54 protein-coding genes and 2 tRNA genes (2 of these 56 running past the window's edge) are annotated in these 56583 nt (G+C 71.9%); 19 read left to right on the forward strand and 37 right to left on the reverse strand.

What is annotated here, in order from left to right; translation table 11 throughout:
• Both AB0K17_RS09715 and AB0K17_RS09720 read left to right on the forward strand, forming a co-directional pair.
• Positions 1–402, forward strand: partial view of a hypothetical protein gene (locus AB0K17_RS09715; RefSeq protein ID WP_365982678.1) — the end only. It extends 483 nt beyond the left edge of the window; only the last 402 of its 885 coding nucleotides appear in the window; its start codon lies beyond the left edge, outside the window; the stop codon is at positions 400–402.
• A 145-nt stretch (positions 403–547) separates the two neighbouring features.
• The gene (locus tag AB0K17_RS09720; protein ID WP_365982770.1) at positions 548–694 is read left to right on the forward strand and encodes an HNH endonuclease signature motif containing protein; all 147 of its coding nucleotides are present in this window, start codon (positions 548–550) and stop codon (positions 692–694) included.
• 209 nt (positions 695–903) lie between these two features.
• Here AB0K17_RS09720 and AB0K17_RS09725 read toward each other — a convergent pair whose 3' ends face one another.
• Positions 904–1131, reverse strand: coding sequence for a hypothetical protein (locus AB0K17_RS09725; RefSeq protein ID WP_365982679.1), 228 nt, complete (start codon positions 1129–1131; stop codon positions 904–906).
• Between the two features lie 960 nt (positions 1132–2091).
• Here AB0K17_RS09725 and AB0K17_RS09730 point away from each other — a divergent pair.
• The 5 genes from AB0K17_RS09730 to AB0K17_RS09750 all read left to right on the forward strand — a co-directional run bounded on the left by AB0K17_RS09730 (position 2092) and on the right by AB0K17_RS09750 (position 5289).
• Positions 2092–2334: a hypothetical protein gene (locus AB0K17_RS09730; RefSeq protein WP_365982680.1), complete on the forward strand. Its 243-nt coding sequence runs from the start codon at positions 2092–2094 to the stop codon at positions 2332–2334.
• Complete coding sequence (locus AB0K17_RS09735) at positions 2306–2827, forward strand: DUF6879 family protein (RefSeq protein WP_365982681.1); 522 nt, start codon at positions 2306–2308, stop codon at positions 2825–2827. Before AB0K17_RS09730 ends, AB0K17_RS09735 begins: the two co-directional genes overlap by 29 nt.
• A 14-nt stretch (positions 2828–2841) precedes the next feature.
• Complete coding sequence (locus tag AB0K17_RS09740; protein ID WP_365982682.1) at positions 2842–3690, forward strand: helix-turn-helix transcriptional regulator; 849 nt, start codon at positions 2842–2844, stop codon at positions 3688–3690.
• Positions 3691–4062: 372 nt separating this feature from the next.
• Positions 4063–4539, forward strand: coding sequence for a hypothetical protein (locus AB0K17_RS09745; RefSeq protein WP_365982683.1), 477 nt, complete (start codon positions 4063–4065; stop codon positions 4537–4539).
• Between the two features lie 60 nt (positions 4540–4599).
• On the forward strand, positions 4600–5289 hold the full coding sequence (locus tag AB0K17_RS09750; RefSeq protein ID WP_365982684.1) for a class I SAM-dependent methyltransferase: 690 nt from the start codon (positions 4600–4602) through the stop codon (positions 5287–5289).
• A gap of 79 nt (positions 5290–5368) precedes the next feature.
• On the opposite strand, the gene AB0K17_RS09755 is transcribed toward AB0K17_RS09750, so the two are convergent.
• Entirely contained in the window at positions 5369–5635 is a 267-nt protein-coding gene (locus tag AB0K17_RS09755) for a GntR family transcriptional regulator (protein WP_365982685.1), read from the reverse strand.
• Positions 5636–5817: 182 nt separating this feature from the next.
• On the opposite strand from AB0K17_RS09755, the gene AB0K17_RS09760 reads away from it, so the two are divergent.
• Positions 5818–6183, forward strand: coding sequence for a hypothetical protein (locus tag AB0K17_RS09760; RefSeq protein WP_365982686.1), 366 nt, complete (start codon positions 5818–5820; stop codon positions 6181–6183).
• A gap of 388 nt (positions 6184–6571) precedes the next feature.
• Positions 6572–7489 (forward strand): class A beta-lactamase, encoded by a 918-nt coding sequence (bla, locus tag AB0K17_RS09765; protein ID WP_365982687.1) that lies wholly within the window; start codon positions 6572–6574, stop codon positions 7487–7489.
• An 18-nt stretch (positions 7490–7507) separates the two neighbouring features.
• Here the strand turns inward: bla and AB0K17_RS09770 are convergent, their stop codons facing one another.
• Positions 7508–8599: an S-(hydroxymethyl)mycothiol dehydrogenase gene (locus tag AB0K17_RS09770; protein ID WP_365982688.1), complete on the reverse strand. Its 1092-nt coding sequence runs from the start codon at positions 8597–8599 to the stop codon at positions 7508–7510.
• A gap of 144 nt (positions 8600–8743) precedes the next feature.
• On the opposite strand from AB0K17_RS09770, the gene AB0K17_RS09775 reads away from it, so the two are divergent.
• Positions 8744–9547, forward strand: a complete 804-nt coding sequence (locus AB0K17_RS09775; RefSeq protein ID WP_365967062.1) for an HAD family acid phosphatase — start codon at positions 8744–8746, stop codon at positions 9545–9547.
• A gap of 44 nt (positions 9548–9591) precedes the next feature.
• Here the strand turns inward: AB0K17_RS09775 and AB0K17_RS09780 are convergent, their stop codons facing one another.
• The 3 genes from AB0K17_RS09780 to AB0K17_RS09790 all read right to left on the reverse strand — a co-directional run bounded on the left by AB0K17_RS09780 (position 9592) and on the right by AB0K17_RS09790 (position 11543).
• Positions 9592–10500, reverse strand: a complete 909-nt coding sequence (locus tag AB0K17_RS09780; protein ID WP_365967061.1) for a ribonuclease Z — start codon at positions 10498–10500, stop codon at positions 9592–9594.
• A gap of 4 nt (positions 10501–10504) precedes the next feature.
• The gene (locus tag AB0K17_RS09785) at positions 10505–10861 is read right to left on the reverse strand and encodes a histidine triad nucleotide-binding protein (RefSeq protein WP_344434934.1); all 357 of its coding nucleotides are present in this window, start codon (positions 10859–10861) and stop codon (positions 10505–10507) included.
• A 79-nt stretch (positions 10862–10940) separates the two neighbouring features.
• Positions 10941–11543 carry a hypothetical protein gene (locus AB0K17_RS09790; RefSeq protein ID WP_365982689.1) on the reverse strand — a complete coding sequence of 201 codons (603 nt, stop codon included), beginning with the start codon at positions 11541–11543 and terminating at the stop codon, positions 10941–10943.
• Positions 11544–11785: 242 nt separating this feature from the next.
• Here AB0K17_RS09790 and AB0K17_RS09795 point away from each other — a divergent pair, with 242 nt between their 5' ends.
• Complete coding sequence (locus AB0K17_RS09795; protein WP_365982690.1) at positions 11786–12253, forward strand: hypothetical protein; 468 nt, start codon at positions 11786–11788, stop codon at positions 12251–12253.
• 220 nt (positions 12254–12473) lie between these two features.
• On the opposite strand, the gene AB0K17_RS09800 is transcribed toward AB0K17_RS09795, so the two are convergent.
• Positions 12474–13046 (reverse strand): hypothetical protein, encoded by a 573-nt coding sequence (locus tag AB0K17_RS09800; protein WP_365969920.1) that lies wholly within the window; start codon positions 13044–13046, stop codon positions 12474–12476.
• A 103-nt stretch (positions 13047–13149) separates the two neighbouring features.
• On the opposite strand from AB0K17_RS09800, the gene AB0K17_RS09805 reads away from it, so the two are divergent.
• The gene (locus AB0K17_RS09805) at positions 13150–14076 is read left to right on the forward strand and encodes a hypothetical protein (protein ID WP_365982691.1); all 927 of its coding nucleotides are present in this window, start codon (positions 13150–13152) and stop codon (positions 14074–14076) included.
• A 101-nt stretch (positions 14077–14177) separates the two neighbouring features.
• Here AB0K17_RS09805 and AB0K17_RS09810 read toward each other — a convergent pair whose 3' ends face one another.
• Both AB0K17_RS09810 and AB0K17_RS09815 read right to left on the reverse strand, forming a co-directional pair.
• Positions 14178–14495, reverse strand: coding sequence for a cupin domain-containing protein (locus AB0K17_RS09810; protein WP_365969918.1), 318 nt, complete (start codon positions 14493–14495; stop codon positions 14178–14180).
• 54 nt (positions 14496–14549) lie between these two features.
• A complete protein-coding gene (locus AB0K17_RS09815; protein ID WP_365969917.1) occupies positions 14550–15173 on the reverse strand; it encodes a TetR/AcrR family transcriptional regulator in 624 nt (207 codons plus the stop codon).
• Between the two features lie 90 nt (positions 15174–15263).
• On the opposite strand from AB0K17_RS09815, the gene AB0K17_RS09820 reads away from it, so the two are divergent.
• Positions 15264–16220 (forward strand): beta-ketoacyl-ACP synthase III, encoded by a 957-nt coding sequence (locus AB0K17_RS09820; RefSeq protein WP_365982692.1) that lies wholly within the window; start codon positions 15264–15266, stop codon positions 16218–16220.
• A gap of 12 nt (positions 16221–16232) precedes the next feature.
• Here the strand turns inward: AB0K17_RS09820 and AB0K17_RS09825 are convergent, their stop codons facing one another.
• On the reverse strand, positions 16233–16850 hold the full coding sequence (locus tag AB0K17_RS09825; RefSeq protein ID WP_365982693.1) for a TetR family transcriptional regulator: 618 nt from the start codon (positions 16848–16850) through the stop codon (positions 16233–16235).
• Positions 16851–16934: 84 nt separating this feature from the next.
• Between AB0K17_RS09825 and AB0K17_RS09830 the strand changes: the two genes are divergently transcribed.
• Together AB0K17_RS09830 and AB0K17_RS09835 are read left to right on the forward strand one after the other, a co-directional pair.
• A complete protein-coding gene (locus AB0K17_RS09830) occupies positions 16935–17858 on the forward strand; it encodes an oxidoreductase (RefSeq protein ID WP_365982694.1) in 924 nt (307 codons plus the stop codon).
• A gap of 12 nt (positions 17859–17870) precedes the next feature.
• Positions 17871–18011, forward strand: a complete 141-nt coding sequence (locus AB0K17_RS09835; RefSeq protein ID WP_365969910.1) for a DUF6126 family protein — start codon at positions 17871–17873, stop codon at positions 18009–18011.
• Between the two features lie 48 nt (positions 18012–18059).
• Here the strand turns inward: AB0K17_RS09835 and AB0K17_RS09840 are convergent, their stop codons facing one another.
• The 9 genes from AB0K17_RS09840 to hrcA form a co-directional block, all read right to left on the reverse strand.
• Positions 18060–18419, reverse strand: coding sequence for a barstar family protein (locus AB0K17_RS09840; protein ID WP_365982695.1), 360 nt, complete (start codon positions 18417–18419; stop codon positions 18060–18062).
• Between the two features lie 621 nt (positions 18420–19040).
• A complete protein-coding gene (locus AB0K17_RS09845) occupies positions 19041–19415 on the reverse strand; it encodes a hypothetical protein (protein WP_365982696.1) in 375 nt (124 codons plus the stop codon).
• On the reverse strand, positions 19415–23662 hold the full coding sequence (locus tag AB0K17_RS09850; protein WP_365982697.1) for a DUF6531 domain-containing protein: 4248 nt from the start codon (positions 23660–23662) through the stop codon (positions 19415–19417). The genes AB0K17_RS09845 and AB0K17_RS09850 overlap by 1 nt, the downstream gene beginning before the upstream one ends.
• Positions 23659–24018: a hypothetical protein gene (locus AB0K17_RS09855; RefSeq protein ID WP_365982698.1), complete on the reverse strand. Its 360-nt coding sequence runs from the start codon at positions 24016–24018 to the stop codon at positions 23659–23661. Before AB0K17_RS09855 ends, AB0K17_RS09850 begins: the two co-directional genes overlap by 4 nt.
• Positions 24019–24113: 95 nt before the next feature.
• On the reverse strand, positions 24114–24875 hold the full coding sequence (locus AB0K17_RS09860) for a helix-turn-helix transcriptional regulator (protein WP_365982699.1): 762 nt from the start codon (positions 24873–24875) through the stop codon (positions 24114–24116).
• 316 nt (positions 24876–25191) lie between these two features.
• Positions 25192–25941, reverse strand: a complete 750-nt coding sequence (locus AB0K17_RS09865; protein ID WP_365969902.1) for a 16S rRNA (uracil(1498)-N(3))-methyltransferase — start codon at positions 25939–25941, stop codon at positions 25192–25194.
• 3 nt (positions 25942–25944) lie between these two features.
• The gene (locus AB0K17_RS09870; RefSeq protein ID WP_365969901.1) at positions 25945–27021 is read right to left on the reverse strand and encodes a nitronate monooxygenase; all 1077 of its coding nucleotides are present in this window, start codon (positions 27019–27021) and stop codon (positions 25945–25947) included.
• Between the two features lie 213 nt (positions 27022–27234).
• Entirely contained in the window at positions 27235–28371 is a 1137-nt protein-coding gene (dnaJ, locus tag AB0K17_RS09875; protein WP_365982700.1) for a molecular chaperone DnaJ, read from the reverse strand.
• Positions 28372–29388, reverse strand: a complete 1017-nt coding sequence (gene hrcA, locus AB0K17_RS09880; RefSeq protein ID WP_365969899.1) for a heat-inducible transcriptional repressor HrcA — start codon at positions 29386–29388, stop codon at positions 28372–28374.
• A gap of 196 nt (positions 29389–29584) precedes the next feature.
• Here hrcA and AB0K17_RS09885 point away from each other — a divergent pair, with 196 nt between their 5' ends.
• Both AB0K17_RS09885 and AB0K17_RS09890 read left to right on the forward strand, forming a co-directional pair.
• A complete protein-coding gene (locus tag AB0K17_RS09885) occupies positions 29585–30340 on the forward strand; it encodes an MBL fold metallo-hydrolase (RefSeq protein WP_365982701.1) in 756 nt (251 codons plus the stop codon).
• Between the two features lie 28 nt (positions 30341–30368).
• Positions 30369–31196, forward strand: a complete 828-nt coding sequence (locus AB0K17_RS09890; protein ID WP_365969897.1) for a DUF3097 domain-containing protein — start codon at positions 30369–30371, stop codon at positions 31194–31196.
• A gap of 307 nt (positions 31197–31503) precedes the next feature.
• On the opposite strand, the gene hemW is transcribed toward AB0K17_RS09890, so the two are convergent.
• The 4 genes from hemW to lepA form a co-directional block, all read right to left on the reverse strand.
• On the reverse strand, positions 31504–32745 hold the full coding sequence (hemW, locus tag AB0K17_RS09895) for a radical SAM family heme chaperone HemW (protein ID WP_365982702.1): 1242 nt from the start codon (positions 32743–32745) through the stop codon (positions 31504–31506).
• An 18-nt stretch (positions 32746–32763) separates the two neighbouring features.
• On the reverse strand, positions 32764–34629 hold the full coding sequence (locus tag AB0K17_RS09900) for an ATP-binding SpoIIE family protein phosphatase (protein WP_365982703.1): 1866 nt from the start codon (positions 34627–34629) through the stop codon (positions 32764–32766).
• 160 nt (positions 34630–34789) lie between these two features.
• The gene (locus AB0K17_RS09905) at positions 34790–36676 is read right to left on the reverse strand and encodes an AMP-dependent synthetase/ligase (RefSeq protein ID WP_365982704.1); all 1887 of its coding nucleotides are present in this window, start codon (positions 36674–36676) and stop codon (positions 34790–34792) included.
• A gap of 214 nt (positions 36677–36890) precedes the next feature.
• Positions 36891–38756 (reverse strand): translation elongation factor 4, encoded by a 1866-nt coding sequence (lepA, locus tag AB0K17_RS09910; RefSeq protein ID WP_365970118.1) that lies wholly within the window; start codon positions 38754–38756, stop codon positions 36891–36893.
• Positions 38757–38966: 210 nt separating this feature from the next.
• Between lepA and rpsT the strand changes: the two genes are divergently transcribed.
• A complete protein-coding gene (rpsT, locus tag AB0K17_RS09915) occupies positions 38967–39227 on the forward strand; it encodes a 30S ribosomal protein S20 (protein WP_365970117.1) in 261 nt (86 codons plus the stop codon).
• Between the two features lie 380 nt (positions 39228–39607).
• On the opposite strand, the gene holA is transcribed toward rpsT, so the two are convergent.
• Positions 39608–40597 (reverse strand): DNA polymerase III subunit delta, encoded by a 990-nt coding sequence (gene holA / locus AB0K17_RS09920; RefSeq protein WP_365970115.1) that lies wholly within the window; start codon positions 40595–40597, stop codon positions 39608–39610.
• Positions 40598–40669: 72 nt separating this feature from the next.
• Here holA and AB0K17_RS09925 point away from each other — a divergent pair, with 72 nt between their 5' ends.
• Positions 40670–40948, forward strand: coding sequence for a hypothetical protein (locus AB0K17_RS09925; RefSeq protein ID WP_365970114.1), 279 nt, complete (start codon positions 40670–40672; stop codon positions 40946–40948).
• A gap of 183 nt (positions 40949–41131) precedes the next feature.
• On the opposite strand, the gene AB0K17_RS09930 is transcribed toward AB0K17_RS09925, so the two are convergent.
• From AB0K17_RS09930 to AB0K17_RS09990, 13 genes are all read right to left on the reverse strand, one after another.
• Positions 41132–41941, reverse strand: a complete 810-nt coding sequence (locus AB0K17_RS09930) for an arylamine N-acetyltransferase (RefSeq protein WP_365982705.1) — start codon at positions 41939–41941, stop codon at positions 41132–41134.
• On the reverse strand, positions 41839–44487 hold the full coding sequence (locus tag AB0K17_RS09935) for a ComEC/Rec2 family competence protein (RefSeq protein WP_365982706.1): 2649 nt from the start codon (positions 44485–44487) through the stop codon (positions 41839–41841). Before AB0K17_RS09935 ends, AB0K17_RS09930 begins: the two co-directional genes overlap by 103 nt.
• Positions 44484–45317, reverse strand: a complete 834-nt coding sequence (locus AB0K17_RS09940; protein ID WP_365982707.1) for a ComEA family DNA-binding protein — start codon at positions 45315–45317, stop codon at positions 44484–44486. The genes AB0K17_RS09935 and AB0K17_RS09940 overlap by 4 nt, the downstream gene beginning before the upstream one ends.
• Positions 45318–45497: 180 nt before the next feature.
• Positions 45498–46343: a DegV family protein gene (locus AB0K17_RS09945; protein ID WP_365970110.1), complete on the reverse strand. Its 846-nt coding sequence runs from the start codon at positions 46341–46343 to the stop codon at positions 45498–45500.
• A gap of 441 nt (positions 46344–46784) precedes the next feature.
• Positions 46785–47495, reverse strand: coding sequence for a hypothetical protein (locus AB0K17_RS09950; protein ID WP_365982708.1), 711 nt, complete (start codon positions 47493–47495; stop codon positions 46785–46787).
• Positions 47496–47632: 137 nt separating this feature from the next.
• A complete protein-coding gene (gene leuS, locus AB0K17_RS09955) occupies positions 47633–50524 on the reverse strand; it encodes a leucine--tRNA ligase (RefSeq protein ID WP_365970184.1) in 2892 nt (963 codons plus the stop codon).
• Between the two features lie 236 nt (positions 50525–50760).
• Positions 50761–52734, reverse strand: coding sequence for a S53 family peptidase (locus tag AB0K17_RS09960; protein WP_365982709.1), 1974 nt, complete (start codon positions 52732–52734; stop codon positions 50761–50763).
• 261 nt (positions 52735–52995) lie between these two features.
• Positions 52996–53068 (reverse strand) — tRNA-Ala (locus AB0K17_RS09965).
• A gap of 141 nt (positions 53069–53209) precedes the next feature.
• A complete protein-coding gene (locus AB0K17_RS09970) occupies positions 53210–53443 on the reverse strand; it encodes a hypothetical protein (protein ID WP_344434295.1) in 234 nt (77 codons plus the stop codon).
• A 123-nt stretch (positions 53444–53566) separates the two neighbouring features.
• Positions 53567–53639, reverse strand: a tRNA-Ala gene (locus tag AB0K17_RS09975).
• A 115-nt stretch (positions 53640–53754) separates the two neighbouring features.
• Positions 53755–54408: a histidine phosphatase family protein gene (locus AB0K17_RS09980; protein WP_365970186.1), complete on the reverse strand. Its 654-nt coding sequence runs from the start codon at positions 54406–54408 to the stop codon at positions 53755–53757.
• Positions 54405–54845, reverse strand: coding sequence for a ribosome silencing factor (rsfS, locus tag AB0K17_RS09985; protein ID WP_365970182.1), 441 nt, complete (start codon positions 54843–54845; stop codon positions 54405–54407). Before rsfS ends, AB0K17_RS09980 begins: the two co-directional genes overlap by 4 nt.
• Before the next feature lie 154 nt (positions 54846–54999).
• A protein-coding gene (locus AB0K17_RS09990) for a LytR C-terminal domain-containing protein (protein ID WP_365982710.1) crosses the window boundary here: on the reverse strand, positions 55000–56583 show its 3' portion. Its footprint extends 69 nt past the window's final position; only the last 1584 of its 1653 coding nucleotides appear in the window; its start codon lies beyond the right edge, outside the window; its stop codon occupies positions 55000–55002.

Here is a 56583-nt window from a genome sequence, read left to right on the forward strand (position 1 = left end):
CGCACTAACGGAACCCTCAGTGAGGTCACAGTGCGGCTTGGGCTGGCTGGCACCCCGGATGGACGCCGACCGCCGATGGGTAAGCACAACTCGCGGAGCTACTGGGAAGCGTACGACGCATTTCCTGTCATTGACAGGGTGCTCAACACAACCCACGTAATCGCATCAGGTCGTTGGGCAACGATGACGGAAGAGGATCTAACGGCATCGCCCCCGCTGTGGCAGCGCGAACTCTGGTCTTACAACTCCATCGGGAGTCGCGAATACCACAAGCTCGGACGTCTCGAACTCAAGGAACGCCAGCAGGGCGTTAATGTCTCCTCGTTTAAGGTACCCGCAGACATTACAGCCGAAGAGGCACAGAAAATGATCTGGACGGACCGGGGGCTACGCCCGCAGTAGCGACGCCCACCACCAGGCGCGCGAAGCCCGGCCCGCTGTACGTTCCCGAAGGAAGCGGGCTCGGCGACGAGCCGCACGGCATGACGCTTCCGCACGGCTCCGCCGTCGACTTCGCGAGCGGGGCCACGGCTGGTGTGACTGGTGCCTGGGCGACTTCCCCGCGGACCTAGTCGACGTCGACCACGTGCGGCCGTTCGCGCTCGGCGGGGAGGACACTGACGACAACGTTCATGTGCTGTGCCGCGAGTGCCACCAGCTGAAGACTGAAACGGAGTTCGGCGCGGTCGGTTGAGCCGTGGGTGCGCGCGGTGAGGTGCGGAATCGCATGAACGGTCGTGGGAGTCTTTTCGTCCGCGTGGGGCAACCCGGACTGGCGCGATACTTGGTTACCGGGTCCCATCACGAGCCCAGCGGGTTATTGGGCTTGCGTCGGCTTGCCACGGGGCCGGGCCGGGTGATGGTTCGAGTTCGCACGTCCCATCGGGGATGCTCTTGAGGTGTTCAGAGTCCGCTTACCACCTTGCCCGCACTAGCTTGGAGTTCCTTCTCTTCCTGGATTGCCTGGTTCGTGAACATGTTGCCGAGCGTCATCGCGTTCGACAGCATTTCCTGAAACTGCTTGAAGTTTTGGAGGATGGCCTTCACGTCTCGGGGGGCAGCATTAGCAGGGGTTGCCACGAGTCCAACGAGCGCGGCGGTTGAGACGGCGATAGTGGCGATTCGGCGCATGAATGATCCCTTCATTTAATGAGATTGCGTCGGATGTGGGTTGCCCACGGTTCCGTGTCGGCATGCGTTGTGCCCCTCGTTGGGGTGGCGCTGTATCGATTCCCCGTCCCCTTGTTCGAAGGCCCCATGCCTCACAGACCCCGCCTCCCCGTGCTCGGTGCCCGGGTGACCCGGACTGACCAGGGGCGGGCGGTGTGAGCGTCACGGGCGCGAGGTGTAGTGGTGCTCAGAGAAGGTGTGCGTGTCCTGGATAGGCAGTGATCGGCGGCTTCGGCTGCCTGACGACTGGCCGGCGCGGCGTGCCGCCGTGCTGCGGCGTGACGGCTACCGCTGCGTGGCCGTGCTGGTGACCGGTGACCGGTGCTACGAACCCGGCACGGACGTGGACCACATCGTTCCCGGCGACGATCACAACCTCTCGAACCTTCAGCTGCTGTGTGCCTGGCACCACCGAAGGAAGACCGCCCAGGAGGCGGCACGGGCCAGGGCACGGGCAGCCGCTCGGCGGCCCTCTCGGCGCCGTCCCGAGCGTCCCCATCCCGGAGCCCTGTAACGCTCAGTGATCACTGTCCGGTTGGTCGGCTCCTTTCGGGGGCTCCAGGGGGTGGGGGGTACCCCCTCCTGGCCGGCCACCCCGACCTAAGCGTGATAGCAGGTCCGATTCTGTACGGGTTCGAGGGTCGATTAGATACATGCTGACTACGCAGGGTGATTCTCTAACCTGTGCACGCCTTTTACCGGTGCCCTGATTTGGCTTGCTCGCGGGCGTCTAACCACCGTTTCGGTGCCATCGGCGCCCAGGACCCTTCTCTGCTGCTTCGCCCCCTTGCCTGCCTGTGATGGCCGGTGAGGGGGCCTTTGGCGTTTCAACTTCCCTACCACTCCGCCCCCTTGACGAGACCGGGCGGTGCGGCCAGCCTCGTAGACGTCCGTAGAACCGGCAGGCCGACGGAGGCTGTCATGGCGCTACTGTTCATCGCGAAGGACCCGAACACCAACGGCACTCAGTGCCCTACGGCCTGGGTGGACGACGAGGCTCAGGAGGTCGTCGTCCAGGGCTGGAAGGCCGGGGAAGCCCTGCTGGCTCAGTGCCGGGAGTCGGGGCCTATTCCGGAGAGCGAAGCGGTGGTGAGGCTGCCGATCCGTATGGTGCCTGCCATCAGGGAGGCTTGTGATGTCGCAGACCGACTTGGCGTTCACTGATCTGCTGGCGAGCACCAGGCATTCGGCCGTACACCTCGAAATGCGCGACTCGTACGGCATTGGCGAGGAGGCGGCCGAGTTCGAAGCCTGGCGGGCCGGTTGGCGGCCGTCCAGCGAACCGGAAACGTGGTGGAACGACTTCCATGCGATGGTGCGCAACGCCGTGGCTCGTGGCGTCGTGTTCCGTCGTGCGCGGGTCGTCTCGGAGCCGGTGAGTGACTACATCCGGTACGAACACGGCTGCACCTACCAGAACATCGCGGCGGGTGAACTGGTTCGTTGGTTGCCCCGGCGCAAGGCGTCGGATCTGGCTCTTCCCGGCAATGATTTCTGGCTGTTCGACGAGCGAGTCATCATGTGGAACCACTTCACAGGCGATGGCGGATCCGCCGGACCGGAACTGGATGAGCGGCCCGAAGTGGCGAAGCTGTGCTCTACCGCCTTCGAGGCCGTGTGGGAGCGGGCGACGCCCCACGAGGAGTACCAGATCTAATCGGCGCAGCCAAGATGCCCACCCCACCCTCATCCAGTGTTCAGGCAGCCCGGAAGGCTGTTGCCGACCGCCTCCGGGAGATCCGCCGGGACGCCGGGCTGACCGCCAAGGAGGTGGCCCGGCGCGCCGGCTGGTACCCCTCCAAGGCGTCGCGCCTGGAGAACGCCGTCACGCCGCCATCCGACGCTGATATCCGAGCCTGGTGCACCGCCTGCGGAGCGGATGACGTCGCCGTGGACCTGATCGCCGCCTCTCGCTCCGCTGACAACATGTACGTGGAGTGGAGACGGGTTCAGCGCACCGGACTGCGCAGGCTCCAGGAGTCGTACGTCCCTCTCTTCGAGCGCACCCGCGTGTTCCGCATCTATTGCTCGAACGTCATTCCGGGCGTGCTCCAGACCCATGCCTATGCCACGGCGCTGACGAGCGCGATCACGGATTTCCACGGCACTCCCGACGATGTCGCCGAAGCGGTCGAGGCACGGCTGGCCCGGTCGCACGTGGTCCGCCAGGGCAACCACCGCTTCGGGCTGCTGGTAGAGGAATCAGTCCTCCGTCACCGGGTCGGAGACGCCGAAACCATGGCGGGACAGCTTGGATATCTGCTGTCGGTGATGGCCTACCCATCCGTCTCACTCGGGGTTATCCCCTTCTCCGCCTCGCGGCGCATGTGGATGATCGAGACATTCAGCGTGTACGACCAAGAGATGGCACAAGTCGAACTGCTGACAGCGCAAGTGAACGTGACTGCTCCCACCGAGATAGCCCAGTACCTGAAGGCGTTCGGAGAGTTCGCGGACCTCGCGGTGTACGGCGCCAAGGCTCGCGCCCTCATCACTGCCGCCGTTGACGCGCTCGGCTAACTCATGTGGAATTTCGTAGAACTTCGTTGGGATCAGCAGGCCCGTGTTCCTAGCGTGTCGGCATGGCAAGCAGCAGAGAGCCGACGCCGGACAGTTCCTCGCGGATGACCCTGCGGGTCAGCCGTGACAGCGGGCGGACGTACGGGCCGACGCGCACGGTTCAGCCGGATGGTCCCGTCGTCATCCTGGACAACCCGGTGCACTACCCGCCGTGCGAGTGCCCCCGCGGTGTGCCCGAGCGGCAGGCTTCGCGGGCGATATCGCCCCGTTTCCTGCGGCCTGCCTAGCCGCCCGCTCTGGCCGTCTTCGCCATCCAGGCCGGCGGCCGGAGCGGGCTCACGTCCGAGCACCACCCTTCCGAGGAGGTAAGACGTGACCATCGTTGAGGAACGCCCCGCCGTCGATGCGGGAACGCTGGTCAGCGCGGAGCTGCGGGAGATCATCGCGGCCGACGTGCGGGCCAAGTACGACCACATCCCGGTGGACATGGCTCACCGGGGTGTGGGCCAGATGCTGGCGTTCGTGGCCGCCAGCGCGGCCAGCGAGAAGCCGCTGAGCCCGTCCCCGCTGGTGGACGACTTCTGGCACGCGTTCGTCCTGCGGACCAAGGCGTACGCCAACTTCTGCCAGGAGACGTTCGGGAAGTTCGTCCACCACCAGCCCGGGTTCCTGGACCGCGAGGAACACGGCGGTGGCAAGACGCTGCGAGCCCGGACCGTGGAGGCCATCCAGGCGGCCGGGTACGCGGTCGACCTGGAGTTCTGGCCGGAGCTGGAGGTCTCCGACTGCTCGCAGTGCCACGCGAACTGCCACAACAGCCCGAAGCACAACACCGCCAAGACCAGCTGATCAGCGCACAGGCGTCCAGGCCAGCCGTACCCGGTGGTGCGGCTGGCCGCACTCATGAACATGACGGAGGAGAACGTGACCGATACGACGGCGTGGGACACCTACGCTCGCAGGAAGCCCGGCGGCCGGCGGGAGAGGAACGCCAAGGGTGAGAGCACCTGGTTCAACTGGACCCAGTACCCCGACCACGGGCCCGGCGTGGATGTTCTGGGCCAGCAGGACAAGGCGGCGTTCCTAGAGCTGGGGTGCGGCACTGGGGGGAACCTCGCCCACGTTGCCACCCTTGGTCATCGCGCCGTCGGTGTCGACGTCTCGCCCGTCCAGCTGGACGCCGCCCGCGAGCGCTGGGGTGACCTGCCGGGCGTGGAACTGCACCAGCGTGGCGCGCTCGATTTCATGAGCGAGACCGTCGAGCGCTTCGACGCCGTGTACTCCGTCTTCGGCGCCATCTGGTTCACCGACCCGGACCAGATGCTCCCTGCCATCCGCAAGGTCCTCAAGCCCGGGGGTGTCCTGGCCTTCTCGCAGCGGCCCCCAGTGGAAGGCTGCTACGGCTGCCAGGCGTCCTACGTCACCCAGGCCGACGACCCGAACCCCCTGGTCGTCAAGCGCTGGGACTACCAGCCTGACATGTGGGCTGACCGCTTGAAGCAGCACGGGTTCCGTTACGCCCTGGCGAACGAGATCACGCCGCCCGACGGCTGGAAGACCGGCACGCTCCTGGTGCGCGCCCTGGCACCCGGCGCCTGAGCCGACGCTGGTTGCCTCTGTACATCAACAAAGCCCCCCCGGACTCGGCGTCCCGGGGGGCTCATCTGCATGTGCAGGGCTACGGCTTCGGCGGGTGGTCGCCGCGTGCTGGCGTGACGTACGACCCCTTACCCCATTCGGTCTCGATCAGCCCGCGTTCCCGGAGGATGCGCACCGCCCGTCGGGCGGTCTCCCGCGCCACTCCGAACCGCTCGCGCAACTCCGCTTCGGACGGGATGAGGTCGCCCGGTGCGTACTTGCCCGCCTCAATATCAGCGGTGAGCGCGTCCAGAACCCGCATGTACGGGGCGCGCGGGGCGTGGGGCTCGTTCGGACGCTCAGGCATAGGGAGAGCGTAGACAAGCGGCTTCGAAGGGCCCGAATTAGACAAGCAGTCGAGTTAGACGTGTAGACATGTTAGACGAGTGGGGTCTGGCGTCGGTGGCGCAAAGAGAAGCGCCCCGGAAGGCCGATTGCGGCGGCCTACCCGGGGCTCAGCCGACCAGCTACCAAGGAGCTGACCGACTCATGCGCGATGCTATCGCCCGCCTCTTTATCTGGACCCTCGGGTTACTGCTGCCCGCTCACGGCAAGCACGGCGGAACCCGCCCTGCCCCCGCCCCCACCGTCGCCCCGACGCAGACCCCGCCGGCGCGGTCCCCCTACGTGATCTGCGGCCCGCGGAAGCCCATCCCGCCGCACGTCCTCGCCCGAACCATGCCCATCCCCGAGAGCACGCGCCCGCTCGTTCCCCTGTTCATCCGGGAATGGGTCCGGGAACAGGAGGAGCGCGAACGGCAGCACGAGCGGTGCCTAGCACTCGTGGCGGCCAGCATGGGCTACGACTACCCGAACCCCGAGCGGTACGACCGCCGCGTGATGGTGGCCGCATGAGCGCCGCACTGTGCTGCCGCTGCGGCAGGAGCACGGAAGCCCCGGTGACCGTCGGCTACGTCGAACGCGCGAGCGGGCCTGGATATCGCCGAGTCGCCTGCGCTGACTGCGCCCCGCAGCTGGGCGCCGGGCCGTCCCCCGAGGACGCCCAGAGCGCCGTAGACCCGCGCTGATCAGCACCCCCCAGCAGCACCCCGCCCCGCCTGGTCACCCACCAGGCGGGGCCTCATCCGTAGAACACCCCGTTACGAGCTTTGGGAAGGGGCGGGGTGGGGGAAAAGCCCGCCGCAGGCGCCCCCTGGGGCAAATGTGGCTGTTGTGGAACCAGAGGCGGCAAGCCGGACGTGTAACGGCACCGAACAGCCCCCGGCGAGAGGAAACACCCGCAGTGACGTCCATACCCCGCCGCAACGCCCTCACCCTCGGCGCGGGCGCCGCCCTGGCCACCGTCCTGGCCGGCAGCGGAACGGCCCACGCCGCCACCCCGCACCGCAGCGACAACCGCGACGCCGCCCGCCGCCTCGCCGCGTTGGAGCGCGCGCACGGCGCACGCCTCGGTGTGTACGCCCACAACGTCCGCACCGGCCGTACCGTCGCGCACAGCGCCGACGAGCTGTTCCCGATGTGCTCGACGTTCAAGACGCTCGCCGTCGCCGCCGTGCTGCGCGATCTCGACCGTGACGGCGAGTTCCTGGCCAAGCGGATCCGCTACACCGCCCAGGACGTCACCGACGCGGAGAACTCGGATGTCACCGGGCGGGAGGTGAACATCGCCAACGGCATGACTGTCGCGGAGCTGTGCGACGCAGCCATCACCTTCAGCGACAACTGCGCCGCCAATCTGCTGCTGCGCGAGCTCGGCGGCCCGACGGCCGTCACGCGTTTCGCGCGCTCGGTCGGTGACCGTGTCACCCGTCTCGACCGGTGGGAGCCCGCGCTGAACACCGCGGAGCCGGACCGGGTGACGGACACCACGTCCCCGTACGCCATCGGCCGCACGTACGCCCGTCTGGTGCTCGGCGACGCGCTCGCCGCCGCGGACCGCAGACGGCTCACGGGCTGGCTGCTCGCCAACACCACGAGCGGCGAGCGGTTCCGCAAGGGCATCCCCGCCGGCTGGACGGTCGCCGACAAGACCGGTGGCGGCAGCTACGGGACGAACAACGACGTGGGCATCGTCTGGACGCCGCAGGGTGCGCCGGTCGTGATGGCCGTGCTGACGACGCATCCCCGCGACCAGAAGGCGAAGGGCGACAACGCACTGATCGCGGAGACCGTCGCCGTCCTCGCCGACGCCCTCGGCTGACCGTACGGCAGCCGGCGGTCAGTCCTCGAAGACCACCACGGACCGCAGCACGTCGCCCTCGTGCATGCGCTCGAACGCCTTCTCGACGTCGCCGAGGCCGATGGTCTCGGTGACGAAGGAGGCGAGGTCGATCCGGCCCTGCAGGTGCAGGTCGATGAGCATGGGGAAGTCGCGGCTGGGCAGGCAGTCGCCGTACCAGGAGGACTTCAGGGCGCCGCCGCGGCCGAAGACGTCCAGGAGCGGCAGTTCCAGCTGCATCTCCGGCGTCGGGACGCCGACCAGGACGACGGTGCCGGCGAGGTCGCGGGCGTAGAAGGCCTGCTTGTAGGTCTCGGGGCGGCCGACGGCGTCGATGACGACGTCGGCGCCGAAGCCGCCGGTGAGCTCGCGGATCGCCTCGACGGGGTCGGTGTCACGGGAGTTGACCGTGTGGGTGGCGCCCATGCGCCGGGCCCACTCGAGCTTGCGGTCGTCGAGGTCGACGGCGATGATCCGCGCGGCGCCGGCGAGGCGGGCACCGGCGACGGCCGCGTCGCCGACGCCGCCGCAGCCGATGACGGCGACCGTATCGCCGCGGCCGACGTTGCCGGTGTTCAGGGCGGCGCCGAAGCCGGCCATGACACCGCAGCCGAGCAGGCCGGCGACGGCCGGGGAGACCGCGGGGTCGACCTTGGTGCACTGGCCGGCGGCCACGAGGGTCTTCTCGGCGAAGGCGCCGATGCCGAGGGCGGGGGCGAGCTCGGTGCCGTCGGTCAGCGTCATCTTCTGCCGCGCGTTGTGCGTGGCGAAGCAGTACTGCGGGCGTCCGCGCAGGCAGGCGCGGCACTGGCCGCACACCGCACGCCAGTTCAGGACGACGACGTCACCGGGGGCGACCTCGGTGACGCCCTCGCCGACGGCCTCCACGATGCCGGCCGCCTCGTGGCCGAGGAGGAAGGGGAAGTCGTCGTTGATGCCGCCCTGCTTGTAGTGCAGGTCGGTGTGGCACACGCCGCACGCCTGGACCTTCACCAGGGCCTCGCCCGGCCCGGGGTCGGGTACGACGATCGTCTCCACGCGCACCGGTTCGTTCCTGCCCGGTGCGACGACCGCTCGCACTTCCTGCGCCATGTCGAGCCCCACCCTTCGTGTCGCTGGTTGTGCTCCCCACGGTACGCCCTCGGACGATCTTCTTCGCGCGTAGAGAGCCCTTGACCAGTCCAGATCAAGCGCTTAGCTTCACGGGGAGTTTCCTTGTTACCCAGGAGTCATAACGTGTCGTCCCTCTCCCTGAAGTCCACGCGCGTGCGCGTGGCCGCCGCCACTGCCGCCGCCCTCGTCGCCGGGGCCGGCCTGTACACGGCGGGTGCCGCCAGCGCCGACCACGCGGTGCCGCGTTCGGACAAGGAGATCCCGAACCTCACGCAGGTCCAGGACAAGATCAAGGCGTACTACGGCGACACCGTCGACGCCTCCGGCCAGCACTACGCCTCGCCGGAGAGCAACTACGCCAAGCAGGTGGCCGACATCGAGCGCAAGGCGAAGGCCCAGCTGGAGAGGGTCGTCAAGAACCAGGGCAAGGCGCACGGCGCCAAGAAGCCCGCGATCGTCCTGGACGTGGACGACACCACCCTGCTGACCTACAACTACGAGCTGCAGCAGGGCTTCCGCTTCACGCCCGAGTCGCAGGACGCGTACCTGAAGTCCACCGACATGGGCCCGGTCTTCGGCATGCCCCAGCTGGTCAACTGGGCCAAGGAGAAGGGCGTCGAGGTCTTCTTCGTCACCGGCCGCGACGAGCACCAGCGCGACTGGAGCGTGCGCAACCTCAAGAACGCCGGCTACAAGCCCGCCGCCGACACCGAGCACTTCTTCCTGAAGAACAAGAAGACCCCGCCGGCCTACCTGGCCTGCGGCGCCAAGTGCACCACGGTCGAGTACAAGTCGGGCACGCGCGCGTACATCGAGTCCAAGGGCTACCGCATCGTCGCCAACTTCGGCGACCAGTTCAGCGACCTGCAGGGCGGTCACGCCGAGCGCACCTACAAGCTGCCGAACCCGATGTACTACCTGCCGTAACGCCGTACGGGCGGGGCCGCTGCCGGGCAGCGGCCCCGCCACGCTCAGCGGCGCTTGGGCACCGGGACGCGCATCAGGTCGCGGGCGACGGTCAGTTCGCCGTCGAAGCCCGCGGCGCGCGCCTGCTGTTCGAAGACCGCAGGGTCGTCGTAGCGCTGCGAGAAGTGCGTGAGCACCAGGTGCCGCACGCCCGCCTGCGCCGCCACCCGCCCGGCCTGACCGGCCGTCAGGTGGCCGTGCTCGGTGGCCAGGTCCTCGTCCTCGTCGGTGAACGTCGACTCGATGACCAGCATGTCGCAGCCCTCGGCCAGCTCGTGCACGCCCCGGCACAGCCGGGTGTCCATCACGAACGCGAAGCGCTGCCCGCGCCGCACCTCGCTCACCTCGTCCAGCGTCACTCCGCGGACCTCGCCCTCGCGCTGCAGCCGGCCGACGTCCGGCCCGGCGATGCCGTGCTCGGCCAGCCGCTCGGGCAGCATCCGGCGCCCGTCGGGCTCGGTGAGGCGGTAGCCGTAGGATTCGACGGGGTGCGAGAGCCGGCGCGCTTCGAGGGTGTACGAGCCCGTGACGGCGAGCACCGCCCCGGTGCCCGCCACCGGCTCCTCCGCCAGCTCCACCGTTTCGCGGTAGGCGGTGGCGTAGCGCAACCGCTCGAAGAAGCGCCTGCCGCTGGCCGGGAAGTGCGCGGTGACCGGGTGCGGCACCCGGTCCAGGTTGATGCGCTGGATCACCCCGGCGAGGCCGAGCGAGTGGTCGCCGTGGAAGTGGGTGATGCAGATCCGGTTGAGGTCGTGCGCAGCCACCCGGGCGCGCAGCATCTGCCGCTGCGTTCCCTCGCCCGGGTCGAAGAGGATGCCCTCGCCGTCCCAGAGCAGGACGTAGCCGTTGTGGTTGCGGTGCCGGGTGGGCACCTGGCTGGCGGTGCCCAGGACGACCAGTTCGCGTACGGACAAGGGCTTAGCCGGGGGGCCAGTTGAAGCCGCGGCCGCCCAGGACGTGCGCGTGCGCGTGGAAGACGGTCTGCCCGGCGCCGGCGCCGGTGTTGAAGACGATGCGGAAGCCGCTGTCCCCGTTCTCCTGCAGGGCGACCTCGCCGGCCTCGCGCAGCACGTCCGCGGCGATCGCCGGCTCGGCGGCGGCCAGGGACGCGGCGTCCGGGTGGTGCACCTTGGGGATCACCAGGACGTGCACGGGCGCCTGCGGGTTGATGTCGCGGAAGGCGAGCGTCGTGGCCGTCTCCTTGACGACCGTCGCGGGCACCTCCCCCTTGACGATCTTGCAGAACAGGCAGTCCGCCTGCGGTTCTCCCGCCACCGGTGGGCTCCTCCCGGGTCGTCGGCTCCTACGGTGCGGATGTTACCCGCCCGTCCGTACGACCGCCGCGACCCGGCCGTCACTTGCCCCGCGGCGCAGGCGTGCTGCTGCAGCCGGCGGAGGGCACCGGCACGGTGGGCCCCCGGGTGCCGCCCTGCGGCGGCGGGGGCGGCTTGGGCACGCCCGGCCCCGGCGCGGTGGGTACGGACGAGGACGGGCCGCCGCCCCCGCCGGTACGGGTGCAGTCGCCGAGCACGCTGACCCGGAAGACGGTCCGGCCGTCCACGTTGGCGGTCAGCAGGCCGCGCACGCAGGCGGTGCCGGACACGCCGGTGACGGTGCCGAAGACGATGATCCGCCTGCCCTTGTCCGTACCGCCCTCGCAGTCGATGCCGACGATCGTCACCGGCTGCGGCGAGCCCGCCATGTCCGTGCCGCCGTCCTGGGCCTTGCCCCGGCAGGTCAGCCAGGCCACGGCGACGCCGGAGCGGCCGAGCGTCAAGGACGCCTGGCGCTGGGTGACGGCGGCGACGGTCGTCGCGTCGAGCCCGGCGGCCGGCTCGCAGCCGGCCAGCGCCACCACGGCCGCCACGACCAGGCCTGCGGCACCGGTCCCGTACCGCAGGCGGGGGCGGCCCCACTCCCATACACGTATGCCACGTATGCGCCTCGACGCACCCATGGCGGAGAGTGTCCCACTGCGGGAGGGCGGCGGGGAAGGACGCATTGGGGCGCAACTGGCCTTTCCTGGCGGCGACTTGGTGTCTTTTTGTCGGCCAAACACGGCTGCGAATGCGTCACATCCGTACGAAGTCGTCTCGTCCGGCGGGGGCGGGTGCCAGAGTCCGTAGCGCCCCCGACACCCCTGGGGGCACGGCACAGGTGGCTGCACGACTCGACGAAAGCCCGACGGAAGGATCTTTCGTGAGCAAGAGGATCACCACCGCCCTGACCACCCTGCTGGCGACCGCCTCCCTCGCCGGTTCCCTGGCCCTGGCCGCCCCGGCGACCGCGGCCTCCTCACCCACCGCCAAGGCCCCGGCGGCCGGGGCGAGAACCATGGCGAGCCAGACCCTGTACGCGCCGTACACCCTGGAGCGCAACCAGTCGGTGAGCTCCGACACGGCGACCCTGGTCATGCAGAGCGACGGCAACCTCGTCATCTACGACGAGTTCGGCCGCGCGCGCTGGGCGTCCCGCACGGTCAACCAGGGGTGGCGGGCCGTGATGCAGGAGGACGGCAACTTCGTCGTCTACACCCGCTCGGGCAAGGCGGTCTGGAACTCCCGGACGGCCGGGCACCCCGGCTCGCGCCTGGTCGTCCAGGACGACGGCAACGTGGTGATCTACGACGGCAGCCAGGCGATCTGGGCCTCCGGCACGAACCACTGAGCCTTGCGGCCACGTCGCCCTCTTCCGTCGCTGCACGGCGGCGGAAGAGGGGGGGTGGGGGTCGGACCAGGGTCTGCCCGGTGATCGTTGTCACGCGGCTACCACGGCGCCCCGTAGGGGCACGGGGCAGTACCCGACTGCGGCTGCCGCCGCGTGGGCGCGGCAAGCCACGACGCGCCCGCAGAGGGAGCACGGGGCTGCTCGATCCGCCGGGCACGGCCTACGTGTGCGGGATCACGAAGTTGAACCCGGCGGCGTTGTGCTCGCCGCCGTTCGAGCACCGGCCCTTGGCCGGGTAGCCCCAGAAGAACATCCCGTAGCAGGTGGTGCAGAAGCGCCAGTACGCCTGGGCCGAGGGCGTCTCGGCGACATCGTGCGGGATCACGAAGTTGTAGCCGGCCGCGTAGTGGGACCCGCCGGTGGGGCACCAGCCGCCGCTGGGGTAGCCGAAGAAGAAGAGTCCGTAGCACTTGGTGCAGAAGCGCCAGTTGGCCTGGGCGTTGCCCGTCTCGGGGACGTCGTAGGGCAGGACGAAGTTGTAGCCGGCCTGCGTGTGGGCGCCGCCCGCGGCGCAGTGCCCGTCGTCGGGGTAGCCCCAGAAGAACATGACGAAGCACTTGGTGCAGAACCGCCAGCTGCCTTGCCCTGCCAGACCTCGGGCCTGTGCGGCCGGGGCCGTGGCCACGGAGGCCAGGGCGGCGCCGGCGGTGATCCCCGCCAGCGCGCCGAGCCCGCGGGTGGTGAAGGCCCGGCGCCCGAGCGGGGCGGTGGTCGTGGTTCTCGGAAGCTCCATGCGGGTTCCTCTCCTGGACCGCTGGACCACGTCATGGGCATGGCAGCAGCGGAGGACGGCGGCCGTCAAGGGGCTTGTCAGTGGCCCGTGGGAGAGTGCCGTCATGCTTGCGATCACGGTGCACACGGAGGACGGACGCCGCCGCGTCCGGGTGAGCGCGCAGGAGCTCGCCGGGCTGGTCGCCCGGATCGGTGGGGAGGGCGACCGGTTCCTGGTCGTGCAGAGGATCCCCGATCTGCCGGACGTGTTCGCCCAGGTGTGGCACGAGGCGGGCGGCACCTGGACGCTGGAGCACCGGGCCGGGGCGCCGGACCGGCACTTCGAGGCGGTGCTCGACGGTCCGGAGGCGGTGACCGCGGTAACCGCGGCGCTGACGGGCTGGGCCCGGCAGCAGGACGGCTGGGACGCGGGGCCGGCCTGGGCACGGCTGGACATGCCGGCGCCCGAGCCCGTACCACCGCTCGACCTCGACGAGGAGGAGCGCGGCGAGCTGGAGGCACGGGTCCGCGAGGTGCTGGTGGGCGGCTATGCGACGCGCGCGCAGCTGGCCGAACTCGCGGAGGACTACCTCGTCTCCGGCGACCGCCGCCCGGTCTCAGCCGCCCAGGCGCGGCAGCTGGCCGACCGGCTGTGGTGCGAGCGCGTCGCCGAACAGGCCGCCTGGGAGGGCGAGACGGACCCCAAACGCCTCACCCGGGCCTTCACGGCCCTTGAGGCCGCCGGCATCACCGCCCGGGAGAACTTCACCTGCTGCCGTACGTGCGGCCATGCGGAGATAGGCGCCGAGAGCGCGCCCGATGCCCGTGGCTTCGTGTACTTCCACTCCCAATGCACGGACTCGGCCGCGTCCGGGCACGGGCTGACGCTGCTGTACGGCGGATTCGACGGGTCGGCGGAGACGACGGCGGCCGTCGGCCGCGAGGTCGTCGCCGCCCTCGCGGCGGCGGGCCTTGCGGCGCAGTGGAACGGTGACGCGCGCCGGGCCATCACCGTCACGCCCCTGGACTGGCGCAAGCGCCTGGTGGGCTGACCTAAGGACCGGCGCCCCGGCTCCATGCCACTGCACCGGCAAAAGTCGAAAGGGCGGCCACTACCGGCAACCGTCACGGCGCCGGACGCGGCCCGCCGCGCCTACTGACCGGCCGCCTCCACGATCAGCAGCGTGCCGCGGCTGCCCGGCAGCACCGCGTGCGGCGTGGCCGCGGGGACGACGTACATCTCGCCGGCGCCCACGTCCACCGGTCGTCCGGCGACGCGGAGCCGGAGGCGTCCGTCGAGGACGATCAGCACCTCGGGGGTGCCGTGCTGTTCCTCAGCGAGGGGGGTTCCGTCCATGCGGAGCACCTTGACGACCGAGCCCTCGCCGGCCCGGCCCAGGACGGCGGAGCACCACGCGTCGGGCAACGCACGGGCCGCGTCGTCGAGTTCGATCACGTTCGTGTCGAGCATGCGGCCGAGGCTGGGCGAGGAGTGGGCGCAGGTGGCTGACCGTTCGGTAAAGGTTCAAGCGCAGCGCGGCGGGTGGGCGAGGAGGCGATCCACGGCCCGGCGGGTGCGGGTGGTGGCGCCCGAGGGGTCGGCGAAGAGCTGCGTCTCCTGGTTGAAGGCCATGTACAGGCCGACGAGCTCGTAGACGAGCTGATCCGCATCGGTGTCCGGGGGCAGGTCGCCCGCCGCGACGGCCGTGCGCACCTCGGCGGCCAGGCGGCCGCGCCAGACGCGCAGCAGGCGGGCGACGGCGTCGCGGACGTGGCCGCCGCGGGCGTCGAACTCGACGGAGGCGGTGGTGAAGAAGCACCCGCCGGGGAAGATCTCCTGCCCGGCCTCCAGGTAGCCCGCCCAGCTCGCGCAGACCGCGCGCAGGCGAGGCAGGCCCGGCTGCTCCTGCGCCGCGGGTTCCCACACCAGGCGGGAGAAGGCTGCCGCGGCCCCGTCCAGGGTGGCGAGCTGCAGGGCCTCCTTGGTGCCGAAGTGGCCGAGGACGCCGGCCTTGCTCATGCCGAGGTCGGTGGCCAGGCGTCCGATCGTGAGCCCTTCCAGGCCGTCGACCGAGGCGATCGCGATGCCGCGCGCCACGATGCGCTCCCGCGTACGGCGGGCTTCGGCGAAGGAGTTGCGAGGGCTCATGTACGTCATCGTACCGAGCCGCGAACTTTTAACTTCCGATCGATCGGTTGCTATATTCCGGACTCCGTCGCCGAGCCGAGGAGACCGACCGTGCACGCAGCCGTACCGGGAAGCCGTATCGCCGCTCTGGGCCACCACCAGCCGGCGCGCGTCATGACCAACGACGACCTGGCCACCCTGGTCGACACCGGCGACGAGTGGATCCGCCGCCGCACCGGCATCGCCACGCGCCGCATCGCCGCCCCCGACGAATCGGTCACCGACATGGCGGCCGCTGCCGCCGGCAAGGCCCTGGCCGCGTCCGGCCTGGAACCCGCCGACATCGGGCTGATCACCGTGGCCACCTGCACGGCGATCGACCGCTGCCCCTCCATCGCCGCCCAGGTCGCTGCCCGCCTGGGCCTGCCCTCGCCCGTCGCCTTCGACCTCAACAACGGCTGCGCGGGCTTCTGTACCGCTCTCGCCTGCGCCGACCACGCCCTGCGCGCGGGCGCGGCCCGGCATGCACTGGTCATCGGTGCGGAGAAGATGTCCGACGTCACCGACTGGACCGACCGGCGCACCTGCGTCCTGCTGGGGGACGGCGCGGGCGCCGCCGTGCTCAGCGCACATCGCGAAGAAGGCGTCGGGCCGGTCGTCTGGGGCTCGGACCCCACGCGCGGTGACGCCGTCCGCCTGGTGGGCGAGTGGCATCCGCACTTCGCCCAGGAGGGTCAGACCGTCTTCCGCTGGGCCACCGGCGAGCTCCCCGCCCTCGCCGAGGAGGCCTGCGCACGCGCCGGCCTGCGTCCGGCCGACCTGGCCGGCGTCGTCACCCACCAGGCCAACCTGCGCATCATCGACGCCGTCGTCCGCCGGCTCGGCCTCCCGGAGGACGTGGTGATCGCCCAGGACGTCGTCGAGTCCGGCAACACCTCGGCCGCCTCCGTCCCGCTCGCCCTCTCCAAGCTCACCGAGCGCGGCGAACTCCCCTCGGGCGCACCGGTCCTGCTGCTCGCCTTCGGCGGCGGGATGTCCTGGGCCGGACAGGTCGTCACCTGCCCCTGAGCGCCGCTTCGGCTACTGCACGTCCAACGCCGGGGCGAGGAGCGCGAAGGCCCGCTCCAGCAGCCCGGCCGGCGCTTCGGCGCCCTCACTGTCGCTCCACCGCTGCAGGACGGTGTTGAAGGCGGTGAGCGCCATGCCGGCGGCCATCTGCGGGTACAGGTCCGCGTCGGAGCCCGCGCCGGGGTCCGCCCCGGTGCGGGCCGCCAGCTCCGCCGTCAGATCGTCGCGCCACTGCGCCTGACGCTCCAGGAAGCGGGCGTGCAGGGCGGGCGTACCCAGGATCAGCCGGACGACGCCCCGTGCGCTGTCGGCGTGGTCGCCGCAGGCGGCGAGGGGCCCGGAGACGGCGTGGCGCAGCGCGACGGACACGGGCTCGTCGGTGGGACGGTCCGCGAGGGCGGCGCGCATGCCGGTGCCCATGTCCGCGAGGAACCGGACGACGACGTCCTCCTTGGACGCGAAGTACCGGAAGAACGTCCGCCGGGAGACGCCGGCGGCAGCGGCGATCTCGTCGGTCGTGACGGCGTCGTAGCCCTTGCTCGCCAGCAACTGCAGGGCAGCGCTGGTCAGTTCGTCCGCGACGAGTTGACGTTTGCGCTCGGCCAGGCTGGTTTCGGGGCGGGGGCTCACGGGGACAGCGTATCGCCACGATGCAGCCGACGGCACGGACGGACGCTGTTGACACTCTGTGCCACGAAGGGCAGTGTGTGCCTCATGGAGCAACCTCGATGGACCGCCGACCACATCCCCGACCAGACCGGCCGCACCTTCGTCGTCACCGGCGCCACGAGCGGGCTGGGCCTGGCGACCACCAGGGCGCTCGCGCGCCGGGGCGGGCATGTGATCCTCGCCGTACGCGACCAGACAAAGGGCCGCCGGATCGCCGCCGAACTTCCCGGCGCCCGGCTCGACGTACGCCACGTCGACCTCGCCGATCTCGACTCGGTACGCGCCTTCGCCGGGCGGCTGCACGCCGAGTACGCGCGGGTGGATGTACTGATCAACAACGCCGGCGTCATGGCACCGCCCCGGACACTGAGCCCCCAGGGCCACGAGCTGCAGTTCGCCTGCAACCACCTGGGCCACTTCGCGCTCACGGGCCTGCTGCTCGATCTGCTCTCGGCGGGGGACGACCCGCGCGTGGTCACGGTGAGCTCGCTCAACCACCGCAAGGCCCGCATCGACTTCGACGACCTGCACGGCGAGCGCTCGTACTCCCCCATGGGCGCCTACAACCAGTCGAAGCTCGCCAACGCCGTCTTCGGCCACGAGCTCCACCGGCGCCTGACCGCCACCGGCAGCCCGGTACGCAGCCTGCTCGCCCACCCCGGCTACACGGCGACGGCCCTCCAGATGCGCGCGTCGACCGCCGCCCTGCGCCTGCTCCTGGGCCGCATCGGCAACCCCCTGCTGGCCCAGCGCCCGGACCAGGGCGCACTCCCCCAGCTGTACGCCGCCACGGCCCCCGACGCGGCGGCCGGCGACTTCATCGGCCCGGACGGCGCGGGAGAACTCCGCGGCAGCCCGAAACGCGTCCCCCTGTCAGCGACGGCGACCGACCCGGCCGTGGGCAGTCGCCTGTGGGACCTGTCGGAACACCTCACCGGCATCCGTTTCGCCCTCCCGGCAACCAGGTAGGCTGACCTTCCCATGCCACCCGCCACGCAAGACTCCGAGAAGCGCGCAGAACGCCAGATAGCCCTGCGCGTGCTGGTCTACGTCTTCATCACGCACGCCCTGGCGGGCTTCATCTGGCTGCTGTTCTTCCTGGGCGACCACGCGAACAAGTAGGAATCTCCTCCGCCGGAACGGTGCCGCCCCAGGGGGCTGCCACCCGATTCACTGCCCTCCGACTTCGCGCAACTCCCGCCGAAGACCGTCTACCTCGCTGTCGTCGCAGAACAGCACAACATTGAATGGGACGCTCGCCCCTCCGGGCCTTCTGTGCTGTGGACTCACCCAGTCCTCGGCGGCCCGCATCATGGTCCGCAGGAAGATCGCCCGCTCATCCGCGACTGACGAGAGCAACAGGCAGGATCTCCTGACGGTGATCATGTAGTGATCGGCCGGGAGCCAATGCAAGTCCCGCAAGCAGTCGAGCAGGGCCGGCCAGTTCCACCCAAAATAGTCCGGGAATTTCAGCTTCTCCCAGAACTGCTCGAACACCCCGTCCGCATCCGCCATGTCGGCGCCGTCCATGTGTGCAGCCGCCGTGACGCCGGTGGGCGGAAGCATTTCTCCGACCAGGCCCATCGCCGACTCGGGAAGCACATGGATCCGCGGACTGAAAGCGGACCAGAAGTCCGCTTCATGCGCCGTCCCTGCCTACGAACGCCACGTATTCATATTCCTCTTCGAAGATAGCCACCATGGACGTCCTGTCCGCGGCGAGGAAGTAAAGATCGCTCCCGAGAAGGGAACGCGACGACCTCATCCACCCCTCGCCGAGCACCCGCACTTCGGCCCACGGGAAGTTGACCATCCCCGTGCTGCAGAAGAACCTGCACCACTCCGGCCGACGCGAGAACGCTCGTGCACCAAGCATCAACCTCGGCGTCGTCCACGCTGTCCGGAATCCGGGCGTCAGGCACCGAATCCATCCGCAGGACGGACCTTTTTACCGCAGGAATCCAGTCGGGGAGTTCGCCCTCCTGAAGATATCTCTCCAGAGACGCTCCCACCAGGCCTACGGCCACTCGCGACGCTTTCTCCTTCTCGTTTCTCAACAGGATCTTGGCCCGCAGGGCTTCGCTTGCCACGACCGCCTTCCCGGGCCACTAGGAGTGATGCGCCTGTCACAGGAGCCTTCGACGGAAGGCATTACCCATCCCACCGAACCGAAACGCGTGCAACGTCGGGCAATGCCACCGGCGGCTCATCCGTAAACCACGAATACTCAAGGGCCGACAGGTACCCTTCGCTCACCCACACAAGAAGCTCCCCGACCAAGTCACCGCTTTCGTCGAACACCTCCCCTACTACAGGCAACACCCCATCAGGGGCATCCACCGGAGGGGCATCTCCCGCCACCTTGAGGTCTACGCTGGGCGATTCCACGCCCCAAGTCCCCGCGACTTTCACGTCATCCAACTGGCGGAGTAGCCTCGCACCTCCCCGGAAGGAGCCGGTGAGGATCCGCTCGAGGATCGCACGCTCTGATCCCGACAGCGCTCGGGCGCCCTTCATGAAGGCCATTACTTACCACCCTTGGGGAATTTACTGGCGATGAATGCAGTACCGACCCGAGGCACTCCGTCTCTTACGGCGCCGCGAATGGTCACGGTCTCACCATTGATGGCACGCTCCACGACGAAGCCTCCCGACTCGGGAAGGTCATCTCTTTCGGCCAAACTGTACACAATTCTGCGAAACGCCTGCTCTCGCCCTCCCTCAGATTTCACCAGTTCCTCAAATCCGTGCTTGGGCGGATCGATCACATGCTCAAGTTTTCGAGGCGTGTTATCAAGCTCGTAAGTCTTTGCCAGCGCTTCTGGGCTACAACTCTGGAGCCCAAGAGGATCTGCCCAGTGGCAAGGGTTGATCACATAAGCATGGTGATTCGGCGCCGGTTCCAGCCCCAGCGGGTCCGGCGACACATACCGCGCCGTCTCCGGGTCGTAGTAGCGGAAGTAGTTGTAGTGCAGGCCCGTTTCCGCGTCCGCGTACTGGCCCGGGAAGCGGAGGGGGCAGTCCGCACCGCCGGAGGGGGGTGGGGTGGGGAGGGGGGTGCCCCAGAGGGTGGTGCGGTGTTGCCAGGCCAGGGTGCCGTCCGGGGTGACGAGCTCCGTGGGGGTGCCGACCGGGTCCGTGATCACCGCGTGGAAGCGGGCCGCAGTCTCGGCGTAGTCCGTGATCAGGGACTCGCCCTCCGCCCGGGGGCGGTGGTGGGTCTGGGCCACCGGGCGGTGGGTGCCCGGGGTGTGGTCCCACGTGGTGACGGCACCGTCGGGTGCCGTTTGTTCCGCCAGGCGCGTGCCGTCCCACGTGAAGAGCGTTTCGGTGCCGTCGGAGTGCCGGCGCTTGGAGGTGCGGCGGCCCAGGGGGTCGTAGGTGTACGACCAGTGTTCGCCGTCCGGGGTGACGGCTTGTGTCAGGTGGTCCTCGGCGTCCCAGGTGTACGTCCACACCCGTGTCTGCCCGTTGAGCAGTTTGCGGGTCTTGCGGGTGAGGCGGCCCTGGGCGTCGTGCTCGTAGGTGGTGCGGCCGGCGCGGCGCAGGAGGGTGCCGTCCACCTCGTGGCGGCCGGGGGCCTCGTGGGCGGGGGCGGTGACGTGGGTGAGGTTGCCGGCGGTGTCGTAGGCGTAGGTTTCCGTCCAGCCGTGGGCCCGTACGCCGGTGATGCGGCCCGTGGCCGTGAGGTCGAAGCGGCGGGTGCCGGAGGTGAGCTCCCGGATCTCCTTGATGTGGCCGTCCGCCCGGTAGGCGTAGGTCCGGTGCTGGAGGAGGTGCCGGGCGCCGGGCGCCCCGGCGGTCACGGTCTGTCCGGTGATGCGGTCCGCGGCGTCCCAGGACTGGGTGAGCAGGGTGTCGTCGCCGCCCAGACCGCGTGCGGTCTCGCGCCCGGCCGCGTCGTACGTGAAGGTCAGGCCACCGGCGTCGTTGCGCAGGGTCGTCGGCCGCCCGGCGGGGTCGTACGTCCATTGCGAGGTCAGCCCGGAGGCGGTCGTGCGCTGCGTGCAGCGTCCTTCGGCGTCGTAGGACCACCGGGTCACCCGGCCGTTGACGCTTTCCGACAGCAGCCGGCCGAGGGCGTCCCGTTCGTGGACGACGTCGGCGTCGGCGCCGACCGTGCGGGCGAGTCGGCCTGCCGCGTCGTAGGTGTACGTCGTGGTTCCGCCGGTGTCGGAGCGCTGCTCGGTCACCCGGCCCAGTGCGTCCCGCTCGAAGCGCAGCGTTTCGCCCGCACCGTTCGTGCGCGCCAGCAGCTGCCCGGCCGCGTCGTGGACGTACGTGATGCGGCGTCCGTTGAAGTCGGTCTCCGCCGCCAGGCGGCCGGCGTCGTCGTAGTCGTAGGACCACGTCAGGCCCTGCGGGTTGGTCACTGTGACGAGCCGCAGTTCCGTGTCGTGGGCGAAGGTGTACGTCGTCCCGTCCGGCTCCGTCCGTGAGGCGGGCAGGTCGAAGTGGGTGCTGGTATGGGTGGTGGTGTTGCCGGCGGGGTCGGTGTGGGTGAGGAGGTTGCCTTCGCCGTCCCACGTCCACGTCTCGCAGGTGCCGTCCGGGAGGTCGCGCCGGCTGGGCCTGCCCTCGGTCGTCCAGGACATGCGGGTGACGCGGCCGAGCGGGTCGACCGCCTCGACCACCCGTCCGAAGGCGTCCCGGCGGACGGTGGTGGCGTGGCCGAGGGGGTCGGTGACGACGAGCGGCAGGCCCGCCGCGTCGCACCGGAGTGTGGTCGTGTGCCCGAGGGCGTCGGTGACCGCGGTCAGGTGGCCGGCGTCGTCGTACGCGTAGCGTCTGACCGCGCCGAGCGGATCGGTCGTGGCCAGAAGGTTGCCGCGCTCGTCGTAGGCGTGCCGCCACGTTGCGCCACCCGGCTCGGTGACCTGCAGCGGACGGCACAGGTCGGCGTCGTACGTGGCGTGGGCCGCCGTGCCGTCGGGCAGCGTGACGCGGCTGAGGTTGCCGGCGTCGTCGTAGGCGTAGCGGGTCGTGCGGCCCAGCGGGTCGGTCACGGCGAGGCGGCGGTCGCCCCGGGGGTCCCAGGCGGTGCGGGTGGTGTTGCCGAGCTGGTCGGTCTCCTCGACGACCTGCCCGTCACTGTTGTGGCGGTAGATGCGCAGGTGACCGAGGGAGTCGGTCTCGGTCGTGGTGCGCGTGTCCTCGTCGTAGACGAAGGAGCCGGAGAGGAACCCGTCACTTCCCTCGGTGCGTATGACGCGTCCGCGGGTGTCGTAGGTGTAGCCGTACGACGTGCCGTTGCGGTCGGTCCAGGAGGTTATTCGGCCTTCGGTGTCGTAGGTGAAGCGCAGCGGTGCGCCGCTGGAGTTGGTGACCTCGGTCAGGTTGCCCGACGCGTCGTAGCCGTAGCGCATCAGCACCGTGCCGCGCCCGGGGGCGTGCGGGTGCTCGTACGGCGACGGCGCCTCGTCCAGCAGGCGCAGTGCCGTGATGCGCGGCCCTTCGGTGTCGACGGCCACGTAGGCCCCGCCGGAGTGCCGGAGCGCGGTGGGGGTGCCGAGTTCGGTGCGCTCGATGTCGATGCGCGTGCCGTTGCGGTCGCAGAGGCTTTCGAGCGGGAGCTGGACGGCACCGGGCGTGTCGGTGGGGGCGGGTGCTCCGAAGGTGCGGACGACTCCCTCGTAGGGGTCGGTGACGGTCAGTGTCCCGTCCGGGCGGCCGTCCCACTGCAGCGGCCACCGCGGGCCCTTCACGGGCAGGACCGGCTCCCCCGGCGTGGGCACCGGGTAGACCAGGCGCATGCCGTCCGCGGCGGCGTAGACGACGCCCTCGGCGTCCAGTTGGACACGCTCGTCGAACGTCGAGGCCCATGTCGCTCCGAACCAACCGCCGGAGCGGTAGGACGACAGGTGGGTGCGCTCGACGGTCAGGGGCAGGGCGCCCGGCAGCCGCAGGTCCGTCTGCGGCAGCAGCATCGTGCCGGTGGCGACGTCGATCGGGTCCTTGGCGCAGGGGATCTCGGCGGTGGGGCGGGCGGCCGGGGGCAGTTCGACCAGGCCGGGGCGCACGCCCTTGAGGAGGTTGCGGTATCCGCCGGCCAGCTCGGCGCTGCGGCCCAGGGCGCTGACCCCGTTGAACGCGCCCCCGAAGGCGCCGCCGTAGATCATGCCGTCCGTCGCCGCGGCGTTGATCTCGTCCAGGCTGAAGCCGTGCTGCAGACCGGCTGCGATCTTCGCGGGCTGGGCGACCGCCAGGTCGACGGTGACGGCCTCCACCCCGCTGAAGGCGGCCACGACGAGCGTGGTGGCGACGACCTCGGCGACGGTGGCGGAGATGGCGATGCCCACTGTCGCGCCCAGTTCGATGACCGCCGTGGCGGCCGCCGCCGAGGCGGCGGTGCTGAGCCCGAACGTCAGGAAGCCCAGGCCGACGCCCGCAAGGATGACACCGGCCTCGATGCCTATCTTTTGCCACAGCTTGTTGACGGCATCCTCGATGGCGTGGGCGAGCGCTTCCAGGGCATCGGCCATGCCGTGTGCGGAGGCGGCGATGTCGTCGAGCCAGCCCTTGCCGCCCGAGCCGGCGCCCCCGCCCCCGCCCGTGTAGCGGCCCCAGAAGACGCGGAACGCCTCGATGCCCTCGCCCTGGTTGTTGCGGATGAGTGCCTGGGCGGTGTTGTTGGTCGCTCCGCGGACGCCCTCGACGGCCTCCGCGAACTCCTTCCAGGCGGCCGCTGCCTTGCGCAGCTTCCCCGGGTCCCCGTCGGGCCAGTGGAGGCCGAGCTTCTCCAGGACCGCCCTGGCCTCCTCGGCGGCGCTCACCGGCCGCCCTTCGTCCCGGCGTCGCCCGGCTTCGCCTTGGTGAACATCCCGGCGACGAGCGCGTCGTTGTCGACGTGTCCGTCGGCCATGTCGACCAGTGCCTCGTGGATGCTGACCAGGCCCAGCACCAGGGTGCCGGTCGCCTTCTCGATGTCCTTCTGCCGGCGGGGGTACTCGGTGGCGAACTGCTGGACCGCGTCGTCCTTGCCCCAGGGCTCGCCGAGGCCGTCGAGCGTGCCGATCAGTTTGGTGAGCGCCTCGCTGAGCTTTTTGCCCTGTTCGTGGAAGACGGGCGCTGCGGCCTTGATGTCGGCGGTCTTGATGTCCAGGACCTTGCCGTTGCCGGCGTCACTCACGGCCGTGCCTCCCCGCCGAGCGCGCCCGGCTCCCCAACAGTGGTCAAGAACCACTCAGCTTAGAGACCGGCTCGGACAACACTGATCACGGCCCGTCAGGTGACCAGGCCCGCCTCCTTGGCCAGGAGGACCGTCGCAAGGCGGTTGTTGGTGCCGAGCTTGCGGTAGATCCTCTCGAGGTGGCGGTTGACCGTGTGGGGGGACAGGGCGAGGCGGCGGGCGATGGCGGTGGCCGTGAGGCCCTCGGCCAGCAGGCCCAGGACGGTCAGTTCGCGGGGGGTCAGGCCGTGGTCGGCGGTGGTGGACGGGGTGGTGGCGCAGGCTCTGGCACGTAGGCGACGGAGTTCCCTGGTGTGGCGGTCCGCCGTGACGAGGAGGGGGTGGACGCGGGTGACGAATGCGAGGTCGTGGTCGGTGAAGTCGCCGTCGCGGGCGACGACGATCGCGCGCACGGGGGCGGTCTCGGTGGCCATGGGGATGCCCAGCTGCTGGGTGGTGCCGTAGTCGCGGCGAGCCTCGGAGTACCACGGGGAGTGACGCCAGCCGTCGCACAGGTCGCCGACGACCACCGGGCGGCTCTCACCGGCCGCGAGGTACGGGATCAGGGGGTACTGCTGCAGGATCCGGCGCTGGACCATGTCCTCGACATGGCGGCCCATGGCCTCCGGGGCCCAGCCCTCGGCGCGGGCGGCGCCGGTGGTGGGGTCGATGCCGGAGAACGTCACCGTGCCGCAGTCGAGGGATTCCCGCAGGCGATCGGCGATCAGGTGGCCCAGCCGGTCGGGCTCGGGGTGGTCCAGTACGGCGGCGACGAGGTCGAGCATGTGCTCGTAGTCGCGGGCGCGCAGTCGTGGCATGGCCGGTGTCTTCTCCCTCGGCCCCCGCCCGCTGCATGCTACGGGGGCCGGGAGGTCGCCTCAAGCCGGCCCGAAGGGGACCGAGGGCGGGAGACCGACCGGGGCGGGAGGCCGACCGGGGCGGGAGGCCGACCGGGGCCGGAAGGCAACCGGGGCCGCAGAAGGCGACGGGGCCGGAAGGCGACCCGGGCCGTGCCGGCACCGAGTCCCCCGTTTCCCCCGTGGTCGGTGCCGGCACGAGCCCTTGCCGGAAAAGACGATGTCACGGACCGGTGAGCACTGCCATGGGAAGAACTTCCCATGGCAGTACCCGCGCTCAGCCCCAGCGTCCCGTACGCCCCAGCAGCAGGGCCGCCGCCGCGGTGCCGGCCGTGGAGGTGCGCAGGACGCTCGGGCCGAGGCGGTACGGGTGGGCGCCCGCGGCGGCGAAGGCGTCGAGCTCCTCGGGCGAGACGCCGCCCTCGGGGCCGACGACGAGGACGATGTCGCCGGTCTGCGGCAGGTCGGCGGTGGCCAGCGGGGTACTGCCCTCCTCGTGCAGGACGGCGGCGAACGCGGCCCCGGCCAGCAGCTCGGCCACCTGGCGGGTCGTCATGAGGTCGGCGACGTCGGGGAAGCGCAGGCGGCGGGACTGCTTGCCGGCCTCACGGGCGGTGGCCCGCCACTTGCCGAGCGACTTCTGGCCGCGCTCGCCCTTCCACTGGGTGACGCAGCGGGAGGCCGCCCAGGGGACGACCGCGTCGACGCCGGTCTCGGTCATGGTCTCGACGGCGAGTTCGCCCCGGTCGCCCTTGGGGAGGGCCTGGACGACCGTGATGCGCGGCTGCGGCTCCGGTTCGGAGCGTACGGAGGTGACGGCGACGTCGAGGTGGTCCTTGCCCTCGACGGCGGCCACGGTGCCGTGGACACCGTTGCCCTGACCATCCGTCAGGACAATCTCCTCGCCCACGCGAAGCCGGCGCACCGAGACCGCGTGGCGGCCCTCGGGGCCGTCCAGCGGGAAGACGGTGCCGGGGAAGACGCCCGTGAGGGCGTCCTCCTCGACCAGGAAGACCGGCGCTGTCATGACCTACTCGCTCTCTCGTGTTGCTCTCAGTTCCGCGGCCAGCACGGCGACCAGCTCCGCCGCCGGCAGGGTGCGCGCCAGGCGGTGGCCCTGGCCGGCCCACAGGTTCAGGGCCCCGGCGTCGCCGGCGGCGGCCGCCGCCCTGCGCAGGGGGGAGGTCAGGTGGTGGACCTGGGGGTACGCGGCGGGGGCGGCCGGGCCGTGCTCCCGAAGGAAACGGTTCACCAGGCCCCGGGCGGGACGACCCGAGAAGGCGCGGGTCAACTCGGTGCCGGGGAAGGCCGGGTCCGTCAGCGCGCTCTTGTGCACGGGGTGCGCCCCCGACTCCGGGCACGGCAGGAACGCCGTACCGAGCTGCGCGGCGCACGCCCCCGCGGCAAGGACGGCGGCGATCTGGCCGCCGCGCATCAGGCCGCCGGCGGCCAGGACGGGCAGCGGCACGCTCTCGCGGACCTCGGCGAGCAGGGCGAGCAGCCCGGTGCCGGCACCTGGGCGGTCCGCGTGCACGTCGTCGTGGTGGGTGCCCTGGTGGCCACCGGCCTCGACGCCCTGGACGCACACCGCGTCCGCGCCAACGCGGTGTGCGGCGCGCGCCTCGGCGGCGGAGGTGACGGTGACGACGGTGGCCGTACCGACCGCGGCGAGCGCGTCCACCGCCGTACGGGAGGGGCACCCGAAAGTGAACGAGACGACGGCGACGGGGTCGTCGAGGAGGGCGGCGAGCTTGGCGTCGTAGCCGTCGTCGGTCGCCCCGTCCGGGTCGCCGAGCGCGACGCCGTACGCGGCGGCCTCGGGCGCGATGCGGCGCGCGTACGCGGCGACGGCCCCGGGATCGGCGGCGGGCGGCTGCGGCAGGAAGAGGTTCACGCCGAAGGGGCGGGAGGTCAGGGCGCGCAGCTGCCGGATCTCCTCGCGGAGGGCGCCCGGGGTCTTGTAGCCGGCGGCGAGGAAGCCGAGGCCACCGGCGTCGCAGACGGCCGCGGCGAGGGCGGGGGTGGAGGCTCCGCCCGCCATGGGGGCCTGCACGATCGGATGCTCGAGCTGCGCGAACAGTGCGGTCACTCCGGTCGAGGGGGGCATGACCTCATCGTGTCACAAGGCGGGCGGGGTCCCAGGCCCCCGGAGCGCCAGGGGTCCATGTGCTGGAGGGGCCGCCCCAACGGGCGGCCCCTCCAGCACATCAGCTACGGGCTACCGCCCGTTGAACGCATCCTTCAGCCGCGAGAACAGCCCCTGCTGCCCCGGCTTGCTGTGCCTGCCCGGGGGACGACCCCCGGACCCCCGGCCGTGCGCCTACCGCCCGTTGAACGCATCCTTCAGCCGCGAGAACAGCCCCTGCTGCCCCGGCTTGAACTCGCCCGTCGGGCGCTCCTCGCCGCGGATCTTGGCCAGCTGGCGCAGCAGCTCCTCCTGCTGCGGGTCCAGCTTGCTCGGGGTCGTGACCTCGACGTGGACGATCAGGTCGCCCCGGCCGCCGCCGCGCAGGTGGGTGACGCCGCGGCCGTGCAGCGGGATCGACTGGCCGGACTGGGTGCCCGGGCGGATGTCGATCTCCTCGACGCCGTCGAGGGTCTCCAGCGGCACCTTCGTGCCGAGTGCGGCCGCCGTCATGGGGATGGTGACCGTGCAGTGCAGGTCGTCGCCGCGGCGCTGGAAGACCGGGTGGCGGGTCTCGTGGATCTCCACGTACAGATCGCCGGCCGGGCCGCCGCCGGGGCCGACCTCGCCCTCGCCGGCGAGCTGGATGCGGGTGCCGTTGTCGACACCGGCCGGGATCTTCACCGTCAGCGTGCGGCGCGAGCGGACGCGGCCGTCGCCGGCGCACTCCGGGCACGGGGTGGGCACGACCGTGCCGAAGCCCTGGCACTGCGGGCAGGGGCGGGAGGTCATGACCTGGCCCAGGAAGGACCGGGTGACCTGCGAGACCTCGCCGCGGCCGCGGCACATGTCACAGGTCTGGGCGGAGGTGCCGGGGGCCGCGCCCTCGCCGCTGCAGGTGGTGCAGACGACGGCGGTGTCGACCTGGATCTCCTTGGTGGTGCCGAAGGCGGCCTCGGTGAGGCTGACCTCCAGGCGGATCATGGCGTCCTGGCCGCGGCGGGTGCGCGAGCGCGGTCCGCGCTGCGACGCCTGGCCGAAGAAGGCGTCCATGATGTCGGAGAAGTTGCCGAAGCCCGCGCCGAAGCCGGCGCCGGCGCCCGCGCCGCCCGAGGAGGACAGCGGGTCGCCGCCGAGGTCGTAGACCTGCTTCTTCTGCGGGTCGGAGAGCACCTCGTAGGCGGCGTTGATCTCCTTGAACCGCTCCTGCGTCTTGGGATCCGGATTGACGTCCGGGTGCAGCTCGCGCGCGAGGCGGCGGAAGGCCTTCTTGATCTCGTCCTGCGAGGCGTCACGCCGTACGCCCAGGACCGCGTAGTAGTCCGTGGCCACTTACGACTCCGCCAGGATCTGTCCGACGTAACGTGCCACTGCGCGTACCGCTCCCATCGTTCCGGGGTAGTCCATGCGGGTCGGTCCGACCACGCCGAGTTTGGCGACGGCCTCGTCGCCCGAACCGTAGCCGACGGCGACCACCGATGTGGAGTTCAGCCCTTCATGGGCGTTCTCATGACCGATGCGCACGGTCATCTCCGTGTCCTTGGTCTCACCGAGCAGCTTGAGCAGTACGACCTGCTCCTCCAACGCCTCCAGCACGGGCCGGATCGTCAGCGGAAAATCATGACCGAAACGAGTGAGATTGGCGGTACCGCCGATCATCAGCCGTTCCTCGGTCTCCTCGACCAGTGTCTCCAGCAGAGTCGCGAGAACCGTCGAAACGGTTCCTCGGTCCTCCTGGTCGAAGGACTCGGGCAGGTCCTGCACGAGCGGCGGCACGTCCTTGAAGCGCCGCCCCACGACCCGGCTGTTGAGCCGGGCCCGCAGGTCCGCCAGCGCGGTCTCACCGACGGGCGCAGGGCAGTCGATCATGCGCTGCTCGACCCGGCCGGTGTTGGTGATCAGCACCAGCATGATGCGGGCCGGGGCCAGCGCCAGCAGCTCCACGTGCCGCACGGTCGAACGGCTCAGCGAGGGGTACTGCACCACGGCGACCTGCCGCGTCAGCTGCGCCAGCAGCCGCACCGTGCGCGAGACCACGTCGTCGAGGTCGACCGCGCCGTCCAGGAAACTCTGGATGGCCCGCCGCTCGGGCGTCGACAGGGGCTTGACCTCGGCCAGCTTGTCGACGAAGAGGCGGTAGCCCTTGTCGGTGGGGATGCGGCCGGCGCTCGTGTGCGGCTGGGCGATGAAGCCCTCGTCCTCCAGCGCGGCCATGTCGTTGCGCACGGTGGCCGGGGAGACCCCCAGCTTGTGCCGCTCGGTCAGTGCCTTGGAGCCGACCGGCTCCTCGGTGCCCACATAGTCCTGGACGATGGCGCGCAACACCTCGAGCCTGCGTTCGCTCAGCATCGCGCGCACCTCCAGGATCAGTGGTCCTACCGTCGTACGGGGATCCGCCGGGCCCTTCCGCCCTTGGCACTCAATGGTCACGAGTGCCAGATCCCGTAGGCAAGTGTACGGCCGGGCCCCACGACCGGGGCAAGGGCCGTCCGCGCCCCTTGCCTCCGGACGGGCAACGCTATCGGTCAGCCGCTAGCGTCGCCGTATGGAAACTCACGCGAACGCGGGCGCGGTGGGGGACGGGGCCGGAGCGCGCTGGGAGCACCTCGCGCCGGGTGTCGTACGCCGCAGACTGCCGGGCTGGGACGCGACCGCCGGCGCGGTCGCCGGCAGCGACGGGGTGCTCGTCGTGGACACCGGTTCCTCGCTGCACGAGGGGGTGGAGATCCGGCACGAACTGCAGGAGATCTTCGGCCTGCCCGTGACGCACATCGCACTGACCCACCCGCACTTCGACCACGTCCTGGGCACGGCGGCCTTCTCCGGCGTCCAGGTGTACGCGGCCGTGGGCGCCGCCGAACTCCTCGGCCGCGAACGCAAGGAACTGCGGCACGACGCCGTGCTGCACGGCATGCAGCCGGACCTCGCGGCCGAGGCCGTGGAACTGCTCGTCCTCCCCGGCCACGGCGTCTCCGGACAGGTGGCCCTCGACCTCGGCGGCGGACGCCGGGCGCTGCTGGTCAACATCGGGCCCGGGCACACCGCCCATGACCTGGCGGTGCTGGTGCCCGGGGGCACGGAAGCGCCCGACGTGGTCTTCTGCGGCGACCTCGTCGAGGAGTCCGGCGAACCGCAGGCCGGCGCCGACGCCCTCCCGCAGGCCTGGCCCGCGGCCCTGGACCGGCTGCTGGCCCTGGGCGGCGAGGACGCGGTGTACGTGCCGGGGCACGGTGCCGTGGTCGACGCGGGCTTCGTACGGCGGCAACGGGACGAGTTGCAGGACCGCTTCTCCACTCCGTGATCCGCAATCTTGATCCACAATTGCGGCCATGCGCAGCAGAGAGTACGGACCGGCCGACCTGACCCCGCCATGGAAGCGGAAGGTGCCCGTACCGGAGGTACCGGCCGAGCCCGACCTGGTGGTCGAGGAGGTCACCACCGGGTTCTGCGGGGCGGTGGTGCGGTGCGAGAAGACCGCGCAGGGACCCGTGGTCACGCTGGAGGACCGCTTCGGCAAGTGCCGGGCCTTCCCCATGGAACCGCGCGGCTTCCTGCTGGAGGGGCGCGTCGTCACGCTCGTACGCCCCGCTGCCGCCGCCCCGGCCGCGCCCTTGCGCACCGCGTCCGGCTCCCTCGCCGTCCCCGGCGCCCGGGCGCGCGTCGCACGCGCCGGGCGCATCTACGTCGAGGGCCGGCACGACGCGGAACTCGTCGAACGGGTCTGGGGCGACGACCTGCGCATCGAGGGCGTGGTCGTGGAGTACCTGGAGGGCATCGACGACCTGCCCGACGTCGTACGGTCCTTCGACCCCGGCCCCGACGCGCGACTGGGCGTGCTGGTCGACCACCTGGTGCCCGGCACGAAGGAATCCCGGATCGCGGCGTCCGTGACGGGCGAGCACGTGCTGGTGGTGGGGCACCCGTACATCGACGTGTGGGAGGCGGTGAAGCCGGCGTCGGTGGGGATCGCGGGGTGGCCGCGGGTGCCGCGCGGGCAGGACTGGAAGACGGGGGTGTGCGAGGCGCTGGGATGGCCCGCGAACACGGGTGCTGCGTGGCAGCGGATCCTTGCCTCGGTGCGCTCGTACAAGGACCTGGAGCCGGCGCTGCTGGGGCAGGTGGAGCAATTGATCGACTTCGTGACGGTGGGCGGGTAGGCGCCTGCGGCGGGCTCGCCCCCAGCCCCACCCACTCCCCGTCTCCCAGCGGGGCGGCGCCCCTAGGCCGTGTCCGGCGGATCGTGCGGTGCCCCGTAGGGGCGCGGGGAACTGCGCGACAAGCCACGACGCGCCCGCAGATTTGCCCGGACCCCCGTGGTGGCGTGTCGGCTGCGGGCCGTCGCCGGCTGATCGCGCCCACGCGGCGCAGCCGCAGATCGACACCGCCCCGCGCCCCTTCGGGGCGCCGTGGTGGCGCGTGACGAAGATCCGCCGGACACGCCCCAGCGCCCCCGGGAGACGGCGCTCAGTCCACCAGGTCCCGCACCACCGCGTCCGCCAGCAGGCGCCCGCGCAGCGTCAGTGCCGCCCGACCCGACGCGTACGCGTCGGCCCGCAGGAGGCCGTCCGCCAGGGCGCGCCGGGCTGCCGCCGTGCCGGCCGGGCGCAGGAGGGACAGCGGGCAGCCCTCCTCCAGCCGCAGCTCCAGCAGGACGCGTTCGACGCGGCGGTCCTCGTCGGTGAGGATTTCGCGGCCGGCGCCCGGTGAGCGGCCCTCGGTCAGGGCCTGGGCGTAGGCGCCGGGGTGCTTGACGTTCCACCAGCGCACGCCGCCGACGTGGGAGTGGGCTCCGGGGCCGGCGCCCCACCAGTCGGCGCCGCGCCAGTAGAGCTCGTTGTGGCGGCAGCGGGCGGCTTCGGTGGTGGCCCAGTTGGAGACCTCGTACCAGGCGTAGCCGGCGGCGGAGAGGGTCTCGTCGGCGATGAGGTAGCGGTCGGCGTGCACGTCGTCGTCGGTCATGGGCACCTCGCCGCGGCGGATGCGCCGGGCGAGCTGGGTGCCTTCCTCGACGATGAGGGCGTAGGCGGAGACGTGGTCGGGGGCGGCGCCGAGGACGGCGTCGAGGGAGGCCCGCCAGTCGTCGTCGCTCTCTCCGGGGGTGCCGTAGATCAGGTCGAGGTTGATGTGGTCGAAGCCGGCTTCCCGGGCCTCGGCGACGCATGCCTCGGGGCGGCCGGGGGTGTGGGTGCGGTCGAGGATCTTCAGGACGTGCTGCCGGGCGCTCTGCATGCCGAAGGAGATGCGGTTGAAGCCGGCGGCGCGCAGTTCGTCGAGGTAGCGGGGGTCGACGGATTCGGGGTTGGCCTCGGTGGTGACCTCGGCGTTCTCGGCGAGGCCGAATTCGTCGCGGAGTGCGGCGAGCATGCGGCCGAGGTCGGCGGCGGGCAGCAGGGTGGGGGTGCCGCCGCCGACGAAGACCGTCTCGACCGGGCGCGGGTCGTCGCCGAGCACCTTGCGGGCGAGGCGGATCTCGTCGGCGACGGTCTCGGCGTAGGTGTCGCGGGAGGCGAGCGCGCCGCCGGAGCCGCGCAGCTCACTGGCGGTGTAGGTGTTGAAGTCGCAGTACCCGCAGCGCGTGGCGCAGTAGGGGACGTGCAGGTAGAAGCCGAGGGGCCGCTGCCCGGAGCCGGCGAGGGCGTGGGGGGGCAGTGCCCCGTCCTCGGGCATGGGCTCGCCGTCAGGCAGTACGGAAGGCATGGGGTCCATTGTCCGTCATGCCGGGGGTTACTCGGCTCGGAGCACCAGCAGGGCGAGGTCGTCGTCGGGAGGGGTGGGGGCGAAGGCGTGGACGGCGTCGCGGATGCGCCGGGCGACGCCTTCGGCGGTCAGGCCGGTGCAGGCGGTGAGGGTGGCGGCCAGGCCGTCGGCGTCGTCGAAGAGGCGGTTGCCGGCCTTGCGCTCGGTGACGCCGTCGGTGACGCACAGCAGGGTGTCGCCGGCGGCCATGTCGAAGGTCTGGCTGCTGTAGGCGACCTCCTCGACGACGCCGAGCAGTATCTGCGGGGCGCCCACGGCCCGTACGGAGCCGTCGGGGCGCAGCAGCAGGGGGAGGGGGTGGCCGGCGCTGGCGAGGGTGCAGCGGACGCCGGAGCCGCCGTCGGTGCGGGGCACGAGCTGCCCGTGGAGGAGGGAGAGGAAGCGGGGGGCGGGGCCGGGGGCGTCCTCGGCGGCCTCCTCGGCGAGCATGCGGTTGAGGCGGGTGAGCACGTCGGCGACGCCGTAGCCCTCCTTGGCCAGCAGGCGCAGCCAGGGGCGGACGAGGCCGGTGGTGACGGCCGCTTCGGGGCCGCTGCCGCAGACGTCGCCGAGGGCGAAGCACCAGCGGTCGTCGCCGGCGGCGAAGACGTCGTAGAAGTCGCCGCCGGCGGCGGTATCGCCGCAGGGTTCGTAGACGACGGCCTTGTCGATGCCGGGGATGTGGGCGACGCCGCGGGGCAGCAGGCCGCGCTGGAGGATGGTGCTGATGGTGGCCTGGCGGGTGTACTGCCGGGCGGAGGCGAGGGCCTGGGCGAGGCGGCGGGCGAAGTCCTCGGTGAGGCCGGTGACGTCGTCGCCGAGGCCGGGGCCGGCGGGGCGGCCGAGCAGGAGGGTGCCCAGGGCCCGGCCGCCGGCGACGAGGCGGCAGGCGAGGGCGGGCCCGGGCGGGGCGCCGGTGGGTGCGGGGCCCGGCGGGTCCTGGCGGTAGGGCCAGGGGGCGGGCCGGCCGGTGGCGGGCAGCAGGGGCGGGGCGTGCAGGAGGGCGGCGCGCAGGGGCTCGGTGCGGCGTTCGTCGGCGTGCCAGACGCAGGACAGGCGCGGGGCGGGGTGGATCGTGCCGGGGGTGGACTCGGCGTCGAGCCACACGGCGCACCAGTCGGCGAGCCGGGGGACGGCGAGCTGGGCGGCCAGCGAGGCGACGGTGTCCTCGTCGAACTGGCCGGCGAGCAGCTCGGAGGCCTCGGCGAGGAAGGACAGGGCGCGGTGGCGGCCGGTGTCGGCGGCCGGCCGGGCGGGGGGCTCGGGGCAGGAGCCGGGGCCGAGGTTCTCGGCGACGCGCAGGTCGCGCAGGAGCGCCTGGTCGGAGAGGGCGGGCGGTTCGCCGGCGCGGTCGGGGCGGCTGGTGGGCAGGTGGAACCACACCGTCTTGTCGGTGCGGCGGTAGGCGGTGCCCCAGGTCTCGGCGAGCTCGGCGACCAGACGCAGGCCGCGGCCGCAGTGGGCGGGGCCGTCGCGCTCGCCGGGGGCGGGGCGGCGGGCGCGGAACTCGCGGGTGGGGTGGTGGTCGGTGACCTCCACGACGAGGCTGCCGCCGCGGGCCGGGTCGAGGCGGCATTCGAGGTCGACGGAGGTGCCGGCGTGCACCACGGCGTTGGTGACGAGCTCGCTGACCAGCAGCGTGGCGTCGTAGGTGACGACGTCGTGGGCGTTCCAGCCGGCGAGCACGGTGCGCACGAAGCGGCGGGCGGCGGAGGGCGCGCGGGCGTCGCCGGGCAGGCTGGTGCGGGCGGTGGCCGACTCGCCCGTGCAGCCGCCGGTGGCCTGCGCGCCCGCTCTGCGGGAGGGTGCGCGGGCAACCGGCGCGCCGTTTCCGGACGTTGGCGATGTCCTCACGGGTGACGCTCCTGACCGCTTACGGCATAGTGCGGGATTCACCATCGCCAGGGTGACAGACGGGCGGTGTCCAGGTGCGCCGAGTTGGGCAAGTGGACGCTTTGGGAGTACGGCGGGCATGGGGCGCGAAGGACGGGGCAGGAGCCGCCGTCCGGGCCTCTCACGCCTCCCGTGCCCCTGCGTACATCTCCTCGATCAGGTCCTTGTACGTGCGCTCGACGACCGGCCGCTTGAGCTTGAGGCTGGGGGTGAGTTCGCCGTGCTCGACGTCCAGTTCGCGCGGCAGCAGACGGAACTTCTTGATCGTCTGCCAGCGCTGCAGGCCCTCGTTGAGCCGCTGCACGTAGCCCTCGACCATGGCGTACGTCTCGGGGGCGGCGACCACCTCGGCGTACGGCTTGCCGGCCAGGCCGTGGCCCTCGGCCCAGTCGAGGAGGGCGGGGCCGTCGAGGGCGATGAGGGCGGTGCAGTAGTTCCGGTCGGCGCCGTGCACGAGGATGCTGGAGACGAACGGGCACACGGCCTTGAAGCGGCCCTCGATCTCGGCGGGCGCGACGTACTTGCCGCCGGAGGTCTTGATGAGGTCCTTCTTGCGGTCGGTGATGCGCAGGTAGCCGTCCGGGGAGAGTTCGCCGATGTCGCCGGTGTGGAACCAGCCGTCGGGCTCCAGCACCTCCGCGGTCTTCTCCGGCTGGCGGTGGTAGCCCTCCATGACGCCGGGGCCGCGCAGCAGGATCTCGCCGTCGTCGGCGATGCGCACCTCGGTGCCCGGCAGGGGCTTGCCGACGGTGCCGGTGCGGTAGGCCTCGCCGGGGTTGACGAGGTTGGCGGCGCTGGTCTCGGTCAGGCCGTAGCCCTCCAGGATGTGGATGCCGGCGCCGGCGAAGAAGTAGCCGATGTCGGGGGCGAGGGCGGAGGCGCCGGAGACGCAGGCGCGCAGCCGGCCGCCGAACGCCTCGCGGATCTTGGCGTAGACGAGGGCGTCGGCGACGCGGTGCTTGGCGGCGAGGGCGAAGGGGACGGCCTTGCTGCCGGTGCGGCGGTAGTTGTCCTGGGAGACCTTGGCGTACTCGCGGGCGACGTCGGCGGCCCAGCGGAAGATCTTGTACTTGGCGCCGCCGCCGGCGCGGGCCTTGGCGGCGACGCCGTTGTAGACCTTCTCGAAGATGCGCGGGACGGCGGCCATGTAGGTGGGCCGCACGACCGGCAGGTTCTCCACGATCTTGTCGATGCGGCCGTCGACGGCGGTGATGTGCCCGACGGCGATGTGGCCGGTGGTGAGCACCTTGCCGAAGACGTGGGCGAGCGGCAGCCACAGGTACTGCACGTCCTGCGGTTGCACCAGCTCGGTGGCCTCGATCGCCCGGGACATGTACGACCAGGCGTCGTGCCGCAGCCGTACGCCCTTGGGGCGGCCGGTGGTGCCGGAGGTGTAGATGAGGGTGGCCAGCTGCTCGGGGCGCAGGGCCTCGATGCGCTCGCGGACGGCCTGCGGGCGGCGTTCGAGCAGGGCGGTGCCGCGCTTCTCGAGGTCGGCGAGGGAGAGGACCCAGCCCCCGGGGTCGCCCTCGGCGGGGGTGGCGTCGGCGGCGTCGATCACCACGACGTGGGCGAGGCCGGGCAGCTCGGCGCGGCGCAGTCGGGCCTTGGCGAGCTGGGCGGCGTCCTCGGCGATCAGGATGCGGCACTCGGCGTCGGAGAGCATGAAGGCGGTCTCGTCGGCGTCGGTGCTGGGGTAGACGGGGGTGGTGGCGGCGCCGGCGCACATGATGCCGAGGTCGGCCAGGATCCACTCGACGCGGGTGGCGCAGGCCAGGGCGACGCGCTCCTCGGGGAGGATGCCGAGGTCGACGAGGCCGGCGGCGACGGCGAAGACGCGGTCGGCGGCCTGGCGCCAGGTCAGGGAGGCCCAGGTGTCGGGCCCCTCCCCGGCGGCGGGTACGGGGTAGCGGTAGGCCTCCGCGTCGGGGGTGGCCTCGACCCGGTCGAGGAAGAGGGTCGCCACGGAGGGCGGCCGGTTCTCGATCAAAGCCTGCGTCTCGGTCACGGCATCCTCCGGGGCCCGCCTCGTTGCTGGTGACTCGCGAGTAACCTTCGAGCAGTGATCAGGGTAGGCCGGAAGAGCCCGTCGCGTAAGAGTGCGGAACCGGCTGATCAAGGGCCGGTCGGCGGAGGTTTTGCGCAGACCCGGCGATAGTCCGCGCCGCGGGCGTGGTGATGCCGCCGTGCCCCGGCCGGGAACCCGGCCGGGGCACGCGCTGTCACTTCTTGCCCTTGTCACCCTCGTCGCTGGAGAGCACCGCGATGAAGGCGTCCTGCGGCACCTCGACGCTGCCGACCATCTTCATCCGCTTCTTGCCTTCCTTCTGCTTCTCCAGCAGCTTCCGCTTGCGGGAGATGTCACCGCCGTAGCACTTGGCGAGGACGTCCTTGCGGATGGCGCGGATGGTCTCGCGGGCGATGACGCGGGAGCCGATGGCCGCCTGGACCGGCACCTCGAAGGCCTGCCTCGGGATGAGCTCCTTGAGCTTGGCGACCAGCCGCACGCCGTACGCGTAGGCCTTGTCCTTGTGCGTGATGGCGGAGAAGGCGTCGACCTTGTCGCCGTGCAGCAGGATGTCGACCTTGACCAGCTCGCTGGTCTGCTCGCCGGTGGGCTCGTAGTCCAGGGAGGCGTAGCCGCGGGTCTTGGACTTCAGCTGGTCGAAGAAGTCGAAGACGACCTCGGCGAGCGGCAGGGTGTAGCGGATCTCGACGCGGTCCTCGGAGAGGTAGTCCATGCCGAGCAGCACACCGCGGCGGTTCTGGCACAGCTCCATGATCGAGCCGATGAACTCGCTGGGGGCCAGGACGGTGGCCCGCACCACCGGCTCGTACACCTCGGCGATCTTGCCGGTGGGGAACTCGGAGGGGTTCGTCACCGTGTGCTCGGCGCCGTCCTCCATGATCACTCGGTAGACCACGTTGGGCGCGGTGGCGATCAGCTCCAGGCCGAACTCGCGCTCCAGGCGCTCGCGGATGACCTCCAGGTGCAGCAGGCCGAGGAAGCCCACGCGGAAGCCGAAGCCCAGGGCGGCCGAGGTCTCCGGCTCGTACACCAGTGCGGCATCGTTGAGCTGGAGCTTGTCGAGGGCGTCGCGCAGCTCGGGGTAGTCCGAGCCGTCCAGCGGGTACAGGCCGGAGAACACCATCGGCTTGGGGTCCTTGTAGCCGCCCAGCGCCTCGGTGGCACCACCGTGCAGCTGGGTGATGGTGTCGCCGACCTTGGACTGGCGCACGTCCTTCACGCCGGTGATCAGGTAGCCCACCTCGCCGACGGACAGACCGTCGGCCGGGACCATCTCCGGCGAGTTGGTGCCGATCTCCAGCAGCTCGTGGGCGGCGCCGGTCGACATCATCTTGATGCGCTCGCGCTTGCTCAGCGTGCCGTCGACGACCTTCACGTACGTCACCACGCCGCGGTAGGCGTCGTAGACCGAGTCGAAGATCATCGCGCGGGCGGGCGCGTCCTTGACGCCCACCGGGGCCGGGACGGTCGCGACGACGCGGTCGAGCAGCGCCTCGACACCCATGCCGGTCTTGGCCGACACGCGCAGCACGTCCTCCGGCTCGCAGCCGACGAGGTTGGCCAGCTCCGCGGCGAACTTCTCCGGCTGGGCGGCGGGCAGGTCGATCTTGTTGAGGACCGGGATGATCGTGAGGTCGTTCTCCATCGCCAGGTAGAGGTTGGCGAGAGTCTGCGCCTCGATGCCCTGGGCGGCGTCCACCAGCAGGATGCAGCCCTCGCACGCGGCCAGGGAGCGGGAGACCTCGTAGGTGAAGTCGACGTGGCCCGGGGTGTCGATCATGTTCAGGATGTGGGTGGCACCCGCACCCTCGCCCTCGGTGGGCGCCCAGGGCAGACGGACCGCCTGGGACTTGATCGTGATGCCGCGCTCGCGCTCGATGTCCATCCGGTCGAGGTACTGCGCACGCATCTGCCGCTGGTCGACCACACCGGTCAGCTGGAGCATCCGGTCGGCGAGCGTCGACTTGCCATGGTCGATGTGCGCGATGATGCAGAAGTTACGGATCAGAGCCGGGTCGGTACGGCTCGGCTCTGGCACGTTGGTAGGGGTCGCGGGCACGCAGGATCCATTCGGTGACTTCGGCGTGTGAACGCCAGTCTCGGCGGGAGTCGGATATACGACGCCTCCATGGTCCCATGACCGGCGGGCTCGGTCCGGTTTGGGACGCCGACGCGCGTACTGGTAGCCTGGCTCACTGTGTCTTGTCGTGCCCTCTCATCACGCACACGGCACATGATCGAAATCCAACGAACCTGAAAAGGCTCTTTCGTGGCGAACATCAAGTCCCAGATGAAGCGGAACAAGACCAACGAGAAGGCGCGCCTGCGTAACAAGGCCGTCAAGTCCTCGGTCAAGACCGCTGTCCGCGCGGCCCGCGAGGCCGTCGTCGCCGGCGACGCCGAGAAGGCTGTTGCCGCCGTCCGCCTGGCCAGCAAGAAGCTGGACAAGGCCGCGAGCAAGGGCGTCATCCACAAGAACGCCGCCGCCAACAAGAAGTCGGCGCTGGCCAAGCTCGTCTCCGCCAAGTAAGGCCGGACGACACAATCTGATCGCCGGCTACGGACTCGAGCGGACCCTCTCAACCGCTCCGGACCCGGCACCCCCGCCGCACGCGGCCGTTCGCCACGCGGGTGCGGCACGAGCCTCTTGAGGCTCATCGATCCACCCCGGAGGCCCGGTGCCGCCCTTTCCCCAGGGCCGGCACCGGGCCTCCGGGCGTTTCTCTCGCCGATAGGGCCTGTTGCCGGTACGGCCGTCGGTGGGGTCTCTGTCGCCGGTACGGCCGTCGGTGGGGTCTGTCGCCCGTACGGCCGTCAGTAGGGTCTGCCGCCGATACGGCAGTCAGTAGGGTCTGCCGCCCGTACGGCCGTCAGTAGGGTCTGTCGCCGGTACGGCGCGAACGCTGCGGGTCAGCGGCCACCGCTGCGGGCGGCCCGGGCCACGGCGACCACGGCACGCTCCAGGGCGTACTCCGGGTCGTCGCCGCCGCCCTTCACCCCGGCATCCGCCTCGGCGACGGCGCGCAGCGCCGCGGCGACGCCGTCCGCGGACCAGCCGCGCATCTGCTGGCGCACGCGGTCGATCTTCCAGGGGGGCATGCCCAGCTCCCGGGCCAGATCCGCCGGCCGGGCCCCGCGGGGAGCCGAGGCCAGCTTGCCGATGGAGCGGACGCCCTGCGCCAGGGCACTGGTGATCAGCACGGGGGCGACGCCCGTCGCCATGGCCCAGCGCAGCGCCTCCAGCGCCTCGGCCGCCCTGCCCTCCACGGCCCGGTCGGCGACCGTGAAGCTCGACGCCTCCGCCCGGCCGGTGTAGTAGCGGGCGACCACGGCCGCGTCGATGGCGCCCTCGATGTCCGCGACGAGCTGGGAGCAGGCGCTCGCCAGCTCCCGCAGGTCGCTGCCGATCGCATCCACCAGCGCCTGGCAGGCCTCCGGCGTCGCCGAGCGGCCCACCGCGCGGAACTCGCCGCGGACGAACGCCAGCCGGTCGGCCGGCTTGGTCATCTTGGGGCAGGCGACCTCGCGCGCCCCCGCCTTGCGGGCCGCGTCCAGCAGGCCCTTGCCCTTGGCCCCGCCGGCGTGCAGCAGGACGAGGGTGATCTCCTCGGCGGGCGCGGTCAGATAGCCCTTGACGTCCTTGATCGTGTCCGCCGACAGGTCCTGCGCGTTGCGGACGATCACGACCTTGCGCTCGGCGAACAGCGACGGACTGGTCAGCTCGGCCAGCGTCCCCGGCTGGAGCGCATCGGGGGTCAGATCCCGGACGTCGGTGTCGGCGTCGGCCGCCCGGGCGGCCGCGACCACCTCCTGCACGGCGCGGTCGAGGAGGAGATCCTCCTGCCCCACGGCGAGCGTGACGGGGGCGAGCAGGTCGTCGGGTGCAGTCTTCCTGGCCATCGGGAACAGCATCCCATGCCCCAGTGACAGACCCCCTCGTACGCCCGTGATCCCATGCCGCACAATGGGCGGGTGACCAGCGCTTCCTCCTATATCTCCACTTCATCAGAACCCGTCCGGCACCTGCTCGTGCTGCCCGACCGCGACGCCGCCGAGGAGGCCGCGGACGAGGCCGGCCGGCGCTTCGGCCTCGACGAGGACCCCCGGGTCGTGCGCGAGGCGCTCGCCGGCGAGGACGACGCCGAGGACGCCCAGTGGCTGGTGGTCCTCGAGGACCCCGACGGCGACCTCGACGTCGCCGCCCTGCGTGAACTCGCCGACGAGTACGACGGCTGGCTCGAGGTCGAGTGACGCGTCGCGTCACGCGATGAGGCACCACGCGCCCCGTAAGGGGCGCGGGGAACTGCGCGACAAGCCACGACGCGGCCGCAGATTGCCCGGCCCCCCGGCGTGGCACGTCGGCTGCGGGCCGTCGCCGGCTGATCACGCCGGCGGCAGCCGCACATCGACAACGCCCCGCGCCCCTACGGGGCGCTAGGCCAGGGGGCGCACCTGCGGTATCCGCTCCAGCTCTATGCCGAAGTGCTCCCGGTAGGCGGGCAGCACCTCCTGGTCGGTCAGCGTCCTCTCCTCCCGGCCGCCGGGGCCGGAGGTGATCAACGTCCGGCCGGCGAGGGTGATCCGCCCGCCGGAACCGGTCGGCCGGGAGCACAGCACCGACCGGGTGAACAGCGACTGTGGCGACGTACGGTGCCACCAGCTGCCGCCCTCGAAGTCGGCCAGCTCCCGCGGCCGCCGCTCCAGTCGGTACTGCACCTCCCCGTTCCTGATGACGTCCAGGTCACCCTCCTGCGTCTCCACGATCCGGAACACCCCCGACGGGTCCGCCTGCTCGCCGCGCTCGTCCAGGCGCAGCGGCACCTGGCTGTTGCGGCCGAAGCCGACGTCCACCAGGAACGACTCCCCCGCCCCCTCCTCCCCTTCCTTCTCGTTGCCCTCGATGTCCACCTGCAGGGCCATGTGGTCGAAGGGAATGCCGAGGCGTCCCTCCGGGCCCGACACCCGGCCCGCGAGCAGGCTCACCCGGTAGCCGAGCGCCGTCAGCAGTTCGGCGAAGGCACCGTTGAGCTCGTAGCAGAAGCCGCCCCGCGCCCGCCGCACCACCTTGTCGACCAGGGCCGCGCCCTCCAGGGCGATCTCCTCTCCCAGGTGGATGGAGAGGTTCTCGAAGGGCACCGTGATCACGTGGCGCAGGTGCAGCTCACGCAGCGCCCCGAGGGTGGGGGCGACCGGGCGGCGAGCCCCGATGCGTTCGAGGTAGGCGTCGGTATCCGTTGTCTGCATGGCAGTTGTGTGCATGGCAGCTTTCTATCCCCCGTCAGGAACGGCCCACTGCCCGGGGCCCGGCGCCGCCGGCGTACGCGGCCGCTCGTCACCGCCGTCGCCGGGCCGGTGACCGCGAGGGCCCCGTCGGTGTCGGTGCGCAGGACGACCGTGCCGCGCTCGCGCAGCGCCCGCACCGTGCGGTCGGCCGGGTGCCCGTACGGGTTGCCGGTGCCCACCGAGATCAGGGCCAGGCGCGGGGCGAGCCCGGCAAGGAGGCGGAGGTCCTGGTGGGCGGAGCCGTGGTGGGCCACTTTGACGACGTCCACGGGCGGCAGGCCGGGGTGGGTCTCCCACAGCTCCTGCTGCGCGGGCGGCTCCAGGTCGCCCAGCAACAGGAGCGTGAGCCCGGAGCTGCGGACGAGCAGCACGACGCTGGCGTCGTTGGGGCCGTCCTCGGCCACGGCGGACGTCCCGGCGGCCGGTGGCCACAGCACCTCCCAGGACAGCTCTCCCCAGCGGCGCCGCTCCCCCGGCACCGCCTCGACGACGGGCACCCGGGCCCGGGCGGCCTCGCGGGCGACGAAGGCCGCCCGCCCCGGCGGGTCGGCGAAGGCCGTGGTCTCGACGGCTCCCACCGCCCGCCCGTGCAGCACCCCGGGCAGGCCGTCCACGTGGTCGGCGTGGAAGTGGGTCAGCAGCAGGAGCGGCACGGTGTCGACGTCCAGCTCCCGCAGGCAGCGGTCGACGGCCTGCGGCTCGGGGCCGGCGTCGACGACGACGGCCGTGTGCGGGCCGGCGGCCAGGGCGAGTGCGTCGCCCTGGCCCACGTCGCAGGCCACCAGCCGCCAGCCGGGCGGCGGCCAGCCGGTGACCGCCCTCTGCAGCGGGGCGGGGCGCAGGACGGCGAGCAGGAGCAGCAGTGCGCAGGCCGCGCAGGCCCAGGGCCGCCGGAGCAGTCGGGGCGCCAGCAGCACCGCGGCGGCCGTCACCGCAGCCAGCGCGAGGGCACCGGCCAACCCGCCCGGCCACGGCACCCCGGCGCCCGGCAGCCCGGCCCCCGTCCGGGCCACGGCGGCCGTCCACAGCACCGGCCAGCCGGCCAGGCGGGCGAGCTGCTCGGCGACCGGCATGGCCAGCGGGGCGGTGGCCAGTGCGGCGAAGCCCAGGACGGTGGCCGGGGCGACCGCCGGCTCGGCCAGCAGGTTGCAGGGCACCGCCACCAGGCTCACCCGGGTCGCCAGGACGGCCAGCACGGGGGCGCACACGGCCTGGGCGGCGCCCGCCGCCGCGAGGGCCTCGGCGATCCGGGGCGGCACGCCGCGGCGCCGCAGGGCGCCGCTCCAGCGCGGGGCGAGGGTGAGCAGGGCGCCGGTGGCCAGCACGGAGAGCAGGAAGCCGTAGTCGCGGGCGAGCCAGGGGTCGTACAGCACCAGCAGCACGACCGCCGCGGCCAGGGCCGGGAGCAGGCTGCGTCTGCGGCCCGTGGCGAGGGCGAGCAGGGTGATCAGGCCGCAGGCGGCGGCCCGCAGCACGCTCGGGCCCGGGCGGCAGACGAGCACGAAGCCGAGCACGAGCCCGCCGCCCAGCACCGCGGTCGGCCGCAGCGGAATCCCCAGCCGGCCCGCGAGCCCGCGGCGCTCGGCGCGGGCGGCGAGGTGGGACGGTCCGGTCAGGAGCACCAGGAGGACGGCGAGGTTGCCCCCGGAGACCGCCAGAAGGTGCGTCAGATCCGTGGCCCGGAAGGCCTCGTCCAGCTCGGTCGGCACGCGTGAGGTGTCGCCGACGACCAGGCCCGGCAGCAGGGCGCGGGCGTCCGGGGCCAGCCCGTCCGACGCCGTGCGCAGGCCCGCCCTCAGCCGGCCCGCGAACCGCTGGGCGGCGGACGGCCCGACCAGGACCTGCGGCGGCCCGTCGCCCCTGACCCGCAGAACGGCCGCGATGCGGTCGCCCTCCCGGGAGGGCGGCGCGAGCCGGCCCTCGGCACGCACCCGGGTGGACGGCAGGAGCGCCAGCCATGATTGACGGGCCATCAGCAGGACGCGGGTACGCACGGCCGTCGCGGTGCCCTGTGCGGTGACCACGCGGGTCGCCTCCGCCTCCAGCACCACGGCGGGCGCGGCGTGTGCCGCACCGCGCGCCCGCGGCCGGGTGGCCCGGGGGTCCCCGGTGACGGTCGCCTCGACGGTGACCCGCGCGTACTGCCGCGCCAGTTGCGGCAGCGGCCCGCGCCGCGTCTGTGCGCCCGCCAGCCCGCCCACTGCCGCCCCGGCCGAGGCGCACAGCAGCGCCGCCGCCACCGCTCCGGCCACCGCCGCTGCGCGCGGCCGTCCTGCCGGCACACGCCGGGCCCGGGCGCGCACGGCCAGGACGCGCACGACCAAGGCGAGGCCCCCCGCGGCGACGACGGCGCCCGCGCACATCGCCACGACCACCGGGGCCTCCGCCGTCAGGCAGATCGCCGCCGCGCCCCATGTCGCGAGTGCGGGGACCACCAGGCGCAGGTCGGGCGGCCCCTCGGCGGGCCCGGGTGACCGTGCTTCGCGGTCCGCGGTGGTGCCGGTCACGGCTGGACCAGGGGCTTGAGGTCGGCGAAGCGGCGGGCGCCGATGCCGGTGACGTGCTGGAGGTCGGCGACCGAGCGGAAGCCCCCGTGCTGGTCGCGGTAGTCCACGATGTGCCGGGCCAGGACGGGCCCGACGCCCGGGAGGGCCTCCAGCTGCTCGGCCGTCGCGGAGTTCAGGCTGACGGGCCCCGCGACGGCACCCGGGGCAGTGCCTGCGGCAGGCCCGCCGGGTTGCGGCACGACGCCTGGGCCGGCGCCCACCAGGATCAGCTCGCCGTCGACCAGCACCCGGGCCCGGTTCAGCCCGGAGGTGTCCGTCCCGGGGCGCACTCCCCCGGCGGCCTCCAGCGCATCCTCCACCCGGGACCCGGCCGGCAGCCGGCGCACCCCGGGCTGCCGCACCTTGCCGGCGACGTCGACCACCACGTCCCGTGCGCCGGGCCCGCCCCGTACGGACGGGGACGGCGGCCCGGCAGACGTCCCTGCGACCGGCCGGGGTGGTGCGGGCCGGTCCGGCGGGGCGGCACCGGCAGCAGGCGCATTCTCCCCCTGCGGCACCCGCTGTGGCGCGTGGACCTCGTGCGGCCGCCCGGACCAGAAGTGGTGCACCGCCAGGCCGACGGCCGCCAGCAGCACGACCGCCAGCGCCGCGAGCGTCTTCGGCTCGATGCCGCACCGCACCTGCAGCCACACCGGCAGCCGGTCGCGCACCGCGCCACGCCAGTCCCGGAGCGGCCGCGCCGGGGCGTTCGTGGGCGAGGCGGCGGTGACCCGGTCACGCAGCGAACCCAGCCCGCGATCCACCGCGGCCGCCGGAGCGGCAACGGACACGGGCGTGGGCTGCGTAGGGGACGCGGGAGCGATTACCGTGCGTGAGCGATCGGCCATGACACGGGACCGTAGCCCGATCACCGGATCGCCGCCGGGCAGCCTCAATTCCGGTGGATAACCGGCCTCTTGAGAGAAACTTGGTCACCCTCACGGGCAACACGACACAACCGCGCTGCCGCCCTACCTCGGTGAGACCACCACACCCAGCAACCCCGGCCCCGTGTGGGCCCCGATCACCGCGCCGACCTCGCTCACGTGCAGCTCCAACAGCCCCGGCACCCGCTCCCGCAGCCGTTCGGCCAGCTCGGCGGCCCGCTCGGGGGCGGCCAGGTGGTGGACGGCGATGTCGGCGGGCGCGGTGCCCGTGCGCTCGACCACGATCTCCTCCAGCCGGGCGATCGCCTTGCCCGCCGTGCGCACCTTCTCCCGCAGTTCGATGCGGCCGCCGTCCAGCTGCAGCAGCGGCTTGACGGCGAGCGCCGAGCCCAGCAGGGCCTGCGCGGCGCCGATGCGGCCGCCGCGCCGCAGGTAGTCGAGGGTGTCCACGTAGAAGTAGGCGGCCGTGCCCTGCGCCCGCTTCTCCGCCGCCGCGACGATCTCGTCGAGCGAACCACCCGCCCGGGCCGTCTCTGCCGCGGCCAGGGCGCAGAAGCCCAGCGCCATCGCGACCATGCCGGTGTCCACGACCCTGACGGGCACGGGCGCCTCCCGCGCCGCGAGCACCGCCGCGTCGTACGTGCCCGAGAACTCCGCCGACAGGTGCAGGGAGACGATGCCGTCCGCGCCGGCCTCGGCGGCCGCGCGATAGGCCGCGGCGAAGTCCTCCGGGGCGGGCCGCGACGTGGTGACGGGCCGGCGCTTGGCGAGGGCCTGGGCCACGGACCGGGCCGAGACCTCGGTGCCCTCCTCCAGCGCCTCGTCGCCCAGGACGACCGTCAGCGGTACGGCGGTGATGCTGTGCCGCTCCATCGCCTGGCGGGGCAGGTAGGCCGTGGAATCGGTGATGATGGCGACGTGGCGGGACATGCCCCGGAGGTTACCCGCCGGGCCGCTCCCGCGGCAGAGCGGCTTCCCCTGCGGGGTCGCGGGGTCGCCTGCGGCTGGGCTCGGGCGATGCTTCCACCGGTCGGTGCGCCTCTCGGTGCGGGCCGCGCACCGTCCCGGCCCTGCCGTGTCCGGCGGATCTTCGTCATGCGCCACCGCGGCGCCCCGTAGGGGCGCGGGGCGGTGTCGATCTGCGGCTGCGCCGCGTGGGCGCGATCGGTCGGCTACGGCCCGCAGCTGACACGCCACCCCGGGGTCCGGGCAATCTGCGGGCACTCGTGGCTTGTCGCGCAGTTCCCCGCGCCCCTTACGGGGCACTGCGTGATCCGCCGGATGCGCCTGGCCGTCGGTGGCCGATCGCGCCCACGCGGCGGCGGGCTGACCGTGGCGGGCGCGGTGGCGCGCCCATGCCCCGGTCGGGGCTCAGGCCGTGTTCTCCCGGCGGCGGACCGCCTTCTCCCAGGAGTACCCCGGCCTCCACCGGTCCTTGCCACCTTCCAGCGCAGCCCGCGCACCGTCCCGGCCCTCCCCGGGCCCGGGTGCCCCGGCCGGCCCCGCACCGGCGGCCCCCGAGGCTCCGTTCTCCGACGCCTCCTCCCAGTGGCGCAGGGCGCCCGCCTCCATGCGGATCTGTTCGCTCAGTGCGTCGAGGTCCTCGGCGCCGAAGCGGCGGGCGCGGTCCTGGGCCGCCCAGCGGAGGGAGTCGGCCGAGTGGGTGATGTGCTCCGTGCGCTCGCGCAGCTCCGGGAGGCAGGCGGTGATGCGGTCCTTGTCGGGCTCGTCCTCCAGCTTGCGCAGGTCTTCGTCGAGCTCGCGGCCGTGGGCGCTCAGTCGCTCGAAGAGGGCGAGGGATTCGGTGAGGGAGGCGTCGTCCCGGGCGCCGGCGCGCAGGACCTCCTGCGTCGCGCGCATGGAGGTGCGCAGGGACAGCCGTAGTTCGGCGACCTCGCCCGCGGGGCCGGGCAGGCCGTAGCGGCGGGCCTTGAGCCGGGTGTCCTCCACCGTGCGCCGCGCCTGGGTGACGGTGCGGTCGACGCCGCGCTTGACCGCCCGTACCGCCCTGATCACGGCGATGACCACGAACGCCACGACGAGCGCACTGATCACGGCGAAGATCGCGGCGGCGGCTTCCATGAATACGCTCCTCCGGTAGGCGGCGGGCGGCGGCGTACCCCTTCCGGCGCCCGTACCCTTCCACCGTAAACGCAGCGGGCAGGCCGGGGGTTCCGAAAGAACCCCCAACCTGCCCGTAGGGAAGAACCCTTAACGCGTCACGCAGGGACGATGTTCACGAGCTTCGGCGCGCGCACGATCACCTTGCGGATGCCGGCGCCGCCCAGCGCGGCGACGACCGCCGGGTCGGCCAGGGCGGTCCGCTCCAGCTCCTCGTCGGAGATCGACGGGGCGACCTCCAGGCGGGCCTTGACCTTGCCCTTGATCTGTACGACGCAGGTGACGGTGTCGGCGACCAGGTAGGCGGGGTCGGCGACCGGGAAGGGCTGGTGGACGACCGACTCCTCGTGGCCCAGCCGGCGCCACAGCTCCTCGGCGATGTGCGGGGCCAGCGGGGCGACGAGCAGGACCATCCGCTCGGCCACCGTACGCGGCACCTCGCTCAGCTTGGTGACGAAGTTGTTCAGCTCGGTCACCTTGGCAATGGCGGTGTTGAAGCGCAGGTTCGCCAGGTCCTGGCCGACGCCGTCGATGGCCTTGTGCAGGGCGCGCAGGGTGGCCTCGTCGGGCTCGGCGTCGACGACGGTGACCTCGCCGGTGGTCTCGTCGACCACGTTGCGCCACAGGCGCTGCAGCAGGCGGTACTGGCCGACGACGGCGCGGGTGTCCCAGGGGCGGGAGACGTCCAGGGGGCCCATCGCCATCTCGTACAGGCGCAGGGTGTCGGCGCCGTACTCGGCGCAGATCTCGTCCGGCGTGACGGCGTTCTTGAGGGACTTGCCCATCTTGCCGAGCAGACGGGAGACCTTCTCGCCCCGGTAGTGGTACGCGCCGTCGGCCTCCTCGATCTCGGCGGCGGGCACCGCGATGCCACGGGCGTCGCGGTAGACGTACGCCTGGATCATGCCCTGGTTGAAGAGCTTGTGGAACGGCTCGGCCGAGGAGATGTGGCCCAGGTCGAAGAGGATCTTCGACCAGAAGCGGGCGTACAGCAGGTGCAGCACCGCGTGCTCGGCACCACCGACGTACAGGTCGACGCCGCCGTGCGGCTTGCCCTCGGCCGGGCCCATCCAGTAGCGCTCGGCGTCGGGGTCGACCAGGCGCTCGCTGTTGTGCGGGTCCAGGTAGCGCAGCTCGTACCAGCAGGAACCGGCCCAGTTGGGCATGGTGTTGGTCTCGCGGCGGTACCTCTTGGGGCCGTCGCCGAGGTCCAGCTCGACGTTGACCCACTCCTCGTTGCGCGAGAGCGGGGTCTCCGGGCGGGTGTCGGCGTCGTCCGGCTCGAAGGTGCGCGGCGCGTAGTCCTCGACCTCCGGCAGCTCCAGCGGCAGCATCGACTCGGGCAGCGCGTGGGCGACGCCGTCCTCGTCGTAGACGATCGGGAAGGGCTCGCCCCAGTAGCGCTGGCGGCTGAAGAGCCAGTCGCGCAGGCGGAAGTTGACGGTGGCCTCGCCGATGCCGCGCTCGGTCAGCCACTGGGCCATGGCCGTCTTGGCCTCGGGGACGCGCAGGCCGTCCAGGCAGACGCCCTCGCCGGCCGAGTTGATGATCTCGGCCTCGTAGGAGTCGAAGGAGTCGGCCCACGTCGAGGGGTCGGTGCCGCGGTCGTCCGCGGGCTGCACGACGCAGCGCATCGGCAGGTCGAAGGCGCGGGCGAAGGCGAAGTCGCGGCTGTCGTGGGCGGGGACGGCCATGATGGCGCCGGTGCCGTAGCCCATCAGGACGTAGTCGGCGACGAAGACGGGGATGCGCTCGCCGTTGACGGGGTTGATGGCGTACGCGCCGGTGAAGACGCCGGTCTTCTCCTTGGCGTCGGCCTGCCGCTCGACGTCGGACTTGGCGGCGGCCTCCTTGCGGTAGGCGGCGACCGCCTCGGCCGGGGTGGCGTGGCCGCCGGTCCAGTCCTCGTGGGTGCCCTGCGGCCAGGCGGCGGGGATCACGCCGTGGTCGTCGGTGACGACCAGCGGGTGCTCGGGGGCCAGCACCAGGTAGGTGGCGCCGAAGAGGGTGTCCTGGCGGGTGGTGAAGACGGTGGCCGTGGCGCCGGGGGCGCCGTCGATGGCGAAGTCGACGCGGGCGCCCTCGCTGCGGCCGATCCAGTTGCGCTGCTGCAGCTTGATGGCCTCTGGCCAGTCCAGGGCGTCCAGGTCCTCCAGCAGGCGGTCCGCGTAGGCGGTGATGCGCATGTTCCACTGGCGCAGCTTGGACTTGAAGACGGGGAAGTTGCCGCGCTCGGAGCGGCCGTCGGCGGTGACCTCCTCGTTGGCGAGCACGGTGCCCAGGCCGGGGCACCAGTTGACGGGCGCGTCGGAGGCGTACGCCAGGCGGTACTCGCCCAGGACGTCGGCGCGCTCGACGGCGCTCAGCTCACTCCAGGGGCGCCCGTCGGGCGTGGCGCGCTCCCCGCTCTCGAACCGGGCCACCAGCTCGGCGATGGGCCGGGCCTTCTTCGCCTCCGGGTCGTACCAGGAGTTGAAGATCTGCAGGAAGATCCACTGGGTCCACTTGTAGTACTCCGGGTCGATCGTGGCGAACGACCGGCGCTTGTCGTGGCCCAGGCCCAGCCGCCGCAGCTGCGCCTTCATGTTCTCGATGTTTGCCTCGGTGGACACCCGCGGGTGGGTGCCGGTCTGCACGGCGTACTGCTCGGCGGGCAGGCCGAAGGCGTCGAAGCCGAGGGTGTGCAGGACGTTGTGGCCCGTCATGCGGTGGTAGCGCGCGTAGACGTCGGTGGCGATGTAGCCCAGCGGGTGACCGACGTGCAGGCCCGCACCCGACGGGTACGGGAACATGTCCATGACGAACTTGTGCGGCCGGGCGGCGATCTCCGCGGCCGCCTCGTCGCCCGCCAGCTCGCCGCTGGGGTTGGGGGCGTGGTACGTGCCGTTCGCGTCCCAGAAGTCCTGCCAGCGTGCCTCGATGTCGGCGGCCAGCGCGGCCGTGTAGCGGTGCGGGGCTGCCACCTCGGCGGCGGTGGGGGTCTCGCTCATCGTCCTCTAAGCTCCATCGATCGTCGTCTTCGCCCTCTGCCTGCGGCTCGCTGGCCGCAAATGAAAAAACCCCTCGCACAGGAGGGGATGCCGCGCCGATGCCGACCCGTGGGGTCGGTACTGATCAGCGCGGCTCGCTAAGCAGAAGGCGTACGGCACGCATGGGCCCAGGTTACCCCAGGGGGCCCGGGGCCCGCACCGAAGGAGAGGGTGCGGTCCCCGGGCCCCGGGCGGCCTCAGCGCCCGCTGCGCGGGATGTACGAGGTCACGTAGTCGTCGGCCGGAGAGCCGACGCCGGTGACGTTGTCGTAGCCGGAGGTCGCCGACAGCGAGGTGTCGCCGCCCAGGCTGCGCAGGGAGGTGAGCAGGCCGCCCTTGGCGTCCACGCCGTTCGCGTAGTCGACGCGGACGACGCCCAGGCCCTGGCCGCGGCCCAGCGGGTGGTCGGTGACGTCGTGGTAGGCGGCGGTGCCGTAGCGGTCGTAGATCGCGGGGTTGGCGAAGCCGATGGGCACGCCGTGGCGGGCCTGCTGGGCGAGCGCCTGGACGCCGGCGATCACGGGCGCGGCGAGCGAGGTGCCGCCGATGCGGTACTCGTCGTAGGCCACCTTGCCGTCCGGGAAGGTCTGGGTCTGGCCGACCAGGAAGCCGGTGCTGGAGTCGGCGACGGCCGCGATGTCGGGCTCGACGCGCATCGGCTTGGTGGTGCCGTTGACCTTGGACAGCGCGTCGGGGACGACGCCGCGCTGGTAGAAGGGCTGCTCGAAGACCTTGCTGGTGCCGCCGCCCGCGCCGCCGGTGAAGGCGCCGGGGAAGCCGTCCCAGCTGTGGCCGTCCTTCGACAGCGGGGCCTTGTGGGTACCCCAGCCGGTCTCCCACAAGTACTTGTCGCCCTTGCCGACGGCGAGCGAGGTGCCGCCGACGGAGGTGACCCAGGGGGAGTTCGCGGGGGTGTCGACCTGCTTCACGCCGTGCTTGACGGTGTTGTCGCCGTCGTCGCCGGAGGAGAAGTAGAAGCCGATGCCCTCGACCGCGCCCTGCTGGAAGATCTGGTCGTAGGCGGCGGCGATGTCCGGGGTCTCGTTGGTCTCGATGTCGCCCCAGGAGTTGGAGACGATGTCGGCGAGCCGGCCGTCGACGATCTTGCGCAGGGAGTCGATCAGGTCGTCGTCCTGGCAGGAGGAGCCGGCCACGTACACGATGCCGGCGTCCGGGGCCACGGCGTGCACGGCCTCGATGTCGAGGGTCTCCTCGCCGTACCAGCCGGCCGCGTCGCACTCGTCGGGCTTGGTGTGCGTGTAGTCGGCGGGCAGCGCCTGGGAGAACTGGCCCTTGCGGTACGCCTTGTCGCCGTTGCGCTTGGCGTACTGCTCGATGTCCTTGACGATCGTCGGCGAGGCGAAGGCGTCGGTGATCGCGACGGTCACGCCCTTGCCGGTGAAGTTCTTCGCCCCGTACGCGGCGCGCAGCTGCTTACCGGTGTAGCCCTTGATCGCGTACGGCGCGTGGGAGCCGTAGGCGGCGGGCAGGTCGCTGTTGACGTTCGAGCCGTAGTAGGTCGAGAAGGGGCCGGCGTTGCGGAAGGCCGCGCTCGGGCCGGGCAGCGTGTCCTGGTGGTGGGCCAGCCGGGGCGCGTTGTTCAGGCCCACGACGGTCAGCACGGCGCCGTGCAGGGAGGCCGGTACGGAGGCCGTCCGCGAGGGCGCGTGGTAGGTCTTGCCGTCCTTGACGTAGTCGTGCAGCTCGGTGCCGAACGCCTTGCGGGCGGCGGCGGCGTCACCGGACACCGTGAGGTAGTGGTCGTTGCTCGCGGTCACCGTGAGGCCGGAGGACTTCAGCCACGCGGTGACCTCGGCTATCTGGGCCCGCGTCGCGCCGAAACGTTCCTTCGCCTGCTGCGCGCTCAAGTACTTGCCGTAGGAGGCGGACTTCGGGTCGGAGACGGCCCGGGCGTAGGCGGCCAGGCCGTCGGCGTCCCGGCCGGCCAGGTAGACCCGGGCGGTGACGGCCTTGGAAGCGGCCGTGGCGCCCTGGTCCGCGCCGGCGGTCGCCCACTGGGGCTTGGTGCCCACCAGGGACTGGCGGTCGTGCGGCGTGGAGTCGGCCTGCGCCTGGGCGGCCGGCCCGGCGAGCGCGAGCGCCCCGGCGACCAGCGGCAGGGCCGCGGCCAGGGACAGTCCGGCACGTGCCCGTGAGCGGCTTGATCTCATGGAACCCCCTGAGAGTGAACGGTCACGTCACTCTGTCGACGAACCGTTCATCCTTGGGGCATGCGTTCGTCAAGATGAGATCAAGAAACTGACAGCCAACACCCTTGCGGTTACCGGTGGTTGGCGAGGCCCCCGACGATGCCGGACGACTGGGCGGCCGGACGGCTGGGCGACTGGACCGCCGGGCCGCCGGGCCGCCGGGCCGCGAAGTCCGTACACGAAGAAGCGGGCCATCCTTCCGGATGACCCGCTTCTTTGCTGTGGAGCTAAGGAGAATTGAACTCCTGACCTCCTGCATGCCATGCAGGCGCTCTACCAACTGAGCTATAGCCCCTTGTTCTGTTTTCCCGCCGCCCGGTTCCCCCGGCGACACCCAGAACATTACACGGTCCTACCCCCCTTTCGCCAAATCGATTCCCCGTCGGGGGATCGACGATCCGGTTTGTCCGGTTTGAGGGGTTGTTCGGCCGGCCGTTCAGGCTGTCGCGAAGGAGTAGAAGCGCTTGAGCGTGCAGAGTTCGTCGAGGAGCCGGCCGTAGATCGGCTCGCCCTCGAGCTCCCGATAGACCTCGATCGGGTCGCCTTTTATGATCAGCGCCCGCGCGCACTCGACGCACCAGTACTGATAGGCGGAGTTGAGCGGCTCCATGTCGCGGACGATCGGCGTCCCGCTGCCGCACCAGTCGCACTTCCGGCTGTGAGCACCCATGGGTCAGCCCGTTCCCTCCCCTTCGGCCCCGTCCGTTCCCGGGCGTCCGATTCTGCCACGGAAGGGTATGGGAGCAGCAAGAATCCCGCCTCCCTGGACCAGGGAGGCGGGATCATCGGGTTGTGGAGCTAAGGAGAATTGAACTCCTGACCTCCTGCATGCCATGCAGGCGCTCTACCAACTGAGCTATAGCCCCGCTGTTCTCGGTTTCCCCCGGGCTTTCCCCGGTGTTCCCCGCGAACAAGAAGAACTTTAGCCTGCGACCTGCCCGGATGTGAAATCGGGCCCCGGGAGCCCCACGAGGGGGCTCCTCAGTCGTCGTCGCCCAGCACCGGCTCCGGCAGCGATCCGGCGTTGTGCTCCAGCAGGCGCCAGCCTCGCGCACCCTCGCCCAGCACGGACCAGCTGCAGTTGCTCAGGCCGCCCAGGGCCTCCCAGGAGCCCGCCTGAAGGCCCAGCAGCCGGCCGATGGTGGTGCGGATCGTGCCGCCGTGGCTGACCACGACCAGCGTGCCGCCGTCCGGCAGCTTGTCGGCGTGGGAGAGCACCACGGGCGCGGCCCGGTCGGCGACCTCGGTCTCCAGCTCGCCCCCGCCGCGCCGCACCGGCTCGCCGCGCTTCCAGGCCGCGTACTGCTCGCCGAAGCGTTCGGCGATCTCCTCGTGCGTCAGACCCTGCCACTCGCCCGCGTACGTCTCGCGCAGCTCCGGGTGGCCGGAGACCGGCAGGCCGGTGACGGCCGCGAGCTCGGCGGCGGTGTCCCGGGCGCGCCGCAGGTCGGAGGCGACGATGGCGTGCGGCCGCAGGCCGGCCAGCAGCCGGGCGGCCCGGCGCGCCTGCGCCCGGCCGGTGTCGGTCAGGTCGATGTCCGTGGTGCCCTGGAAGCGGCGCTCGACGTTCCAGGACGTCTGGCCGTGCCGCCACAGGACGATGCGGCGCCCCCGGCCGCCCCCCGTGCCGTTCAGCTGAGGTCTCCGTCCACTCCGGCCTCGGCGGACTGCACCCGGGCGTGCTCGTCGGCCTTGCCGCGGGTGGCGACGGCGTCCTCGGGCAGCCCGATCTCCGGGCAGTCCTTCCACAGCCGCTCCAGGGCGTAGAAGACGCGCTCCTCGCTGTGCTGGACGTGCACGACGATGTCGACGTAGTCCAGCAGGACCCAGCGGGCGTCGCGGTCGCCCTCGCGGCGCACCGGCTTGGCGCCGAGGTCCTTCAGCAGTCGCTCCTCGATCTCGTCGACGATGGACTTGACCTGGCGGTCGTTGGGGGCCGAGGCCAGCAGGAAGGCGTCGGTGATCGACAGGACATCGCTGACGTCGTACGCGATGACATCGTGCGCGAGCTTGTCGGCGGCGGCCTGGGCGGCGGCCCGGATGAGCTCGATGGAGCGGTCGGTGGCGGTCACAAGCCATGCTTTCGGTCAAGAGGGTCAGTACCCCTCCAGGGTCTCACGACCCACGCGCGCCACTCCCGGGCTTTTCCGCCGGATCGAAAGCGTGCCCGAAAGCCCGGCCGAAAGCCGCCGATGAGCTGCGGATCAGCCGTCGGCGGCCTGCCGATCAGCTCTTGTAGTCCTTGCCCAGCACCACCGTGACATCGGCGTTGGGGGCGCCCTCGCCCTTGCGTACGGCCCGCTCCGGCAGGCCGAGGGTGCGGGCGACCTCCTTGGCCTCGGTGGCCCGGGCGTCGTCGGCGTAGATCACGGCGGAGGCGGCCTCGGCCGCGCCGGCGGTACCGCCGGCGACGTAGGTGTAGCCGCCGTTGACGAGCGCGACCTGGGCGGTGGTGGCGGCGCCGGCCGCGCCGGTGGCGTTCTTCACGCTCACCCGGGGCGGCGCGTTCTTGTCGGTGTTCTTCACCGTGCCGCCGAGCACGTCCTTGACCACGCTGTCGGCCGTCTTCTGGGCGAGCGAGCCGTCGGGCTGCACGGGCAGCACGGCGGTGGCGTACGCGCCGGTCTTGGCCTTCTCCGCCAGGTGCGCGAGCGAGGCGCCGAGCTGCTGCGGGGACAGGGAGGGGTCGGGGATCTGGGCGAGGGACTCCACGGTGGTGGTGGCCGCCTTGGTGTCGCTGGACAGCTTCCGCAGAACGGCCTGCATGACCTGACCGAAGCGGGCGAGCTGCCGGCTCTGGTCCTCGCCGGCGGCGCGGTGGGTGGCGTAGGCGACCGCCGCCCGTCCGGCGAGCGTCTGACCGCTGCCGCGGGTGACCAGCGGCCGGTCGCCGGCCTTCTCGGCGGGCACGTCGGTGTCGGTGTCGACGGTGATGCCGCCGACGAGCTCGACCAGGTTCTCCAGGTAGGGGGTGTCCAGCCGCCAGCTGCCCTTGATGTCGGCGCCCAGCAGGGTGTTCAGGGCGTCCCGGGTGCCGCCGGTGCCCGCCTCCTGCACGGCCTTGCCGAGGGTGGTGGCGCCGCCGCCGTCCTTGGCCAGGGCCAGGGAGTTGGGCAGCAGGACGGTGGTGGCCTTCTTGGTGGTCTCGTTGTCGACCAGCAGGGCGGTGGAGCTGTCCCCGCCCCTGGTCTGCCGCAGGTGCACGACGATCACGTCGCGCTTCTGCGCTGCGCCGGCGGCCTTGGGGGCCGGCTTGTCGTCCCCGCCGGAGAGCAGGAACCAGCCGATGCCGCCGCCGAGGGCGAGGACGAGCACCACCGCGAGGGCGACGACACGGTTGCGGCCCTTGCGCTTGCGCTCGTCACGGCGCTCGGTGCGGCTCTCGCTGAACTTCAGCCAGTCGATGACGTCCTCGGAGCCGTCGTCCGGCTCCTCGACGAAGGAGAACTGTTCGGTGCGGTAGTCCGGGGCCTCCTCGGCGGCCGGCCGCGGCTCGGGCACGGAGCCGTGCGCCGCCGGCGCCTGGGGCGCGGCGGGAGCCGGCGCGGGGTGCACGTCCTGCGGCGCGGGGCCGCCCTGCCGGGGGATCCACTCCTGCTGCTGGGTCTGCTGGACCTGCGGGGTCTGCTGCGCGTGGGGCTCGGGGGGCTGGGCGGCGTACGTGTCGTAGGACGGCTGCGGGTGCTGGGGCTGCTGGCCGGCGTACGGGTCGTAGGCGTACGGCTGCTGCGGCAGGGGCTGCCCGTACTGGTCGTACACGCGCTCGGGGGCGTCCGGCCGGTACACCGGTTGGCCGTAGGCGTCATAGCC

Source organism: Streptomyces sp. NPDC049585, assembly GCF_040675615.1.
GTDB classification, from domain to species: domain Bacteria; phylum Actinomycetota; class Actinomycetes; order Streptomycetales; family Streptomycetaceae; genus Streptomyces; species Streptomyces luteosporeus.

Bases quoted from the DNA above. Each gene is read 5' to 3' on its own strand.
- AB0K17_RS09815 (WP_365969917.1), bottom strand. From the start codon at position 15,173: ATGAGCCCTCGCAACTCCTTCGCCGAAGCCCGCCGTACGCGGGAGCGC.
- AB0K17_RS09740 (WP_365982682.1), top strand. From the start codon at position 2,842: ATGCCCACCCCACCCTCATCCAGTGTTCAGGCAGCCCGGAAGGCTGTT.
- AB0K17_RS09860 (WP_365982699.1), bottom strand. From the start codon at position 24,875: ATGCCACGACTGCGCGCCCGCGACTACGAGCACATGCTCGACCTCGTC.
- AB0K17_RS09840 (WP_365982695.1), bottom strand. From the start codon at position 18,419: ATGGACGGCGCCGACATGGCGGATGCGGACGGGGTGTTCGAGCAGTTC.
- AB0K17_RS09790 (WP_365982689.1), bottom strand. From the start codon at position 11,543: ATGGGTGCGTCGAGGCGCATACGTGGCATACGTGTATGGGAGTGGGGC.
- AB0K17_RS09870 (WP_365969901.1), bottom strand. From the start codon at position 27,021: ATGCCCCCCTCGACCGGAGTGACCGCACTGTTCGCGCAGCTCGAGCAT.
- AB0K17_RS09750 (WP_365982684.1), top strand. From the start codon at position 4,600: ATGACGGAGGAGAACGTGACCGATACGACGGCGTGGGACACCTACGCT.
- AB0K17_RS09810 (WP_365969918.1), bottom strand. From the start codon at position 14,495: ATGCTCGACACGAACGTGATCGAACTCGACGACGCGGCCCGTGCGTTG.
- AB0K17_RS09755 (WP_365982685.1), bottom strand. From the start codon at position 5,635: ATGCCTGAGCGTCCGAACGAGCCCCACGCCCCGCGCGCCCCGTACATG.
- AB0K17_RS09890 (WP_365969897.1), top strand. From the start codon at position 30,369: ATGCGCAGCAGAGAGTACGGACCGGCCGACCTGACCCCGCCATGGAAG.
- leuS (WP_365970184.1), bottom strand. From the start codon at position 50,524: ATGAGCGAGACCCCCACCGCCGCCGAGGTGGCAGCCCCGCACCGCTAC.
- AB0K17_RS09830 (WP_365982694.1), top strand. From the start codon at position 16,935: ATGGAGCAACCTCGATGGACCGCCGACCACATCCCCGACCAGACCGGC.
- hrcA (WP_365969899.1), bottom strand. From the start codon at position 29,388: ATGCTGAGCGAACGCAGGCTCGAGGTGTTGCGCGCCATCGTCCAGGAC.
- holA (WP_365970115.1), bottom strand. From the start codon at position 40,597: ATGGCCAGGAAGACTGCACCCGACGACCTGCTCGCCCCCGTCACGCTC.
- AB0K17_RS09735 (WP_365982681.1), top strand. From the start codon at position 2,306: ATGTCGCAGACCGACTTGGCGTTCACTGATCTGCTGGCGAGCACCAGG.
- AB0K17_RS09930 (WP_365982705.1), bottom strand. From the start codon at position 41,941: ATGCAGACAACGGATACCGACGCCTACCTCGAACGCATCGGGGCTCGC.
- AB0K17_RS09835 (WP_365969910.1), top strand. From the start codon at position 17,871: ATGCCACCCGCCACGCAAGACTCCGAGAAGCGCGCAGAACGCCAGATA.
- AB0K17_RS09970 (WP_344434295.1), bottom strand. From the start codon at position 53,443: ATGGGTGCTCACAGCCGGAAGTGCGACTGGTGCGGCAGCGGGACGCCG.
- AB0K17_RS09800 (WP_365969920.1), bottom strand. From the start codon at position 13,046: ATGGAGCTTCCGAGAACCACGACCACCGCCCCGCTCGGGCGCCGGGCC.
- AB0K17_RS09865 (WP_365969902.1), bottom strand. From the start codon at position 25,941: ATGACAGCGCCGGTCTTCCTGGTCGAGGAGGACGCCCTCACGGGCGTC.
- AB0K17_RS09950 (WP_365982708.1), bottom strand. From the start codon at position 47,495: ATGGAAGCCGCCGCCGCGATCTTCGCCGTGATCAGTGCGCTCGTCGTG.
- AB0K17_RS09960 (WP_365982709.1), bottom strand. From the start codon at position 52,734: ATGAGATCAAGCCGCTCACGGGCACGTGCCGGACTGTCCCTGGCCGCG.
- AB0K17_RS09845 (WP_365982696.1), bottom strand. From the start codon at position 19,415: ATGGCCTTCATGAAGGGCGCCCGAGCGCTGTCGGGATCAGAGCGTGCG.
- AB0K17_RS09730 (WP_365982680.1), top strand. From the start codon at position 2,092: ATGGCGCTACTGTTCATCGCGAAGGACCCGAACACCAACGGCACTCAG.
- AB0K17_RS09945 (WP_365970110.1), bottom strand. From the start codon at position 46,343: ATGTCCCGCCACGTCGCCATCATCACCGATTCCACGGCCTACCTGCCC.
- AB0K17_RS09760 (WP_365982686.1), top strand. From the start codon at position 5,818: ATGCGCGATGCTATCGCCCGCCTCTTTATCTGGACCCTCGGGTTACTG.
- AB0K17_RS09805 (WP_365982691.1), top strand. From the start codon at position 13,150: ATGCTTGCGATCACGGTGCACACGGAGGACGGACGCCGCCGCGTCCGG.
- AB0K17_RS09725 (WP_365982679.1), bottom strand. From the start codon at position 1,131: ATGCGCCGAATCGCCACTATCGCCGTCTCAACCGCCGCGCTCGTTGGA.
- hemW (WP_365982702.1), bottom strand. From the start codon at position 32,745: ATGGACCCCATGCCTTCCGTACTGCCTGACGGCGAGCCCATGCCCGAG.
- AB0K17_RS09770 (WP_365982688.1), bottom strand. From the start codon at position 8,599: ATGGCGCAGGAAGTGCGAGCGGTCGTCGCACCGGGCAGGAACGAACCG.
- AB0K17_RS09885 (WP_365982701.1), top strand. From the start codon at position 29,585: ATGGAAACTCACGCGAACGCGGGCGCGGTGGGGGACGGGGCCGGAGCG.